A 40954-nucleotide genomic window follows, 5' to 3' on the forward strand; every position below is an offset into this window, starting at 1 on the left:
GAGGGGATCAAGCGCGACCGAGTGCTGTCGGTCATCGACTGGGAGGAGACGTCGGCCGTCGCGAGCACGCAGGGCCCGATCTACCTCACGCCGACCGACGGCGACGAGTACGAGCGCCTCCGTTCGGAACTGATCGACCGACTGACCGGCCTCTCGCACCCGGTGACCGGCGAGGAGATAGTCAAGGACGTCCACCGCGGCGAGGAGTACTACGAGGGCGAGTACGCCGACGGCGCCCCGGACCTGCTCGTCGAGCAGACGGCGAACGTCCACACGAGCGACGCCATCGGCCCGGACTCCTGGTACAGCGAGGAGGGCGTCTGGAAGGGCGGCAACATGCCGGAGGGGATCTTCCTGATGTCCGGCCCCAGCTTTCAGAACGGGTCGCGCGACCGGCGGGCGAGGATCTCGGACCTCGCGCCGACGATCATCCACCTGATGGGCGGCGCCGTCCCCGACGACATGGACGGCGACGTGCTCGACGTCTTCGCACCGGGGTCCGACCCGGCACAGCGGGCGGTCGAGTACCGGTCCCCGCTCACGGAGGACCGCGAGTCGTCGTCCGGTGACGGCGAAGAGGTGAAGGAGCGACTGGAGGACCTCGGCTACCTGGAATGAGGGTCCTGTTCGACGTCAGTCATCCGGCGCACGTTCACCTGTTCAGACACGCGGTGCAGGCGCTGGAGCGCGCCGGTCACGAGACCCTCGTCACGTCCCGGAAGAAGGACCTGACGACGCAGTTGCTCGACGCGTACGGGATCGAACACGTACCGCTGTCGGCGAAGGGCGACTCGAAGCTCTCGCTCGTCACGGAGTGGACGGGCAGGGAGCTCCGGATGCTCCGCGCCGTCTGGTCGTTCGATCCCGACGTGGTGGTGAGCCGGCTGAACCCCCCCGCGGCGCACGCCTCGTTCGCGCTGAACCGCCCGAGCGTCGTCTTCGACGACAGCGAGGCCGCACGGGGTGCGGCGCGGATCACGCATCCGTTCACCGACGTCATCTGCACGCCGACGAACTACGACCGCGACCTCGGGCCGAAGCAGGTCCGGTACGACGGCTTTCACGAGCTCGCGTACCTCCATCCGAACCGCTTCGACCCCGACCCGGAACTGCTCGCGCGCCACGGCGTCGACGCCGACGACAGGTACGCCGTCGTCCGGTTCGTCTCCTGGGGCGCGCACCACGACGTCGGCCAGCAGGGGCTCTCCGACGAGGCCAAGCGGGAACTGATCGACCGTCTGTCCGAGCGGGGGGACGTGTACATCACCAGCGAATCGTCGCTCCCGCCGGACCTCGAACGGTACCGGCTGCCGGTGCCGCCGGAGGCCATCCACGACCTCCTCTATCACGCCGACCTCTACGTCGGTGACTCACAGACGATGGCGGCGGAGGCCGGGATTCTCGGCACGCCCGCGATCCGGTCGAACTCGTTCGTGGCCGGCGACGACATGAGCAACTTCGTCGAACTCGAGCGGACGTACGAACTGCTGGAGTCGATCGGCGACGAGCGGACCGCCGTCGAGCGCGCCACGGAGCTGTTCGCCGACCCGGAGTCGACCGAGACGTGGCGGCGGAAACGCGACCGCCTCCTCGAGGAGAAGATCGACGTCACGTCGTTCATGCTCGACGTGGTCCGACGGACGGCCCGGGCGAACTGACGGCGGGTCGGCGGCCGCGCTCGACGCCGAGGATCAGGGCCGCTCTTCGTGCGCGTGCTGGCTGTGCGGGAGTTCGTCGGCGCGCTCCAACAGATCGGCGTCGTGGAACTTGACGTTCAGGTCCTCGTTCTCCTGTCGGTCGAAGATCATAGCGAACGTGTAGCAGATCCCGGCGAGCAGGAGGTAGAGGAGGGCCATCGGCCCGCTCTGGCCCGACGACTCGCCCTCGTCGTCGCCGGAGAACAGCCCGATCCCCACCCCGGACGCGCCGAAGGCCGTTCCGAGCGCGTACAGGAAGACGAGCGGGTGGAACTCGTTGACGATGTACCGCTGTTTGAGGCGCCACAGGTGGTTCCGCAGGAGCATCCCGGAGACGCGGGGAATGTAACTGGAGTAGTTGATGTGGCTCGTCTCGTTTTTGTACCGGACCCTGACCGGGATGTCCGACACCCGCATCTCGTTGGCGTTCAGCTTGACGAGGAGGTCGTTACAGTAGCCGTAGAACTCGTACATGTCCTCGACGTCGACCGTCTCGAGCGCGCGCAGCGAGATGGCGGTGTACCCGTTTTGCGGGTCGTCGATCGTCCAGTACCCGGACGCGATCTTCGTCAGCAGCGTCAGGATGGCGTTGCCGACGAATCGGAACGCGGGCATCTCCCCGCGGGCCTGCGGCGACAGCAGCCGGTTCCCCTTCACGTAGTCCGCCTTACCGCGGACGATCGGCTGGATGATCCGCTCGATGTCGCGCGAGTCCATCTGGCCGTCGCCCGCGACGACCACGGCGATGTCGATGCGGTCCTCGATGGCCCGCATGTACCCGGTTTTGATGGCCCCGCCGACCCCCCGGTTCTCGCTGTGCTGGATGGGGACGACGGTCTCTTCCGCGCGTGTTTCGCCGCTCGCGACGACCGTCTCCTCGCCGTTCAGCCACTCGGCGTGCTGCTGGATCTCGTCCCACGTGTCGTCCGTCGAGGCGTCGTCGATAGCGTATATGCGGTCGACGTATGAGGGAATGGACTTGAGGACGTCTCCGATGAACTCCTCCTCGTTGTACGCCGGGATCACGACACCGACGGTGTTGCCTTCGTACATCGTTATAACTCCGAGAGACGCCAAGTGAGGTCATAGACTATCAGTTCAGGCATGGTCTCTTAGCGGATACATGCCCGCCAACGGGTATTGTAATTACTCGCTTAGGTGGTATAAGGGTGGTTTGCAGAGTATTTACGGCGATATTAGACCAGTTCCTGTCAGTTGGTTTACTCGCTAGACTCCAGAGTCGAATAGACAGATAGATAACAAGACCACCGACGAGGACGCACGAACGACCGTTCACCGCGAGAACCGGGCCGCGAGAGGTCCTCGAACGCCGGATAGAGGGAACGGCGACGCACAGCCGGAATAATTAGATAAAATACCACTTACGAAAACGATATCAGTCCATGTCGTCATCGTTGTCGCAATGGACGAGGGTTCCGGGGCGCCTGTCGTTTTCGTCGTCGACGACGACGATCAGGTGCGCGACCTGTACGAGACGTGGTTGCAGGGGGAGTACGACGTCCGGACGTCCGACCGCGGTGCCGAAGCCCTGGAGATGATCGATCACACCGCCGACGTCGTGTTGCTCGACCGCCGGATGCCCGACATGCCGGGCGACGTCGTCCTCGACGAGATCCGGGAGCGGGGTCTCGACTGCCGAGTGGTCATGCTGACCGCCGTCGATCCCGACGTGGAGATCATCGAGATGGCCTTCGACGACTACGTGACGAAACCCGTTTCGGAGGACGAGATCCGGCGGACGGTGGAGACGATGATCGCCAGAAGCAACTACGGCGACCTGCTTCAGGAGTACTTCGCGGTCGCGTCGAAGCGGGCGACGCTGGAGACGGAACTCACCGCCGAGGAACTGTCCGAGAGCGACGAGTACGACCAACTGGTCGACCGCGCCGAGGCGCTCCGGACCGAGCTCGACGACCTGCTCTCGGACCTGACTCGGTACGACGACTTCGATCTGGCGTTTACCGACATCTGAACCGTCGACACGGTTATAGTTCGCCGGGGGCCTCTTCTTACCATGTCGAAGCGGCTCACGACGGGCGTCACCGCGATCGACCGCAATCACGGCGGCGGCGTCCCCGCGGGCAGCATCGTCGTCCTGCTCGCCGCGCCAGATAGCCAGAGCGAGCCGCTGCTCCACGAGTTCATGGAGGAGCGCCCGACGGCCTACATCACGACGCTTCGCACGGAGGCCGCCGTCCGGGACGACCTCGACCGGAGCCTCCGAACGCACGACTACACCGTCCAGTACGCGGGGATCGACACGCCCATCGACAACGCCGCGCGGGTCGTCCAGCAGGTCGACGGCCGGGCGAACGTCGCGGTCGACACGCTGAACCCGCTTGAGGAGACGGGCGAGCGGAACCGCTACGTCAACTTCCTCAACCAGTTCAAGACCCACCTCGTCAACACCGGGAGCGTCGGGCTCCTGCACTGCACCGACCTCGACCGCCCGCCGCTCCGGGAGATGACGCTCACCATCGCCGACGTCGTCTGGAAGCTGGACGTCTCGGTGAAGGGCAACTCGGTCGAGAGCTTCCTGCAGGTGACGAAGTTCCGCGGCGGCGACCCCGCCGACGAGCGGATCAAGCTGGACCTCGGCGAGGAGGTCGCCGTGGACACGAGCCGCGACATCGCGTGAGACGGGCGGTCGCGAACGGTCGCTTCACCGGTCCGGTACGGCGGTTCCCTCTCCGAGAGCCGTGCCGACCGGTTCCACGCCGGGGCTCTCCTCGCCGTCGACCAGGCCCAGGTACAGCGCCGAGTTGATCAGACCGATGTGGCTGAATCCCTGCGGGAAGTTCCCCCGCTGGTCGCCCGACTCCGGGTGAATCTCCTCCGCGAGCAGACCGAGCGAGTTCGCGTGGTCGAGCAGCTGCTCGAACCGTTCCTCGGCCGCTTCGACGTCCCCGGAGAGCGCGAGGGCGTCCACCAGCCAGAACGAGCAGAGGAGGAACGCGCCTTCCTCGCCCGGGAGGCCGTCCGCGCCCTCGTACCGCTCGACCAGTCCCGACCCCCGACCGAGGCGGTCCTCGACGACGTCGATCGTGGCCCGCACGCGATCGTCGTCGAACGGGAGGAAGCCGACGAAGGGGATCAGAAGCGTCGACGCGTCGACCGCGTCCGGTTCGTCGAACGCCCTGACGAAGTGGCCGTCCTCGTGGACTCCCCGGTCCAGAACGGCCTCGCGGATCGACCCGCGGGCGGACTCCCAGCGATCGGTCGGCGCGTCGAAGCCCGCCCGGTCGGCGATGGCCAGACCGCGGTCGATCGCGGCCCAGCACATCACCTTCGAGAAGACGAAATGCTGCGGGTCGCAGCGCACCTCCCAGATGCTCGCGTCGGGTTCGTCCCACGAGTCGGCAACGAACTCGACGATCTCGCTGATCGCCGCCCAGTCGTCCGAGTCGATCTCCATCCCGCCCCGGGCCATCTCGTCGATGCCGAGTAGCAGTTCCCCGTAGATGTCGAGCTGCTGTTGCTCGGCCGCCTCGTTGCCGATTCGGACCGGCTGCGAGTCGCGGTAACCGGAGAGGTGGGGGAGCTCTCTCTCCTCGAGGTCCGTGTCGCCGTGGAGGCCGTACAGCGGCTGGATCACGTCCGGATCGTCGACGTGGCAGATGTCGAGGAACCACTCGAAGTACTCGCGGGCCTCGTCTTCGTGGCCGAGGTTCGTGAGCGCCTGAACGGTGAACGCCGCGTCGCGGATCCAGTTGTACCGGTAGTCCCAGTTGCGGACGCCCCCGATGTCTTCGGGGAGCGAAGTCGTCGGCGCCGCGGCGATCGCGCCGGACTCGTGGTGGGTGAGGAGCTTGAGCGCGAGCCCCGATCGGACGACGGTGTCGTGCCACGGGCCGCCGAAGACGCACCCGGACTCGGGGCAGTCGTGCGCCCAGTCGCGCCAGTACCCGACGGTCTCGTCGAGCGCTCGCTCGCAGGTCTCCCTGGTCCCGACCGGGCAGTCGTCGAACCCGAGCACGAACCACCGGTCGTCGCCGTCGTCGAGCCCGACCGTCGCGGTCGCACGCCGCCCCTCCGGATCCACGGTGAACGCGTCTGCTCCGTTCTCGACCCAGAGGACGAGAGACCCGCCGTCGCCGTCCGCTCCGTCGGTGATCGCCCGCAGTCGGTCGCCGTCCCGCTCGACGGCCGTGTCCGCGCGCGCGTAGTCGAGCCGCGGTTCGAACGTCACGTCGAGTTCGACGCTCCCGCCCTCGCACTCGATCCGCCGGTAGATCGCCTTCCGAGGGCCGTGTCCGTCCTCGACCTCGTAGGTCGGCATGAAGTCGGTGACCGTTGCGGACCCCTCGTCCGTCCGGAACTCGGTTTCGAGGACGTTCGTCTGGTCGCGGTAGCGCTGTTCGGACTCGTACTCGTCGGGCAGTTCGACGGCGAACCGACCGCCGTCCCCGTCGAGTATCCTGGCGAACGCGCTCGGGGATTCGACGTGCGGCGTCGGCAGCCAGTCTATCGACCCCCTGCGACTGACGAGGGCACAGGTGTCCAGGTTGCCGACGACACCGTAGCTCTCGATCGACTCGAACTCGGTCATCGATGGCTCCCGGTCTGTCGTCGCTGGCCGGTTGACGGTGTCACGCGGTACGTCTCAACGCGGAGCGCCTTCGGTCTAGGGCGGTCGTCCGGGACCGGCGGACGCCCGGCTGCTCGCGCGATGTCGTCGCGCGGCGGTTCGGTATCACTATGACCGCCGAGTCCCGCCTTTCTCTCATGGATATGGAGCGCTACTTCGACGAGTTCGACCGCCGCGACTGGGAGGAGGAGGTCGACGACGGGCCGATCCGCCTCGCGGTGATCGGCGTCGGCTGGTGGACGAGAGACGAGGCGATCCCCGCGGTGAAGGAGTCGAAGTACTGCGAGACGACGACGCTCGTCAGCAGTTCGACCGAGAAGGCGGAAGAGGCCGCCGAACTGGCCGACACCATCGACCACGCCATCACGTACGACGAGTTTCACGAGGGCGTCGCCGCCGACGCCTACGACGCCGTCTACGTCGTCACGCCCAACGCGCTCCACTTGGAGTACGTCGAGACGGCCGCGGAGCTAGGGAAGGCGGTGCTCTGCGAGAAGCCGATGGAGAAGGACGCCGAACGGGCAGAGCGGATGGTCGAAGTCTGTGACGAGCACGACGTCCCGCTGATGATCGGCTACCGGATGCACACCGAACCGGCCATCCGCCGGATGCGGGACCTGATCGACGCGGGCTTTATCGGCGACCCGGTACAGGTCCACGGCCACATGTCCCAGCAGCTCATGGACATGATCCCGGACCCCGACCAGTGGCGGCTGAACGAGGAGCTCTCCGGCGGCGCGACGGTGATGGACATCGGCCTCTACCCGCTGAACACGACCCGGTTCGTCCTCGGCGAGGACCCCGAGCGCGTGCTGGCGTCGACCGCCTCCGGGGACGAGGCGTTCTCGGACGTGCCGGACCAGTACGCCGCGTTCCAGCTCGAGTTCCCGGGCGACGTGTTCGCGGCCTGTACGGCCACCCAGAGCGCCTACCAGACCGGACACCTCCGGATCGTCGGCGAACGGGGGGAGATCCTGCTCGAACCGTCCTTCTTCAACCGCGACACCGCGACGCTCACGGTCAAGCGCGGCGACACGGAGGCCGAGTTCGAGTTCGAGGACGCGAACCAGATGGTCGAGGAGTTCGACTACTTCGCCAACCGGCTGCTCACCGACCGCGAGATCGAACCCGACGGCGAGCACGGCCTCGCGGACATGCGGATCATGGAGGCGATCTACGAGGCTGGCGAGTCGGCCGCGGCGGTGGACCTGTAGCCGGCGCGCGGAATCGCCGCGACCACCAGACTCATTGCTCGCTCGCGGCGTCGTTAGCGTATGGACTCCGACAGCGACGCGCTCGACGGACGGACGGCGCTCATCACCGGGGCGAGTTCGGGCATCGGGGCGGCGACGGCCAGGACGCTCGCGGCCGACGGCGCGAACGTCGTGCTCGCGGCCCGGCGCGAGGACCGGCTCGCGGAGATCGCGGACGAAGTCGAAAACGAGTACGGCGTCCGGGCAGAGACGGTGCCGACGGACGTCACCGACGAGGACCAGGTCGCGGCGCTCGTCGAGACGACCGTCGAGGAGTTCGGCAGCCTCGACGCCGTCGTCGCCAACGCGGGTCTGGGCATCAACGAGTCGGTCGAGGGGATGTCGACCGAGACGTACCGGACGATGATGGGCGTCAACGTCGACGGGGCGTTCTTCACCGCGCGCGAGACGGTCCCGCACCTCCGCGAGACGGCGGGGACGATCGTCTTCATCGGCAGCTTTGCCGGCCAGTATCCCCGCCCCGGGAACCCCGTGTACGCCGCCACGAAGTGGTGGGTGCGCGGCTTCGCGCTGAGCCTCGCGGCGAGCGTCGGCGGGGACGACATCGGCGTCACGGTCGTCAACCCCACCGAGGTCCGCACGGAGTTCGGGTCCGAGGACGAGGAGATGGACGCCTTCGAGGACGCGTTCGAGCCCGGCGAGGTGACGGAGCCGTCGGAAGTCGCCGACGCCGTCGCCTTCGCCGTCCGACAGGAGCCGCCGACGGCGACGACCGAGATCGACGTCTACCGCCGGGACAAGTTCAGCCACTTCTGAGGGGGCGCGGCCTCCCGGTCGCGACCGTTCGCGTCGGCCCCTCGTCCCCGGGCACGTCTCGCGTCAGCCGTCTCACTCCTTGGGCACGCCCCGCGTCGCGGTCGCCTTGAACGTCGCGACCACCGCGCGCCCGGGTTCGAGGGATAGCTTCTCCACGCTGTTCCGGGTGACGAGCGCCCGGAGCGGCGTCCCGCCGCCCACGTTCACTGCGACGCTCGCCACCGCTTCGCCCTCTTCGACCGCACTGACGGTTCCCTCGAAGCGGTTCCGGGCGCTGGTCTCGCCCGGGTCCGGGCTGTCCGCGGGGTCGGTGAGCGTGACCGCGTCCGACCGGACGCTCACCGACACCGCGTCGGCGTCCGGCGGCGCGATCGCCCGGATGCGGCCCGCCGCGGTGTCGACGGTGGCGAGCTCGCCGGTCCGCTCGACGACGGTCCCCGAGAACACCGACTCGTCGACGCTGGCGACGCCCTCGAACGCGGTCTCCAAGCGGTCGAACCGCCGGAGCAGCCCGCGGGCGGTGTCGGTGAGTTCGCTCCCGCCGCCGCCAGCGCCGCCGCGCCGGCGTTCGACGAGCGGGCCGACCGCGTCCTCTAGGTCGACGATCCGCTGTTGCATCCGCGCGTACGACCGCTCCAGCGCCCCGGCGGCGGCGTGGATCGACCCGTGTTCGTCCACGCCGCGCAGCAGTTCGACGTCGCGCTCGTCGACCGTCGCACCGTCGACCGACAGCCGCGTCTCGAACTCGCCGTCCACGCTACTGCCCTCCTCCGACGCCGCCGTCGCTCATGGCCGTGGCGTCGGCCGCGGCGCGGTCCCGTCGATCGCGACCGCCGTCCGCCTCGTCCGCGTCGTAGAGCAACTCGCCGTCGACGAACCGGCGGGTCCGCGGGTCCGACGGCGACTCGAAGACGCGCTCGGCCGGCCCGATCTCGATGACGCTCCCGTCCAGCAGGACGGCGACGCGGTCGGCGATCCGCTCGGCCTGATGCATGTCGTGGGTCGCTGCGACGACGCCGATGCCGTCGTCGCGGGCCGCCCCGACGGCGTTCTCGATCACCGCGGTGTTGCGCGGGTCGAGGTCCGACGTGGGCTCGTCCAGTAAGAGGACGTCCGGGTCGTACGCGAGCGCCCGTGCGAAGGCGACGCGCTGGGCCTCCCCGCCGGACAGCGAGTCCGCCCGCTGTGCCGCTCTGTCCGCGAGCCCGACCGCGTCGAGCGCCGCCAGCACCGCTTCGTCGGGCTCGTCCCGCCCGATCGCTGACCGGACGCTCGCGCGCAGTCGTTCGGGCCACGAGCGCCGGACGCGGAGCCCGTACTCGACGTTCCGCGCGACGCTCGCGTCGAAGAGGCTGGCGCTCTGAAACACCATCCCGATCCGGCGCCGGAGCGCGATCCGTTCCCCCTCCGACACCGCCCACGAGTCGGTCCCGTCGAACCGCACTCGCCCCCCGTCCGGCCGCTCGAACAGGGCGAGGCACCGCAGCAGCGTCGTCTTCCCGACCCCCGAGGGGCCGATGACCGCGAGTACCTCGCCGGGCTCGACCGCGAGCGACACGTCCGACAGAACGGGCGTCCCGCCGTAGGCGTGGCCCAGACCCTCGGCGCGGAGCGTCATCGCAGCGTCCCCCCGTCGCCGAGGCGCACGACCGCCGCGTTCACCGCCAGCACGAGCAGCAACAGCAGTGCGCCGAGCACCATCGCCGTGTCGTACCGTCCCTGTCGCGCCTCCAGCTGGATGGCCGTCGTAAGCGTCCGCGTCTTCGAGACGCCGTCCGCGCCGGCGATGTTGCCGCCGACGATCAGCACCGAACCGACCTCGCTGATCGCCCGACCGAAGCCGGCGAGCACCGCGGTCGCGATGCCGTAGCGGGCCTCCTTGACGACCACGAGGGCGACGTCGAGCCGCGTCCCGCCCAGCGCGCGGGCGGCGTCGCGGACGGCGTCGTCGACGCTCGTGACCGCGGCGAGGCTGATCCCGGTGATCGGCGGCGTCGCGAGCACGAACTGCGAGATGATCATCGCTTCCTTGGTGAACACGAGGTTCAGCCCGCCCAGCGGTCCCTGGTTGGACACCGCGAACAGGACGAGCAGCCCGACGACGACGCTCGGGAAGCCCATCCCCGCGTTGATCGTCGCGGTCACCAGTCGCTTGCCGGGAAACTCGGCGAACCCCACGACCATCGCGATCGGCAGGCTCGCAAGCGTGCTGAGCGCCACCGCGACGAGGCTGACGTGTAGCGAGACGCGAACGATGCTCCTGACGTACTGGGACTCGAACGGGAACTCGGCGAGCAGGGGAAGCGCGTCGGCGGTCCCGGCGATCATGGTCACTCCTCCGTATCGTCCGAACGCCACCCTTCGGGGACGTACTGCTGGAAGTCCGGGTCCTCCGAGAGGGCTTCGGGGTAGAACAGCTGCTCCCCGTTCGCGGTGTACTCCTCGATGCGTCGCTGCCCCTCGGGGCTCGTGACGTACCCGATGTACGCCATCGCGAGGTCGTAGTTCACGTCGTCGTGGACCGCGGGATTGACCGCGATGATGCCGTAGGGGTTCGCCAGCAGTTCGGGCCCGCCCTCGATCGGACCCTGCACGTGGATGACGAGGTCGCTCTCAGACCGCTGGGAGAGGTAGGTGCCCCGGTCCGAGAGCGTGTAGCCGTCCTGCTGGTTCGCGACGTTCAGCACCTGCCCCATCCCCTGTCCGGTCTCCTGGTACCAGTCGCCGCCGGACTCGACGCCCGCTTCCTCCCAGATGAGGAGTTCCTTCGTGTGGGTGCCGGAGTTGTCGCCCCGCGAGACGAACAGCGCCTCCGAGTCGGCGATCGCCGCGAACGCTTCCGTCGCCGACTCTGACCCGTCGATCCCGGCGGGGTCGTCCTCGGGGCCGACGACGACGAAGTCGTTGAACATGAGGTCGCGGCGGTTGACGCCGTATCCCTCCCGGATGAACTCGTCCTCCAGCGAGCGCGCGTGGACCATCACCACGTCGGCGTCGCCGGCTCGGGCCGTCTCCAGCGCCGCGCCGGTCCCCTGCGCTACCGCGTCGACGGCCACGCCGTACCGGTCCTGAAACGGCGCGTTCAGTTCGTCGAGCAGCCCCGTGTCGTACGTGCTCGTCGTGGTCGTCAGGGTGAGCGTCTCGCCGGCAACGCCGGCTCCGCTGTCGTCGCCTCCTTTCCCGAACGCGGTACAGCCCGCGAGCGCGGCCACGGTCCCCCCGCCCAGCGCCGTGAGGAACTCGCGCCGTTGTATCGACATGGAAACAACGACTTCCGGGGCCCACAAATAGATTTGGGCGAGATCGAAGTCGACCGGCGCAGCCGCTCGTCGCGGACGGTAGCACAGTGTGAGGGACAACAGACCCGAAAGCGAGAGTAGTGATTACACGATTTATCGTGGTAGGACCGCCGTCCGTCGGCGACCGCGCCGCCGAGGGGAACGGCGGAGCGGGCGCTCAGAAGACAAGCGGCCGCGGAGAATCCTTCACTACGAACCCTTGTCGCGAGAAGCACTTAAAGAACGCCGACGGGATCGGTGGATGGATCTCCCGGCCCGAACGGCCGAGAAACCGGTGCTGTGAGAAGCGGAGCACCGTAGAATCCTTCACTACAAACCCTTGTCGCGAGAGACACTTAAAGAGAGGATCGAGCGTACACTCTGAACTGGACCCCGAAACGACTCCGACGAGTCGTGTAGTGGCCGAGAGAACCGAGAAACCGAAAGAGAGGGAAGGCGTCAGCGGGATGGAGGGCGTCAGCGGGGGCGCGGCGGCGGGTCGTTACTTGAAACCGTCGCTGGCGAGGTGGTGCTGCATGACCGTCTCCAGGCCGTCGACGATGGCATTCCCGTCGACGGTGTCGAGTTCGCTCGTCCGCTTGCGGACCGAGCGGTTGCGGATCTCCCACTCCCGGATGAACTCGGACTCGATCCCGTACGACCGGACGCGGTCGACGATCCGCTCTGCAGTCTCCTCGTCGGCGTCGTTCAGTTCGCCGGGCTCGATAACGCCGCGCTGGAGGGCGCGAACGAGGATGCCGGAGCTGCAGTCGGCCTCGCGGACCTCGCGGTTCCACGTGGTCACCCAGTTCCCGATCCGGGCCATCTGCTGGAGGTCGGAGAGGATGCTCCGCAGGGTGCCGAGCTCCGAGCGGTCGAACGTCTCGGAGTGCATGAGGTCGATGCACGCGTACGGGAACATCGTCATGTTGTGCGCGTCGTAGCGCTCGGCCTCGGTGAGGTTGGCCATCGCCTGGTTGTCGTTGAGCACCTGCGAGTAGTCCATCGCGTTGATCGACTGCCGGAGGTCGTAGTCGAAGAGGTCCGCGAACTCCTCGTACCGGGGCGCGGTCTCGTACTCGGCCTCGATCGCCTCCCACACGTCGGCGAGGAAGGAGAGCGTCTTCTCGTCTCCCTCGTCGTCGCCGGCGGGCGCGCCGTGGAACGGGATGTACCGGGCGCGTGCGAACGTCGCCTCGTTGCCCTGCCCCTCGGCGAGGTCGTCGAGGGTGGTGATGAACATCGTCAGCAGCGTCTTCTGACGCTTGACGGCCTCGACTCGCTCCGCGTCGACGCAGGAGAGCGTGAACTCGTCGAAGAGGTTGTGGATCCACTTCCAGAGGAAGCGGTCGCGCTCGCCGACCTGTCGGTCGTACGCGTCCGCGTGTTCCGTCACCTTCGGCGGGAGTTCGACCGCTTTGATCGTCTGTACGTAGCTTTTCGCGGAATCGGGCGAGACCCATTGCCCGGTTTCGACGCCCTTACTTCTGAGGCCTTCCATCGACATACTCGGTAATTCTCGATTATGCCGTAATAAACGGATTTACCAGTTCCATTGCTGTTGATAGAGTTTTGTTACCAGTTGCAGCCCCCGGAGAGACGCGCTTGACACGTAATTTGGATATCAGGTAATGGGCTGATAACTGGATACCCCGTGAGGTAACGGGGAATTACACAACTGTTCACAGGTCCTTAATAGGCGATTACCGCGGTAGAGACGCCTAATACCGGAGTCGTTTCCCGAACTGCCGATCGCGCTTCGAGCGGTTCCGGGGCGGGATCCGTCTGGCTTATGAGGACCTTACCGCCAGTTCGTAGCGCGCCGGCCGAGACGGACCTCTCGTAGTGAGCGTGCGCGACGCCGCGGGAGTCCTGCGCGCGAACCGATCCCGGTGTTCGAGCTCCCGCTTGTTTGGGTTTTCCTAACTACTCGTTCGCCGACATCGAGCGTTAGGGCCGAATTACAGGATAAAATTAGCTAAACGGTAGATACTGCTTTAATGCGTCTAGCGTAATCGAAGCCGTGTCCAGAAACTACGACGAGGGGTCGGCGTCGGACGACGAGCCGGATTCGTCGTCGGATCCGACCGAGTCGGGGGGCGCTGTCCTGGAAGAACTGGACTCCTCCGACCCGACCCCGCCGGAATCGGAGGAACCGGATTTCTCCGCGCTGGCGAGGGCCCGGATGGAACGCGGCTCTGACTTCGACGACCCCGCGTACGTCCTCGAAACGATCGACGACGGCGTGTACGTTCTCGACGAGAGCTTCACCATCACCGCCGTCAACGAAGCGGTGATGACGATGACGGGGTACGACCGCGACGACCTCGTCGGCTCGCACGTCTCGCTTCTGGCCGGCGACGACACCATCTCGATGGCCGACGAGATGGTTCGGCACCTCCGGAGCGAGGGGGACGAAGTCGGCTGGATCGACACGTCGATCCGGTCGTCAGAGGGGGAGTCCATCCCGATCGAGACGCGGTTCTCGTCGATCGAACTGGACGACGGTTCGACCCGACAGGTCGGTGTCGTGCGCGACGTGGCCGACCGCCGGCGCTACGAGGAGATGCTCGCGGCGCTCAACCGCTCGGCCAGGCAGATGCTCCGCGCCGAGGACGCGACCGCGGTGTACGAATGCCTGGTGTACGTGGTCGCGTCCGTCATCTCGGACGCGTCGGTCGTCGCATACCGGTACGAGAACGCCGACACGGTCCTCCAGCCGGTCGCGAGTCACGGGACCGAGGCGACCGCGCGCCAGCCGGGCACGGACGAGTGGGAGGCGTTCGCCGTCGCCGGCGACTCCGAGACGGAGAACGAGTCGGGAACGACTAGCGGCCCGGACGCGACGTTCCGCGCGTCGCAGACCGGTAACGGCGACCTGTTCGCTTCCTTCGACCCCGCCGACGACGTCGTCTCCGACGAGCCGAGCGGGCGGGTGCTCGAACGCCACCGCGACGCTGACGGTTCCGGCGACGGCGCGTCGGACTCGGACAGGGACGACCGGCAGGTCATCTACGCCGCGCTCGACGAGTTCGGGCTGCTCGCCATCGAACTGCCGGCCGCGGAGTGGTACGAGAACGCGTCGGAGTTCGTGGAGCTGCTGGCGGCGAACGCCGTGGCGGCGCTCGGGCGCGTCGAGCGCGAGTCGGAACTCGCGCTCCAGCGCGAGGCGCTCATGGAGCGGGAGGAGCGACTCACCCGCCTTCACGAGTTCAACGACCTGCTCCGCCGCATCAACGACGCGCTCGTCGACGCGGAGACGGTCGAGGAGGTCGCGACCGACGTCTGCGACCTCCTCACCACCGCGAGCTCGGTCAACTTCGCCTGGATCGCCGAACCCGGTCGCGACGGTGTGCTTCGACCGCTCGCACGTGCAGGACAGGCGGACGGCTACCTCGCGGACCTCCCGAACGTCGATGGCGAGGGGGACGGGGAGGGATCCGACGGGATCGACTCCGCGGACCGCGACGACGAGCCGACCGAGCCGACCGCGCTGGCGGCGATGGACGACGAGCCGGTCGTCGTCTCGACCGTTTCCGACGGGCTGCGGTCGGAGGCGTGGCGCGGCCGCGCGCTCTCCCGGGGGTTCCAGTCGGTCGTCAGCGTACCGATCGCGTACAACGACGTGCAGTACGGCGTGCTGTCGGTGTACGCCGACAGCGCCGGCGAGTTCGACGGCGCGTTCGGCGAGATGCTCGCCGAACTCGGCACGACCGCCGCCAACGCCATCAACGGGATCGAGACGCGGCGCTCGCTCCGCTGCGAGTCGACGACCGAGCTCGATCTCCGGATCACGGACCCAGACGCGCCGCTGCCGCGGATCGCGGACGCGCTGGGGACGTCCGTCCGCTTCGACGGCGTGGTCCCCGACCTCGAAGGCGGGTCGCTCCTCTACGTCACCGCGGGCGACGAACTGACCCCGCTGGAGGACGCCCTCCCGGACGTCGAGGGAGTCCGGTCGCTCGGGGGAACGGTCAACGAGTACTCCGCCGAGGTGCGCACCTACGGGGACGCGACGACCGTTGCGGAGCGGCTCACCGACCTCGGCGCCGCGGTGGAGGTGGCGACGGCCGACGCCGACGGCGTCGACGTCACCGTCAGCCTGCCGCGGGACAAGGACGTCCGGTCGGTCGTGGAGACGCTCTCCGGGAGCTTCGAGTCGGTCGACCTCCGCGCGCGGTGCGACCAGGACGCCGCGCTGCGGACGGCCGGGGAGTTCCTCGGCGCGCTGGAGGACCAGTTGACCGACCGCCAGTACGAGACCGCCCGCACCGCCTACCTCAGCGGTTACTTCGACTGGCCGCGGGCGAGCAGCGGCGAGGACGTGGCGGCGGCGCTCGACATCGCCCAGCCGACGTTCAGCCGGCACCTCCGCACGGCCGAACGCAAGGTGTTCGACCTCCTGTTCGGGGCCGACGGCGACGCCGACCCGGAGAACTGAGGACTCGCCCTGCGGCGCTCAGTCCCGGTGGCCCCACCGCCGGCCTTCCTCGTCGTAGCGCGCCTCCGAGATGCGGTCGTACTGTTCCTGACTCAGCGAGACGTCCGTCGCGCCGGCGTTTTCTTCGAGTTGGTCGGTCGTGCGCGCGCCGACGATGGGGACGCAGGTGAACTTCTCCTGGTCCATCAGCCAGCGCAGCGAGACCTGCGCGGGCGTGGCGTCGACCTCTTCCGCGACCGTTCGGATCTCGTCTAACACCTCCCAGCCGCGGTCGGAGACGTAGTACTCGTCGAACCGGGGGTCGATGTCGCCGCGGGACCCCTCGGGTGCGACGACGTCGTCCCCCTCGCGCTCGTACTTGCCCGTGAGGAACCCGCCGGCGAGCGGCGAGTACGGACAGACGGCCAGGTCCTGGTCGGCGCAGACGTCGAGGTAGTCGACCACGTCGTCGCGGTAAGCGGCGTGGAACAGCGGCTGGGTCACCTCGAACCGCTCCAGACCTTCGACGTCGCTCTTCCAGAGCGCCTTCGTCAGCTTCCAGGCAGCCATCGTGCTCGCGCCGAGGTGGTGGACCTTTCCCTCGCGAACGAGGTCGTTCAGGGTTCGCAGCGTCTCCTCGACCGGCGCGTCGTCGTCCCAGCGGTGGACGTAGTAGACGTCGAGGTAGTCGGTGCCGAGGCGGTCGAGAGTGCCCTCGATCTGACGGCGGATGTGCTTGCGTCCGAGGCCCGAGTCGTTCGGGCCGGGCTCGCCCCACCCGTCGAAGGGGAAGTACACCTTCGACGCGAGGACGAAGTCGTCGCGCTCGTGGTCCTCCAACCACTCGCCGATGAACTCCTCGCTCTTCCCGTTCGGCGTGCCGTACACGTTGGCGGTGTCGATGAAGTTGATGCCGCTGTCCCAGGCGGCGTCGAGCAGTTCGTGGGCCTCCTCGCGGTCCGTCTCGACGACGCCGTCGGTCTCGCGGCCGAAGCGCCACGTGCCGAAGCAGAGTTCCGATACCGCGGTTCCCGTCGATCCGAGCGTGGTGTACTCCATGCTCGTGATACCTTCGGGCACCAGAATAAGGGTTGAGGCACCGGAAAGCGCCGGGGGCCGCGCGGGCGACCCGGCCGCCTCGCCGGTCCCCGCCACCTGCGTCACTCGTCCTCGGACTCCGCGGCGCCTTCCTCGCTTTCCTCCTCGTCCTCGGGCTTCTCTTCGTCCGCCCGTTCGCGTTGCTCCCGCATGTCGCGTTCGCGCTGTCGCTGTTCCTCGTCGCGGCCTTGCTTGTCTCGTCCCTCTTTCGTGTCTCCCATAGGGACCGATCCGCGCCGAGCGGCTTAACCGTCGGGTGCGGCCCCGCTGCGTCGGTCAGCCCTCACCCGCTGAGGTCGGTCACTAGCGCGTCGTCGGACCGGTCGAACGTGGTCCTGAACGGTTCCGAGAGGGCGCGCATCCGGTTGCGGCTCCACTCGGCGGCCTCGTCACCGGCCCAGTTCACCTCGCAGTCGTCGATCTCCGTCGGGTGGAGGCGGAGTTCGACGGTCTCGCCGCTCTCCGGGTCGATCCGCACCTCGAACGCGAAGCTCCGGTCGTTCCGCAGGTCGTCGTCGACCGCGTAATCGTCGACGAAGTCGCCCGCGTCGTAGATGATCGGCGCGCCGTCGTACACCTCGACCCCCTGGAAGACGTGCGCGCTGTGGCCGTGGACGACGTCGACGCCGCGGTCGACCAGCCAGCGACCGAACTCACGGAACGGCTCGGGCGGCTCTTCGACCATGTTCGGACCCCAGTGCAGCGACGCGACGGTCAGGTCCGGTTCCGCGCCCGCCGCCCGCGAGAGCGCTTCGTCGACGAGGTCTCGGGTCCGGTCGTCGTCGATGTCGGTCTCGATCCGCGCGGTTCCCGGACTCTCCTCGCCGGCCGCGTACTCCGGCGTGTTGTCGGTGAACGCCACGACGGCGACGGTCAGGTCGCCGATCGAGACGACGGCCGGGTCGAGTGCCTCGTCGAGCGTCTCTCCCGCACCCGAGCGAGCGATCCCCCCATCGTCCAGCGCGTCTAGCGTGTCGCGCAGCGCCACCTCCTCGAAGTCGAGGACGTGGTTGTTGGCCAGGCAGGCGTAGTCGACGCCCGCGGCGTCGAGCGCGGGGACGGCCCACTCGGGACTCGCCCGGAAGTGGAAGGGTCGCCGCGTTCGCGTCCACTGCTCGCCGCGGTCGGACAGGCAACACTCCAGGTTGACGAACAGCCCGTCGACCGACTGGAGGTAGTAGAGCGTGTCGCCTCACACCGACGCGGCGTCGCGCCGCCGCTGTCGCGCGTCGACGTTCCGCCCGAGCATCACGTCGCCGGTCAGACCGAGTCGGAGCGGGTACGTCATGTGGTAGCGTACGTCTCCCCGAGATAAAACGGATCGCCCGCCCGACGCCGCCGCGGCGCGCGCTGGGACAACCACGTGCGACGTCGGATCCATCATCTGACCGTTCCGGAGTGGGCTCTCGAGGGTCGAACGTGTCGCGATCGGATACTGTATCGGCGAATCGAAATAAAGGACTCAGAATCGGTTCTGAAGTTTTAAAACAGATCTGAAGCGGTTGTGAAACGTCATCCTATCCGCGTCATACAGTGAAATCGATCGAAATTGAGCCAACGCTCAGCCCCTTATATGATGGTGTAGTGTCTATGGTGGAGTACACTCACCGAGGTGTCATACAATGTCCGCCCCCTCCGCTCACAACGACAACATCTCCCCCGACAGCGACGCCGGGTCCACCCTCCTGTCGGCGATCGAACGGCTCGACGAACACACCCTCACGACGCCGCTGCAGATGGCGGCGTTCTGGACGGCGATCGCGCTGCCGTTTTTCCACCTGCGCCTGCTGCTCGGCGGTCTCTCGAGCTCCGCCGAGACGACCACGTTCCTCTGGCTGCTCGCGCTGAACCTGGTCGCGCTCGTCATCGGCCACTCCTACAACGCGGAGTAACCCGTAGTCTCTCCACGCGGCGCGTACCGTTCCCTCCACTCGGTCGCGACGCGTCCTTCGCTCCGCGGCGCGGTCAGGCCGACCGTATCGCTTCTCGGAGTTCGTCCCGGTCGACCCGGTACTTGAACTTCGGTGTGCCCTCCACCAGCACGTACGGCACGCGCTCGCCGTAGGAGTCGCGGAGTTCCGGATCCTCGTCCACGTCGACCAGTTCGATGTCGACCGTCCGGTCGACCGCGTCGCTCACAGTCCGGATCGTCGACAGCGCCTCCTCGCAGAGGTGGCAGTTCTCGCGCGTGTACACCGTTACCGTCGTCGACTCCATGCGACGGCCGTAGGGACGCTTCGGCCTTACCGTCGTCGCCGAACGAGCGCCGTGGCCGGTGAGCGCCTCGCCGAGGGAGATGACGATATCCATCCTGTTGGGCGCCCTCCGTGATTCATTCAGCATTTATTAGAAACAATTAAGTATAATTTTGTAGAACAGTGTGGGTGGGATGATAACCGAAGTGGGGGCGATCGGCCACGCGCTGCTGTTCGGTGTCGCCGGGGGGATCCTTCGGATCAACTACGGCATGCCGACCGCGTTTTGCATCGGCTTCGCGACCGTCTGCGTCCTGTTCGGACTGCTCCTTGCGATCACTGGGTACGCGGTCGGGATCGGGACGTTATCGGAAGCGCTCGCGTACTCGGCGATGGTGTTTCTCACGCTCGTCGCCGGTATCGGGTTCCTACAGGATCGGTCGATGCCGGCCTGAGGGATCAGGCGGCCCGCGGCTCGCTAGATTGATAGGTACCGAGCGTAACCACAGTGAGCATGAAGACTCTCGAAGTGACCGACGAGCAGTACGAGCGGATCGATGCGCTCCGCGAAGCGCTGGCCGAGGACGTGACGTACGGCCACGTCCGCCCGCGGGACGCGGTGCAGTACCTCCTCGACACGCACGACGGCGAGGGCTCGGATGTCGAGGTCGACGCGTCGACCGCGGCCGACAAGACCGCGTCGGGACCGGATGACGGAGAGACCGAAGTCGGGGACGCACACGAGCCTGACGAGCCGGCGGACGGGGCAGACGAGGACGATACGGACGAGGACGCTCTGACAGCAGACGATGCGGAGCCCGCCGATGCGAACGACGCCGACGACCGTGACGAAGCGAGCGGAACCCCGACGCCGACGCCCACGCCCGGGGGCGGGAGCGGCGACGACAAGATGTCGGCGATGATGAACCTGCTCGACACGCACGACGACAAGTGGGAGCGCGCCGACTCCCAAGAGACGCGCTACGTCGTCGACCTGCCGGACGGCGGCACCGAGGAGGTCCAGACGAAAGACGACGTGAAGGCGATCCTGTTCAAGAACTACTGATGGGGCTGCTCGCGCGAATCGTCGGTGCCGTTCGGTCGCTGTTCGGCGGATCCGGAACCACCGACCCGGAGGCTGCGGCGTCCGAGTCTGCGGACCCGGCGGAGCAGGCGTCCGATCCGGAATCGTCGTCTGCGGTCGAGACGCCTGAGGGCGACGCGGAATCCCCCGTTCGTCGGTGTCCCGTCTGCGGGACAGACGTCGAACCGGACGGCGAGGCGTGTCCACTCTGCGGGTCCACTGACCTCACACCAGCCGACGGCGAGACCGACGACGGCGATCCGGCGGCGTCGTCCGGCCCGGAGGCGGTCGCGACGGACGGCGAGGAGACCGACGCCGCAGCCGACCGACTTCGGGAGCTCCGAGACGAGTAGCTCGACGCACATACCGTCGGCACGACTTTGCCACTAGTTACCATTTTTGCAGTGGGGACCGCAGTACGATCTATGGACCCCAGATCCTACGAGTTCGAGGGGACGGAACCGGAGATTCACGAGGACGCGCAGGTCAGTCGCGAGGCGACGCTCGTCGGGGACGTGCAGGTCGGTGCGGACGCGAGCGTCTGGCCGGGAGTCGTCCTGCGCGGGGACGTCGCCCCCGTCCGCATCGGACGGGAGTCCCACATCGGGGACACCGCCGTGCTCCACGCGTCGACCGTAGGTGAGCGCGTCATGGTCGGGCACGGCGCGGTGCTGAACGACGCTGTGGTCGACGATGGCGGGTTGATCGGGTTCAACGCGACCGTCAACTCCGACGTCTCGGTCGGCAAGCGCTGCATCGTGGCCTCCGGGACGACCGTCCCGGAGGGGTACGACATCCCGGCCGAGTCGTTCGTCCGCGGCGTCCCGGCGACGGTGACGCCGCTGTCCGAGACGACGATCGACCCCGCAGAGATATTCGAGGCGCACTCCTCGGGGGCTTACACGGACCTCGCGACGCGTCACTCGGACCTGTTCGAGTGATCGAGTCGGCGGCCGGGAGACCGGGGTCTGACGGGCCGACCCCTCAGTCGAGGCCTTCGAACTCGGCGATGGAGGCCCGGACGCGGTCCGAGATGGGGCGGGTCTCGCCAGTCCCCCGGTCGACCGTCACCTGAACGGTCTGCGCCGTTGCGGCGACTTCCTCGCCCGCGCGGATCTCGTACTCCATCGGCAGACTCGACTCCCCGATCCGCGGCACCCGCAGCGCGACGGTCACGTCGTCCTTCGCCGTGATCGGCCGTCGATAGTCGATCTCCAGATGGGCCAGCACCGAGTCGATGTCCGTGAGCGGAACGTCGAGCACGTCCTCGAAGTAACTCGTCCGCGCCACTTCCAGGTACGTGGCGTAGACGGCATTGTTCACGTGACCCATGAAGTCGATGTCGCGAACGCGGACGTTCACGTCCGTCGCGTAGGAGAACTCGTCCATCGCTCCGGGGTTGCTCCCCGGCGTAGTTCCGTCTGTCGAAACTCCCGACGCCCCAAACGGGATGGGGGTTCCTCGCCGTTTACCGCGCGGTCACCCGCTCCACTCGCCGCCGATGTCGCTGGTGACGCGGTCCCGCCACAGGTCGAAACTCGTCTCGCACGCGTCGCTCGTCTCCAGATGGTCGATAAAGCCCGCGCCGGGGTCGGACAGTTCCCCGTCGCAGAACGGACAGGTGTTCGGGTCGCTCCAGGTGGGGTCGGTCGGGACGTGCTGGCTCCGGGACATGGCGTGTTTTAGATCGCGGCAAAATCGGACATAAAGGTTGGTCTAATACGTATCATTCGAATCAAGTGGGATAATATGGCATACCGATATCTGCATCTCACACACGATCAGGTATTGTGTGAAAAGGAGACATCCGTGGAGTGCTGTCGGCCAACCGTTTCGAAGTGAAAATACCGGTGTCGGTCACCGTCGGTTTCGACGCCGCGTGGCGGCGTCGCGCGCGGACCGAAAACACCTACTCGGGGGCGTCCCAAGCCGGCGATATGTCCACCGCCAGTGCCAGACAGCGAGCGAAGGAGCGGCCGCTCGCCGCGACGGCGCTTCTCTCCGCAGTCGGCTACGTCTTCGTCATCGGCTCGTTCGCCGGCGTCGTTCCCTACCCCGACATCGGTCGGGAAACGGTCGACCTTCTCTCGCACGCCATCGCCGTCGTCAACACGTTCGCGACGCTCTCGCTCGCCGCGGGGTGGTACTGGATCCGGCAGGGCGAGGTACGCAAGCACCGCGCGGCGATGATCACCGCGTTCGTCCTCATTCTGCTGTTTCTGGCGCTATACCTCCCGAAGGTCGGCGGGGGCGGCGAGAAGCACTTCGTCGGCCCGGAGATGGTGCGGTACGCGTACCTGATCATGTTGGCGATCCATATCGTCCTCTCGGTCGTCGCCGTGCCGGTCGTCCTGTACGCCGTCGTGCTCGGCCTCACCCACACCGTGGCCGAACTCCGGAACACCGCCCACGCCCGAGTCGGCCAGATCGCGGCGGCGACGTGGATCCTCAGCCTCACGCTCGGGGTCGTCACGTACGTGATGCTCAACCACCTCTATGCTGCCGAGTTCGTCCCGTCGTAACGGGTGTGTGCGACTGCGGCACGTCCGCGGTAGCGGTTTAGTGACGCCGAACCAGTGAGCACACGATGAACCAGTCCACCGACGCCGTCGCTGACCTCGCACCGAGCGCCAAACTGGTCTACAAGGTCCTCGAACACCACGGGCAGCTGACCCAGAAGCAGATCGCGGAGGAGTCGCTCCTACCCGCGCGGACGGTCCGACACGCGCTCTCCGAACTGGAAGACGTCGATGCCGTCGACGAGCGGATCCACTTCGCCGACGCCCGGCAGCGTCTGTACGAACTGAACTGACCGTCCCGCTTTTCTACCCAAGCGCCTTCACGTCGACTTCGTGCGTCCCTGACGGCGTTTCGAGTTCGACGCCGTCGGCGATCGACGACCGCACCGCCGCACGCCACTCCTCGACGGCCTCGACGTGACGCTCGCGGTGTCGTTCGGCCGTGTACTCGACGTCCTCGGCCGATCGGAGTTCGTCCTCCGTCTCACCCGGTTCGGGGTACGGCGGCGCGTCCTCGACGAGCGATTCCGGGTCGACGTGGACCGGCTCTCCCTCTCCCATGAACTCTCCCGTGTCGACTTCGTGGAGTCGCGCCCGCATGCGCCCACTGAACGGCGGAGTCACGCGCAGCACCGTCTCCTGCGGACTCCGCAGCGACGCCTCCAGCGCGGTCACCACGTCGTCGCGAGTGACGGCGATGGAGCGTATCGTCGTCGGGTCGTCCGCCGTCATGCCTCCTCGTGCGCACGCGACGACAATGATACTCACGGTGGACCTCTTCCGGACGGTCGGGACCGGGCGGACGGTCAAGGCGGTCTGCACTACTCAGAGAGCCCACCCACTCCGGATATTCTACAATGTTCACACATTGTACAGAGCTTTGAACGCCCAGCGTTCTTTGCCGTCTACGACCCGGATAGCGAAATCGATGATTCTGGCGCTGGACTGCCGTTTACGCGCTCGAACTTTCGGACCGGGTGGCCCAGTCGTTGCCAGCGGTCCGGCTGGGCTCGTAGCGTTCGTCGGCGCACCGATCAGGAGTTCGTCCCCGACGACGGTCGATCTTTCCGCCTCGGTGTTCGCGGCGTGTAGAATGTTCAGGGGGCGAAGAAGTCACACACTCTTCGGGAACTGTAACCAGTTTACACCGTTCACACACTGAAGCGGTTCTGGAACCTCTGAACATTCTACAAATTTTATTATGTTTAGATATTCTGGAGATTCCAGAATCCTCAGACAGCTAGGAGAGTACACGATCTCTGCGAATTGCGATCTACTGAGCGTGTTTGCCAGTCGGTAGAAATTTCACAATGTGTACAATGTCTTCCCTACACCGAAGAGGGCGATATGCGTCCAAGCCAAGCGGCTGTGCGCGATCGAGCGAGATAGCTATCTCTGCACATTTCACAATGTGTGGAAACTCCATAACTCTTCAACATTCTCGATACTTTGAAATGCCTTCACGGAGAGAGTAGGCAGTAGACGGACGAAGTGTCTGCACATTCTGGACATTCCGCAATGCCCGGAATGTGTGGACGCTCTCCGGGGAAGGGACACCATGGTAGACACGAACGCCGTAAGCGTCGCCCTGCAGAAAGGCGGCGTGGGCAAGACGACGATAGCGATCAACCTGGCGGAACGGCTCGCGAACCGCGGTCACGAGGTGCTGCTGGTCGACCTCGACCAGCAGGGCAACGCCACGGAGGGCGTGGGACTGGCCGACGCCTACGAGGCGGACACGCATCTCGGCCACGTGTTCGACGACGACGACCCGACGACGCTGGGCGACATCGTGCTAGCGGCCGAGGAGTTCGACGTGGTACCGGCGAACGCGGACCTTGACGAGGTCGAGAACACGATACGGAGCAACACCTTCGGCGCGCTGTGGGTACGCAACGAAGTCGTCGAACCCGCCGTCGAGGGCGGCTACGACTTCGTCGTGGTCGACTCGCCGCCGGACATGGGGCCACTCTCGGACGCGTCGCTGATCGCCACGCAGAACGTCATCGTACCGATGCGGATGAGCGAGCAGAGCGCGAGCGGGTTCGAGCGGATGTACACCCAGCAGATCGGCCCGATCCGCAAGGAGATGGACCTGGACGTGCTGGCGGTCGTGCCGAACGTCCTCGAGGGCGACAACGAGGAGAAACGCATCATCGCCGACCTGGAGGAGTCCCAGTTCGGCGACCTCCTCCCCGAGTTCGCGCGCTCGGACCACTTCGAGGACCCGTCGTCGCCGGGGCCGGGGATCCGCAAGCGGGTGGCGCTAAAACGGGCCTGGCGCGACGGCCAGACGCTGGCGTCGTACGACCCCGAAAGCGACATGCTGGACCGCCTCGACGAACTCGCCGCGATGGTCGAGGAGGGGGCGACCGATGCCTGACGAGAACCGCTTCGCCGGCATCGGCGACGCCGTCGAAGAGGAACCGGAGAACGACGACGCGGCGATCGCCGAGGAACCATCGGCCGAGACGGGTGAGGAGACGGTCGCTGACGCCGGAGCGAACGACGGAGAAGACGATACCGGCGGCAACGCGGCTGGTCCCGCGGCGTTCGCCTTCGACGACACGGTCCAGAAATCGGTGTACGTCCGGCCGGAGACGTTCGAGGAACTGGAGGACGCCGAAGCGCTCGTCAACGCGCAGTTGCGGACGGAACACGACCTCAAGGACCTGACCCGACGGGAGTTCTTCGACGCCGTGTTCCGGGAGGCCGCCGAGGACACCGACCGCCTCGTCGAGCGCATCCGGAAAATGCGCGAGAAGTAGGCGGATCGGCGGGCAGCGCCCCGCTATTCGGTCAACTGCTGATACTGCTCGTCGGTGAGGTCGATCCCCGTCGCGGCGACGTTCTGTTCGAGGTGCTCGACGCTCGACGTGCCGGGGATCGGCAGTGTCACGTCCGAGTGTTCGAGCAGCCACGCCAGCGCGATCTGCTGCGGGCTGGCGTCGTGCGCGTCGGCGACTTCCCGCACAGCCCCCTCCTTCTCACCGAGGTCGCCCGCGCCGAGCGGGAACCACGGGACGAAACCGATGCCGTATTCCTCGCACGCTTCCAGCACGTCCTCGTCGTCGCGGTTGGCCACGTTGTACTCGTTCTGGACTGTCGCGACGTCGACGATCTCCCGGGCCTCGTCGAGCTGTTCGACGGTCACGTTGCTGACCCCGATCTCCGCGATCTGCCCCTCGTCTTTCAGTTCGGCCAGCGCCGTCACCGAGTCCTCGAACGGCGTGTCCGGGTCCGGGCGGTGGAACTGGTAGAGGTCGATAGTGTCGGTGCGGAGGCGGTCGAGGCTGGCGAGGACCGCGTTGCGGAGGTAGTCCGGATCGCCGTGAGGGATCCAGTCGCCGTCAGCGTTCCGGAGAAGACCGCCCTTCGTCGCGACGACCACGTCGTCCGGGTCGCCCAGCGTCTCGCCGATGAGGCGCTCGCTGACGCCCGGGCCGTAGGAGTCGGCCGTGTCGACGATATCCACGCCGAGATCGACCGCGCGTTCGAGCACGTCTCGGGCGCTCTCCTCGTCGTCCGGCGGGCCGATGATCTCCTCGCCGCAGAGGCGCATCGCGCCGTAGCCGAGTCGGTGGACGGTGAACTCGCCGACGTCGAAGGTGTCGCTCTGGTTCTCGACCATACCCGTTGGAGGGCGGCGAGACGGATAGGCCTAGGAGTCCCGGCACTCAGCCGAGGCCGAGGGTCGCACCCGCATCGTCCGGCGTCGCGACGGGTCGGCCGATGGTCTCGGCGAACGTGCGGTTCAGCGGCCGAATCAGGCGTTGCTCTCGCCGAGTTCGCTCTCCTGCAGGTCGTTGTCCGCCAGCCCGGCGCGAAGGTCGCCGCCCGAGAGAAAGACGATATATCGGTACGCGATTTATCGTACTGCGGACCGAATGCACCGCGTTACTCGCCGTCGAAGACCTCCGAACCGATATCGGACAGTTCGCTCGCCTCGATGTGGGAGTACATCTCCGAGGTCGTCGACGGGTCGGCGTGGCGAAGCGCCCGCTGGGCCGCCGAATGCCCGGCCTCGCGGTAGTACATCTCGCCGGCGCCACGACGGCCACCGTGTAGCGTCAGGTAGTCCTTGGGGTCGTCGCTGGTGTCCACGTCCGCGGCGACGCTCAGTCGCCTGAACAGCCGTCTACCGCCGGACGTGGTCAGCGCCGGGGGCGTACAGTCGTATTCCCGTATCGCGTCAAGCGGGTCATCGAACGGGGCCAGCATCTCGTCAACTTCGTCCTCCGCGCGTCCGCGCTCGCGGAGATCCTCGCGAACGGACCCCCAGAGGCTCGGCCGGTGAAACGTCGGGAACAGCGGCCAGTCGTCCGCCGGGTCGAGGGCGTCGTGCCAGTGCCGCAGCGCAGGCACCGGCTTGTCCGTGAGCGGCGCCTGCTCGTCGTGCTGGCTCTTCCCCAGTACGTCGATGGTGCCGGCGTCCAGGTCGAGGTCGTCCCACGTCGCGCCGTTGCGACCCTCGCGGTCGTCGTCGCTGCGGGACAGCACCTCGGCCCCGCGGACGCCGGAGTAGCCGATCAGGTACGCCAGCGCCCAGTCGCGGACGGGCGCGAGCGCGTCGGTCCCGTCCTCGTCGATCGCCTCGCGCGCGCGGTCGTCCACGTACCGGAGCAACGTCCGGCGCTGTTCCGGGCTCCAGAACTGCCGGTCGCCAGACGAGTTCGAAGGTCGGTCCGGCATCGCTTCGAGCGGCATCGGGTCCTCGGCGGGGTTCTGGTCGACGTATCCCCACGTCTCGCACCAGCCGAGGTACGCCCGGACGGCGTTGAAGTACGTCCACGCGGTCGCGCGGGTGATCCCATCGTCCCCGTCGGCCTCGTTCGCCTTGACGCGCTGGTCGAGGTAGCGCCGCACCCAGCGCGCGAGGGTCCGCTCGTCGAGCGCTGCCAGATGGTCGACCCCGCGCTCGTCCAGCCAGTCTATCCAGAGCGGGAGGACGCGCTCCAGCTGCGCGGCATAGGCGCCGGAGCGAGATCCGTCCTCGTGGAGCGCGGTCGCCTTGTCGTCGAGGAAGTCTTCGAGGGGCGCGTCGATCGGGATCTTCGCGCCGTCAGCCCCCGGGGTAGCGTCGTCCTGAGTCGGGTCCATCGTCTACGCCGACCCGACGACGTCGACCCACTAGAATGTACTGCTGTTTATTGCTCTAAACGTGAGTGGCCTCCGGACACCGGAGTTCCGGTGAAACCGTCGTACTGCGGCCGGTTGTACGGTAAGAAGCGTCCTGTATATCATTAATCGCTATATAAAACCCATGCCGACTGAAGTTGAGACTACACCAGAATTAGCAGATCTTAAAATGGGGAGGGTGACGACGAACCAGTGAAGTGCTGGGTGACGCTTGAGATACCCGATCAACGCTGTTTCATGCTCCCACCCGTGGCATGCTTTCAGGATGAAGACGCGAAAGAGCGTATCCATCTCGATCTGTGAGACTGTCCAGATATCCGATTCCAGACCGTCGAGTGAGCTTCACTTATACAGCGGCGTCGCATCGTACACGGGTCAATCGAGATACTGCGGTGGCGCAATTGACCGGAACACGTCGCGTCGAGACACGGTGGTCGGTGCCATGGAAGACACGTCAGCCGTCCTCAGGGAATGCGATAGCGGTCCAGCCGCATGACGTGAGGGCTACCAGACCTCGTCGACTGAGACAGAGAAGTCCCGCAATCGTGGACCTGAACTACTTTTTACGGTATGAGAGTGTCAAGCCTAGAATAACCGTTCAATCAATCCACGGTCGCGGTGTTTCTCTGCGAGCAGGACCGAACACTCCACATCGTCGATAACGTCCAGTACGAGCGACCCGGTGACGAGTCTGCGGAGGAGCCCCTCTTCTGTCGCACCGAGAAGCAGAAGCGTCGAATCGTCCGCAGCGTTCCGGATCGCTGACTCTACGTCTCCGGTTTTGACGAGCAAATCAGCGTCCTCTAATTCGTTGTCTATCGCCCACTCTGTGAGGAACTGCTCGCCTGCCTCGCGGTCTGCAGCGACGTTGAGTAAGGTCACCTCGGCGTCGAACTCCGCTTGGAGGTATTTTGCGATGGTGGCCGACAGCTCCGAATCCGGGCCACCGGCCGTCGGGAGCAGTATGCGCGAGGGATCGAATCCACGGTCGCGCAGAATCAGGAAATCACAGGGGACGGCCTCGGTGAGCTCGTCGATCGCAGACTCCGCCCGTCCAGGAGAGCCATGCGAGTCAGGCCCCCAGCCCATAACGACGAGGTCGGCGGTGTGGGTTCGAGCGGCATCGAAGATCGCCTCGTAGGATTTGTGCGACAGGATGGTGTGCGTCTCGACGTCGACGCCGAACGTTTCAGCGTCCTCACGGGCATTGTCAAGCAGGTGCTGTGAACTATCGTCGATATCGTCGGATCGTTCGGCGGCAGCCGCTAGTGCCGTCTGGTCAGGCACCGTCACGATATGGGTGGCGACCACTGTCCCACCCCGTTGTTTGGCGATAGCACTGGCGAGCGTGATGAGTTCCTGCTCGTGTGCGGGATTGGCCAGTGGCACCATCACACGGAACTGCCCGCCATCTGGTTGGACGCTCGTGGCAGCGCTGACGGCTGCGTCAGGCATTTCCCGTGAGCGTGAGATGATATGCTTCGAGAGGATTCCCTGTTTCTCGGTTCGAGTACGAGCATAGAGGAAATACCACAGTATCGCCGCCACCGCGATGCCGAACGAAAGTATGAGTGCATCACTGGCGACAAAGACCAGCAGTGCAAAGGAAAAAACGACACCCAGTATCGGCAACAGCGGATACAACGGGACGACGAAATCTGGGGTGTACTCCTCGGGTCCGACGTAGCGCATCACGATAAGTGCCAAGTTCAACAGGCCGTAGATGATGAGATGCAGTCCCGAGGCTGCCCCGGACAGTAGCGTCAGATCGCCGATGATGATAAACAGGAGAATGAGCCCGCCGGTGATGCCGATAGCCCGATAGGGGGTTCCAAACCTCTGATGGATCTCGTTGAGCGCCGGTGTGACGATGCGGTCACGACCCATGGCGAAGTTGATACGCGAGGAAGCAAGGATGGAGGCGTTCGCACTTGAGGCGGTCGCAAGGAGGCCACCGAACAGCAGGGCACCGCCCATCGCGGCTCCTTGAATGTAGTCTCCCACTTCAACGACGGCGATGGGGTTCTCGGCGTCAGAGCTGATGATGTCTGCGATGAACCCCGGGGGAACGGCCGCGCTCATGATTACCAAGACGAGGGCGTAAACGACTGTCACGATGACAACACTGCCGATCACCGCGCGTGGGAGGTTCTTACCGGGGTCCTTGATTTCCTCGGCCACACTCGTTATCTGGACGAAGCCGAGATAGGAGACGAAGATGAGCCCCGTGGTCTCCAGAGTGGTGACGACATCAGTAGCAGCCGGGAGATTCGACGGTTCGGCTCGGAGCGTCCCCAGGAACGTGAACACGGTGAGGATACCTACCAACAGAACGACGATGATGTTCTGGAGTCGGCCCGTCTCCTTCGCGCCGACGTAGTTGACGAGAACGAAGAAGGCGCCACCGACGAGCGCGATCAGCTTCACCACGGTGATCGATAGCGACCCGACGCCGACAGTACCGGAGAGACCGAAGATGCGGGCGATGTACCGGCCAAATCCGACCATGTAGAAGGCGCTGGCGAAGGCCAGTCCGAGCCAGTTGGCCCAGCCGGCGACCGACCCTAACATCGGCCCCAGCGCGTGGTTGACGTAGTAGTAGGCCCCGCCCGAGCGGGGCATCGCAGTGCCGAGTTCGCTGGCCGACAGCGCCGTGAACATGGCGATGACGCCCCCCAAAACGAATGCCACGGACGCCAGCGACCCGGCCTTGAGGATAGCCTCGCCCGGCAGGACGAAGATGCCCGCACCAATCATCGTCCCAACACCGATCGTCAGAGCCGCGAGTGGTCCGAGGTCCTTGGCGAGATCTTCCTCACTCATACCTCGTCCTCACGAGGAAGGGCGATGACGGGGCGGTTCGCCTTGGTCACCAGTTTCACCGAAATGTCGCCAGACAGAAACTTCATAAGTCTATTCCCCCCGCGGGAACGGTAAGCGATGGCGCTGGCGCCGACCTCGTCAGCGGCGTTGAAAATCTCAGCAGCCACGTCCCGCCCGTAGGCGGTGTGTACGTCGGCATCGGGGAATACGGACTGGACGGCGGCGTACGATTCTGCGGCTAGGTCCTCGGATTGCTCGACCGGCGTCTTGTCTGGCACGCCGCCGCCCTTCTCTACAACGTGGAGGGCGGTCACATGAGTCGGCCCGTAAGGTTCCAGGGCAGTCGCCGTCGCCAACGCATCAGCTTCGTGAGCGACGGGAAGAAGTACGTGGGCGAGGATGTCTTCGTCGTCGGTCTCACTGCTCATACTGTCCAGTATGGCTACTCTCCGTTAAGAGTATGTATCCTGTCCATATAGATATCGTCGCCTACAGGTTCCGGTGACTCGATATCCGAAATAGCGCCTACAGCGGTTTGATCACATAGTGACAGAACAGGCAATCCCTCCTCGATAGGAGCGCGTACGTCCTATCATTCAGATATGAGGATTTATCGAGCAATTGTGCTAGTCGTGAGTCTTCTAAATGAAATCGCTGGAATCCCACATCATGCATTGTGACGGCCGACCTCAACTTCCATACGGCGAGGGAGGGGACGCTCCCCGGACTACAGAATGGCGGTCGGAAGAAGGCGACTAATCGTCCGAGCTCGCTCCCGCGTCCTCGGTGCTGCTCGTCACGTACGTCACCGGCGCGTCGAGGACGAACTCGTCGAGGAAGGCGGTCACGACGACGGTGCACTGGAGCGCCGCGTACGCCCACAGCGTGAGCGGCGCGGCGTACTCGCGATGGGCGTGCGAGCGGTCGGCCACGTAGTCGAGCGCGAAGACGACCGCGGCGGCGACGAGGCCCGCGGCGGCCGGGGAGAGGCGGAGCGCGGCGGCGAGCGGCGCGTCCCGAAACGGCGGAGCAGCGATCCACAGCGCGGGCAGCGCGAGGATCAGCAGGGGCGCGACCAGGACGTAGCCGAACGTGAACGCGGCGTCGAGTTTCGTCACGGGCGACACACGCGGCGACCGGAGCATCGCTAGCGTGTGGCGTCGGGCGACCTGAAGTGCGCCCCGCGCCCAGCGCTTGCGCTGGCTCAGCCACGCGTCGAGCGTCGCGGGGTTGTTCTCGTACGTGACGACGCCGGGGTCGACTCGCACGTCGTCTCCCGCCTGGTGGACGCGACACGCCATGTCCACGTCCTCGATGAGCACCGATTCGTCGAACGGGCCGAGGTCGTCGACGAGACCCGCGCGGAAGAGCACCTGCCCGCCGGTAAAGAGCGTGAACCCGCCGAACACGTCGCGGGCGTAGAACTCGGCGCGTTCGAGGAGATGGCGCTCGACGGTCGCGTGGAGCGCGACGAGCGAGTCTGTCGCGTTAGTGCCGTAACACCGCCCCTTCACGCATCGAACGTCGGCGTCGCGGAACCACCGGACGCCGCGCCGGAGCATCGCCGGATCGGGACGCTGGTTCGCGTCGATGCTGGCGACGACTTCGCCGGAAGCGTGGTCGAGCGCGTGGTTGACCGCCGCCGCCTTTCCGCCCGGCGGAGCGTTCCGGCGCACGGCGGTCACGCGGTCGTGTCGCCGTGCGGCTCCCTCGGCGACGCGAGCGGTCCCGTCGGTCGACGCGGACTCGTAGCAGAGGACGGTCTCCACCTCGCCGGGGTACTCCAGCGCGCGGCAGGCCGCGACGCAGTCCCGGAGCGCGTCCGCCTCGTTGTACGCCGTCACGACGACGCTGACTGACGGCCACTCCGTCGGTGGGTCCGGCGGGGTCGGCGACCGCACCGCCAACAGTGACGACCAGAGCGCACGGGCGGCGATCCCGGCCAGAAGCGCCGTCCCGATTACGGTCAGCGCGTTCGCAGCGGCTGGCACCGCGAGCGCGAGCGCGAGAAACAAGAGAGCGATCCCGCCGGCGAGCGCCGCGTACGTCGCCGTCGACGACCCGTCCGCGGACGACGGCGTCTCGACCTCCATGCCCGAAGCAACGACGGCGCGGGGGAAAACCGTGGGGACCGGATAACGACGCTCGGATACCGGGAGACGGTCGAGGCGGCAGGTGAAAGCAAGTGAGAGGAGCGATCGGGTACGCGTCGTGTGGAGGGTTCAGAATGTGTAGAGAGTTTGAATAGTGTAGAATGTCTAACCGGTCTCGGAAAGCCACAGGGAAGGAGTACGCGAAGAGAGATCAACCGTGGAGAGCGTCCGAGATGGGGGAGAGGGGGGAGGGAGGTGGGGGGATGGAGGGGCCGCAACGGCGGGGACGCGGTCGAATTGCGTTCCGGGACGAGGGGGAAGCGTTCCGGGACGAGGGGGAAGCGTTCCGGAACGCGGGAGTGGGGTGCCGCTGAACTGGGGTGCCGTGGGAGGGCGTCGGGGGAAGCGGGGCAGGGGAACCGGACGAGACGTCGCCGCCTCAGTCCTGCGAGACCGCGGTCGCGGTCGCGGCGGCCGTCGCGTCGTTGGGGGGTCGAACGACGACGGTGCGGTCGCCGCGAATCACGACGTCGCAGTCCGCGAGCGTGAACGTGAGCCGAGCGTCGAACTGCGGAGAGTCCTCCCCGAACAGGCGCTCCAGCGCGTCCGGGTCGACACTGTCGTAGAGGGGCACGTCGATGTCCATGGGATCTACGCCCTTGGCGTCGGCGACGGCCCAGACGACGGTCTCCGGGAGGGACTCGTTTTCCGCACTGCGTTCGACGGTGGTCGGTAGGTTCACGCTCATGTTCCATCCCTTCGTAGTACATCCGGCCCCATGGGTACCGTGGCTACAGTGATACGGGAGCCGATCGGATCGGGGCTATATGCATAACACGGGGGTCACTCCTCGTCGAAGAGGAGCGTGAGGAGTTTGCGCTCCGCGGCCCGCAGATGCCTGTTGACGGTCGGCTGCGAGACGCCGAGCGTGTCGGCGATCTCCTGCCCGGTCCGCTCGCGGGGCCAGTCGAAGTAGCCACCGTAGAACGCCGCCTCCAGCACCTCGTTCTGCCGGTCGGTGAGCGACGACTCCACCATCGACCGGAACCGACGCCTCGACCGCACCGGCCGGTCGAGTTCGCGGCGGGCGACCGGCGCCGCGTCGTACCGCTGCCGGAGCCACCGGACGAACGAGTCGACGTCGATCGGAGACGGGAGTTCGACGACGAGGCGAAGCCCGTCGCCGTCGGTGGTCCCGTCGCGGGGGAGCGCGTTCCGTTCCAGCAGCTCGCCGAAGAAGCCGTCCTCGTCGAAGACGACCTCGATCCGGACGGAGCCGTCGGACCGGTCGACGACTGACGACCCGCGGACGTCCGCGCGGTCGTCCGTGGCCGCGAGCAGGTCGTCCGCTGCACCGTCGGGCACGAGCACGATCGTCCGGACCCCGTCGTCATCGAGGCAGACGCGCTCGAACTCCAACTCCGTGCCGGCGGCGCCCGCGAGCGCGACGGGCGGGACGTCGTCGCCGACCCTGAGTTCCAGTTCGGTCGACGAGTCGCTTGCGATAGCGCGCCTGCGCTCGACGTTTCCGAGCGCGTACCCGGTTAGGTCGCCGACCGCGCCGAACGCCCGCCGCTCGCGCTCGCCGAACGCGTCCGGTTCGGTCGCGTAGACGACCAGCACGCGGCGGGGAACGTCGTAGCCGCGGATCGGAACGGCGATGACCGAGCGGAACTCGCGTTCCAGCGCGGCCTGCCGCCAGGGATCGAACGGAGGGTCTCCGAGTACGTCGTTCTGCGTCTGCACCGTCCCCTCCTGAAGTGCTCGGCCGGCCGGACCCTGCCCGTGCGGGCTCTCGTCGACGGTTACCGATATCTGCTCCAGGTACCCCTCGCCCTCGCCGGCCGAGACCGTCGGGATCACGTCCTCGGTGGCAGGGTCGTCCTCGCCGACCCAGGCGAACGCGAATGGCTCCGCAGCGGTGATCCGCTCGCAGACGCCGCGGAGGACCTCGCGCTCGGAATCCGCGCTCACGGCGACGTCGACGCTGCCGCCGAGCACGTCGGCGACCGCCGCCGTTCGGTCGAGCGAGGCGGTCCGGGCCTCCAGCGCGGAGGTCCGTTCGCGCAGCGATTCCTCCCGGTCCGCCCGGTCGAGGGCTGCTCGGACGCCCTCGGCGAGGATGCGGACGGTGTCGCGCTCCCGGGGGGTGAAGTCGTCGCCGGTCGCCGTCCAGACGACGACGCCGTGCTTGCCGAGCGGAACGCAGAACCCCCGGAATCCCTCGCCGACCGCGAACTCCGTCGGTTCGTACGTGGCGAACGTCTCCCAGAGCGGGTTCTCGACCGAGTCGCCGAGCAATTCGTCGGAGAGCGCGCCCTCCGGTGATTCCGCGACCGGCCGGAGTTCGCCGCCGCTCTCGTCGTAGAGGGCGACCATCGCCGCGGGCGCGTCGAACTTCGCCTCGGCCGCGTCGACGACCGCCTCGCAGATCTCTGTCCGGGTCTCGGCGGCCGACAGCCCCTGCGTCACCTCCGCGACGGCAGCGAGTTCCCGCTGGTGCTCGACCTGCTCGGTGACGTCGCGGATGATCCCCGTGAAGAGCCGGTCGCCGTCGTACCGGAACTCGCTGAACGAGACGCCGAGTTCGATCGTCGATCCGTCGCGGCGTCGGCCGGGGAGTTCGAGGTAGTCCCAGTTCAACGCTCGCTCCCCCGACCGGAGGTAGCGGTCCATCCCCTCGCGGTGGCGCTCGGCCATCTCGTCGGACATGAGGAGGGAGAGCGATTCGCCGATCAGCTCCTCGGGCGCGTAGCCGAACACCTCCTCGACCGCCGGGTTGACGTACCGGATCTCGCTGTTCGCGTCGATCGTGACGATCGCGTCGGACGCGGCGTCGGCGAGCGCCTGCAGGTGCGCCTCGCTCCGCGTCGCGGCCGTCGCCTCGGCGTCGGCACCGTCGTCCGACGGGCGCTCGTCACCCCGCACCGCGCGTTCGATCGCGTGCACGAGGAGACGGTCGCTCGCCGCGCTCTCCCGGTCGACGAACTCGGCGCTGGCGTCGAACACGTCGTCGACGGCAGCCTCCTCCGCCGCCGCGTAGACGACCGCAGCGACGTCGGGAAAGCGCTCGCGGAGCGCGTCGAGAACGGCCGCGTCCGCGCAGACGAGGCAGTCGATCTCGTCCGGATCGAGGCCGCGCGAGCCGCGGCCGGTCTCGAAGAACTCGATCGAGATGCCCGTGTCGCGGACGGCGTCGGCGACGGCGTCCGCGGTCGCCCCGTCGGCCACGACGGCGACCGACGCGGCGGAGAGGGATTTCCGTCTCATCGGCAGTCGTCCCCCCTCGTACGACAGATCATATAGTCGTCCCCAGTTACATTCAAACTTCTAGCTGTGAAATCGTTAAGCCGCAGATTCCAAAAAGACCTCCACCCAAAGAGTGGGGTATGTGCCGAGGAACCGAATGCCACACAGATGGTCAAACGCGATGAGCGAGCCGAAGTCAGCGGAGCAGGGCGATAGCGCCGTTTCCGTCGCCGAACCCATCGCGGTCAGCGGCGCGGAGACGTACTTCCGCTCCGTCGTCGAGAACACGTCGGACGGCGTCGTCGGCGTCGACGAGAGCGGCGACGTGGTGGTCGCTAACCCGGCGGTCGAGCGGCTGTTCGGCTACGCGCCCGAGGAACTGATCGGCGAACCGGTGACCGCGCTGATGCCCGAACGACTCCAGTCGGACCACGTCGCCGCGTTCGAGCGATACCTGTCGACGGGTGAGCGCACTGTGGACTGGGACTACCTCGAGTTCCCCGGCCAGCACCGAGACGGGCACGAGCTCCAGTTGAGTATCGCGTTCCGAGAGTCGGAACACGGCGGAGAGCGGGTGTTCACCGGGTTCATCCGCGACGTCACCCCGCGGAAGGAGCGGGAACGAGAACTCGAGCGCCAGCGCGACGAGCTGGAGCGGTTGAACCGGATCAACGGCGTGATCCGCGACATTAACCGGAGCCTCGTCGGGGCCGCGGACCGTGACGCGATGCTGACCGCCGTCTGCGAGCACCTGGCCGCCGCCGATCGGTACCGCTCCGCCTGGATCGGCGAGCGGGACCCGGCAACCGACCGTCTCCAGCCGACCGCGTGGGCGGGCATCGAGCTGAGCGAGATCGATCGCGCGTCCGCGTCGGCGGGCGACAGCGACAACCCTGATCCGGTCGCTGCGGCCGCGCGGACGAGAGAGTCGCAGGTGAAGAACGGCGTCGCCGCCGTACCGATCGTCTACGACGGCACGCCTTACGGGGCGTTGGCGATCCGCGGCGAGCAGCCGGGACTGTTCGACGAGCGCGAGCGCAGCGTCCTGACGGAACTCGGCGAGACCGTCGGTTACGCGATCAACGCGCTCGAACAGCGGCGGATGATCATGAGCGACGCGCGCCTGGAGGTCACGCTTCGCGTGAACGACGCCATCGACGAGTGCAACGCGCTCGTCGGCCGCGAGCTGGCCGTCCTTCGGACCGTCGCCGGTAAGGGCGACCGAGTCGTCATCTTCGTCTCGACCGATCCGGACGTCGAGGCGGCCGACCTGACCGCCGCGTTCGGCGACGTCGTCACCGTCGAGAACGTCCGGCGGGTACGCGACGGACTGTTCGAGGTCGTCGCCGAGGACCTGCCGGTGACCCGGGCGCTCTCGGGCCGCGGCGGGCGACTCAGGTCGGCGAGTATCGAGGGAACGAGTATGCACTTCGTCACTGAACTCCCACAGGACGCAGACGTGCGGGCGCTCGTCGAGACGGTCCGAGAGGCGTTCCCTGACACTCGGCTCGTCGCACAGCGGTCGGTAACGAGGGACGAGCGGTCGGTCGAGGAGTTCCGCGCGACCGCGGACGCCGAGGTCACCGAGAAACAGCGGACGGCGCTCGAAGCCGCGTACTTCGGCGGCTACTTCGACAGGCCCCGCGAGAGCACCGGCGAGGAGCTGGCGGCGTCGCTCGGCGTGTCGCCGTCCACCTTCCACCAGCACCTGCAGGCGGGGCTGCGGAAATCGCTCGCGGCGCTGTTCGAGCAGTAAGTGAAGCGATTCGCACATCGAACGGAACTCGGCGCCGTTCGAGTGCGTCGTTGCGTGTAGTCCGCTAGCTTCGACCGACGATCGGCGACTCGCCGCAGTCGATACACACGTACTCGTCGCCGGCCGTCTCGACGATCGGAGCGTTACACTCGACGCACTTCATCTTCGCATTCCGTGCTGCGCGCGGATAGCGTCCCATGTCCATGCAACGTCGGCGGCGAGGTATAAACCGGCGCGACCGTTGCCGTCGGTTGTCCGGCGTTGCGCCGAATAGTACCGCCCTTCGCGGGACACGACGACGCGCTTGCGCCGGGCGCTTGACTAAGACCGCCCTAGGTCGGGGTGAACCGCGCCTTACTCGCGCAACGTCGCCCGAAGTTTAACACCCGGCGTCGTGACCGACGAGTATGTACGACCGAGTGCTACTGCCGACCGACGGGAGCGAGGCCTCCCTGACGGCGGGCGAACACGCGTTCGACATCGCGTCGACGTACGGCGCGGATCTCCACGCGATCTTCGCCGTCGACGAGACGGTGTTCGCCGCCGACGCCTACTCCGGCACCACCCCGGACCAGTACGAGCAGGTGGGGGAAGAGGCAGTCGAAGAGGTGGCGGAGCGCGCCGCCGACCGCGGCGTGGGGCCCGTCACGCGCGAGGTCGTGTACGGGCCGCCCCATCGGGCGATCGCGGACTACGCGGCGGAGAACGACGTGGACCTCGTGGTGATGGGGACGCACGGTCGGAGCGGCGTCGAGCGCTATCTGCTCGGCAGCGTCACCGAAAAAGTCGTCCGGACGGCCGACGCCCCCGTCCTCACGGTGCGCCCGGAAGCATGAGCACGCCGACCATCACCGAGGAGGACGAAGCGATCCTCGACTACCTCGCCGAGAACGCCGCCGGGCGCGCGGACGTCGCCGACGCGGTGGGACTGAGCGACGACGAGACGGCGGACCGCCTCGACGGCCTCGTCGAGGGCGGCCTCGTCCGCGAATCGACGGGCACCTACGAGATCACCGACAGCGGCGAGCGACTGCTCGCCTCGCCCGGCGACGGCACGGCGGACGCCGGGGTCGACACGCCGCCGGCGGTCGGCGAGGCGATAGCCGAGATGGACCTCGCGCCTGACCACGCGGAGGCCCTGGAGGAGGCGTTCGCGTTCCTGCGGCACTGGGGCGCGGCGTCGTCGGCCGAGGTGATCGACGCGGTGTACAGCGAGAACCCCCTCGGCTACGCCTCGGCGGACGACTGGTGGGCGGAGGCGATCCGCGACCCGCTCGCGGAACTGCCCGAGATAGAGCGCGACGGCGACGCGTGGCGCCACGCCGGCGGCGGGGCGGTCGACGACGGCGACGGCCGGCGGGCGTTCACGTCGACCGGTGAGGAGACGTACGGCAGCGTCAAGCACGCGTTCGAATCGCTGGACGTGGACGCGCAACAGCGCGAGGCCGTCACCGCGGTGTTCGAGCACCTGCAGAGCCACGGCGGCGCGTCCGAGGACGAACTGCAAGAACTCGCGCGCGACGCCGCCGATGTGGAGGCGTCCGCGGGCACCTGGTGGCGCGACGCGGTCGCCCCCGTCCTGCGGGAGTTGCCCGGTATCGACCGGGGTGACGGCCGCTGGCAGTACTCCGGAGACCATCCAGAGTAGCTCCGGCGGCGCGTCGGCACGCCCGGTCAGTTCGCCCGAGCTACCGACCCGCTTCCTCGTCGTCGAGGCCCGACAGCGCGCGCTCGTCGTTGTACTCCTCGGCGCCGCTGGCCTCGCCCGTCAGTTCGTTGTACACCGCCTCCCGGACCTCGTCGGCGGACTCGAAGCGCTCGTCGACCAGTCGGTCGAACACGTCGCCGACCGTCTCGGTCTCGTTGGCGAGGTCGATCTCCTCGTCGCCGTACTCCGTCGCCAGTTCCTCGCTCGTCGCGGGATACTTGTACTCGTCGAAGAAGTCGGCCCCCAGGTCGGCCGACATCCGCTCGGCGCTTTTCGCCCGCTCGCGCCGGCGCTCGTTCGCGCGGTCGGTCACCTCGCTGGCGTCCGGCTGGTCGTCCGTCATGGTCGGACGTTCCCGCGTGACGCGGATAAGCCTGAATCCCAGGTCGGTTCCGAGTGGTTGCCAGATGTCGTCGTCGTACTGCACTCGTGCGGTTATCAGTACTATGACACGGCCTAACATACTTCTCTCTGCTCCACTTACGCCACGACACCCTCGGGTGGGGACAATGAGTGATTCTAACGAGCAATACATGGAGAAGCGGTCGCCGGGACGGGGAGCGAGCACGGAAGGGAGCCGACTGGGCAATCGGTTCAACTCGCGGCTGCGTGAGGCGTTCGGCTCGTCGCCGTTCATCCTCACGAAGTTCGACAAGTTCATGAACTGGGTGCGGGGGTCCTCCATGTTCATGCTCCAGTTCGGCATCGCCTGCTGTAGCCTGGAGATGATGCACAGCTACTCGACGAAACACGACCTGGACCGCTTCGGCGCGGGCGTCCCGCGCGCCTCGCCGCGACAGGCCGACGTGATCATCGTGCCGGGGACGATCGTCTCGAAGTTCGCCCCCCGGATGAAGCGCGTCTACGACCAGATGCCCGAGCCGAAGTTCGTCGTCGGCATGGGCAACTGCACGGCCTCGGGCGGCCCGTTCCAGAAGGGGTACAACGTCGTGAAGGGCGCGGAGGAGGTCATCCCGGTCGACATCCAGATCCCGGGGTGTCCGCCGCGACCGGAAGCGCTCATCTACGGCGTCGCCAAGCTGCAGGAGCGCGTCGCCAACGGCGAGTCCGCGCCGGTCGTCGTCAAACCGTACGAACTGGAGCGGTTCGGCGACCTCGACCGCGGCGAGGTCGTCGACGAGCTGTCCGACCGCATCGACGAGGAGACGCTCGTCATGGAGTACAACTGGGTCGAGGGGAACACGCCATGAGCACGCCAGAGGAAGAGAAACGAGAGCTCGAAGCGGGGGCAACGA

General features: G+C 66.9%; 42 protein-coding genes and 1 pseudogene (1 of these 43 only partly in view). 20 read left to right on the forward strand and 23 right to left on the reverse strand.

What is annotated here, in order from left to right; translation table 11 throughout:
* Positions 1-618, forward strand: the 3' portion of a protein-coding gene (locus D8670_RS19625; RefSeq protein WP_121819814.1) for an alkaline phosphatase family protein. It extends 948 nt beyond the left edge of the window; the window shows 618 of its 1566 coding nt (coding positions 949-1566); the start codon falls outside the window, past its left edge; its stop codon occupies positions 616-618.
* On the forward strand, positions 615-1658 hold the full coding sequence (locus D8670_RS19630; protein ID WP_121819815.1) for a DUF354 domain-containing protein: 1044 nt from the start codon (positions 615-617) through the stop codon (positions 1656-1658). Before D8670_RS19625 ends, D8670_RS19630 begins: the two co-directional genes overlap by 4 nt.
* A gap of 33 nt (positions 1659-1691) precedes the next feature.
* On the opposite strand, the gene D8670_RS19635 is transcribed toward D8670_RS19630, so the two are convergent.
* Positions 1692-2750 (reverse strand): glycosyltransferase family 2 protein, encoded by a 1059-nt coding sequence (locus D8670_RS19635; RefSeq protein ID WP_121819816.1) that lies wholly within the window; start codon positions 2748-2750, stop codon positions 1692-1694.
* A 370-nt stretch (positions 2751-3120) separates the two neighbouring features.
* Between D8670_RS19635 and D8670_RS19640 the strand changes: the two genes are divergently transcribed.
* Together D8670_RS19640 and D8670_RS19645 are read left to right on the forward strand one after the other, a co-directional pair.
* The gene (locus tag D8670_RS19640; RefSeq protein ID WP_121819817.1) at positions 3121-3690 is read left to right on the forward strand and encodes a HalX domain-containing protein; all 570 of its coding nucleotides are present in this window, start codon (positions 3121-3123) and stop codon (positions 3688-3690) included.
* Positions 3691-3732: 42 nt separating this feature from the next.
* Positions 3733-4356, forward strand: a complete 624-nt coding sequence (locus D8670_RS19645) for an RAD55 family ATPase (RefSeq protein ID WP_121819818.1) — start codon at positions 3733-3735, stop codon at positions 4354-4356.
* 24 nt (positions 4357-4380) lie between these two features.
* Here the strand turns inward: D8670_RS19645 and D8670_RS19650 are convergent, their stop codons facing one another.
* On the reverse strand, positions 4381-6267 hold the full coding sequence (locus D8670_RS19650) for a glycoside hydrolase family 15 protein (RefSeq protein ID WP_121819819.1): 1887 nt from the start codon (positions 6265-6267) through the stop codon (positions 4381-4383).
* Between the two features lie 176 nt (positions 6268-6443).
* Between D8670_RS19650 and gfo6 the strand changes: the two genes are divergently transcribed.
* Both gfo6 and D8670_RS19660 read left to right on the forward strand, forming a co-directional pair.
* Positions 6444-7520 (forward strand): D-xylose 1-dehydrogenase Gfo6, encoded by a 1077-nt coding sequence (gene gfo6 / locus D8670_RS19655; RefSeq protein ID WP_121819820.1) that lies wholly within the window; start codon positions 6444-6446, stop codon positions 7518-7520.
* A gap of 60 nt (positions 7521-7580) precedes the next feature.
* Complete coding sequence (locus D8670_RS19660; RefSeq protein ID WP_121819821.1) at positions 7581-8336, forward strand: SDR family oxidoreductase; 756 nt, start codon at positions 7581-7583, stop codon at positions 8334-8336.
* A 72-nt stretch (positions 8337-8408) separates the two neighbouring features.
* Here D8670_RS19660 and D8670_RS19665 read toward each other — a convergent pair whose 3' ends face one another.
* The 5 genes from D8670_RS19665 to D8670_RS19685 form a co-directional block, all read right to left on the reverse strand.
* Positions 8409-9092 carry a TOBE domain-containing protein gene (locus tag D8670_RS19665; RefSeq protein ID WP_121819822.1) on the reverse strand — a complete coding sequence of 228 codons (684 nt, stop codon included), beginning with the start codon at positions 9090-9092 and terminating at the stop codon, positions 8409-8411.
* A gap of 1 nt (position 9093) precedes the next feature.
* The gene (locus D8670_RS19670; RefSeq protein ID WP_121819823.1) at positions 9094-9954 is read right to left on the reverse strand and encodes an amino acid ABC transporter ATP-binding protein; all 861 of its coding nucleotides are present in this window, start codon (positions 9952-9954) and stop codon (positions 9094-9096) included.
* Positions 9951-10664, reverse strand: coding sequence for an ABC transporter permease (locus tag D8670_RS19675; protein ID WP_121819824.1), 714 nt, complete (start codon positions 10662-10664; stop codon positions 9951-9953). The genes D8670_RS19670 and D8670_RS19675 overlap by 4 nt, the downstream gene beginning before the upstream one ends.
* A 2-nt stretch (positions 10665-10666) precedes the next feature.
* Positions 10667-11596, reverse strand: a complete 930-nt coding sequence (locus D8670_RS19680; RefSeq protein WP_121819825.1) for an ABC transporter substrate-binding protein — start codon at positions 11594-11596, stop codon at positions 10667-10669.
* A gap of 520 nt (positions 11597-12116) precedes the next feature.
* Positions 12117-13121 carry a helix-turn-helix domain-containing protein gene (locus D8670_RS19685; protein WP_193569479.1) on the reverse strand — a complete coding sequence of 335 codons (1005 nt, stop codon included), beginning with the start codon at positions 13119-13121 and terminating at the stop codon, positions 12117-12119.
* A gap of 516 nt (positions 13122-13637) precedes the next feature.
* Here D8670_RS19685 and D8670_RS19690 point away from each other — a divergent pair.
* Positions 13638-16055, forward strand: a complete 2418-nt coding sequence (locus tag D8670_RS19690; protein ID WP_121819826.1) for a bacterio-opsin activator domain-containing protein — start codon at positions 13638-13640, stop codon at positions 16053-16055.
* Between the two features lie 18 nt (positions 16056-16073).
* On the opposite strand, the gene D8670_RS19695 is transcribed toward D8670_RS19690, so the two are convergent.
* The 3 genes and pseudogenes from D8670_RS19695 to D8670_RS19700 form a co-directional block, all read right to left on the reverse strand.
* Positions 16074-17093, reverse strand: coding sequence for an aldo/keto reductase (locus D8670_RS19695; RefSeq protein ID WP_121819827.1), 1020 nt, complete (start codon positions 17091-17093; stop codon positions 16074-16076).
* A 101-nt stretch (positions 17094-17194) separates the two neighbouring features.
* Positions 17195-17353 carry a hypothetical protein gene (locus D8670_RS21215; protein WP_162994385.1) on the reverse strand — a complete coding sequence of 53 codons (159 nt, stop codon included), beginning with the start codon at positions 17351-17353 and terminating at the stop codon, positions 17195-17197.
* Positions 17354-17415: 62 nt separating this feature from the next.
* Positions 17416-18420, reverse strand: a pseudogene (locus tag D8670_RS19700) (CapA family protein).
* Between the two features lie 334 nt (positions 18421-18754).
* Here D8670_RS19700 and D8670_RS19705 point away from each other — a divergent pair.
* A complete protein-coding gene (locus D8670_RS19705) occupies positions 18755-19024 on the forward strand; it encodes a DUF8028 family protein (protein WP_121819828.1) in 270 nt (89 codons plus the stop codon).
* 73 nt (positions 19025-19097) lie between these two features.
* On the opposite strand, the gene D8670_RS19710 is transcribed toward D8670_RS19705, so the two are convergent.
* The gene (locus D8670_RS19710) at positions 19098-19349 is read right to left on the reverse strand and encodes a glutaredoxin family protein (RefSeq protein ID WP_121819854.1); all 252 of its coding nucleotides are present in this window, start codon (positions 19347-19349) and stop codon (positions 19098-19100) included.
* A 172-nt stretch (positions 19350-19521) separates the two neighbouring features.
* On the opposite strand from D8670_RS19710, the gene D8670_RS19715 reads away from it, so the two are divergent.
* From D8670_RS19715 to D8670_RS19730, 4 genes are all read left to right on the forward strand, one after another.
* Positions 19522-19782 (forward strand): hypothetical protein, encoded by a 261-nt coding sequence (locus D8670_RS19715; RefSeq protein WP_121819829.1) that lies wholly within the window; start codon positions 19522-19524, stop codon positions 19780-19782.
* A gap of 59 nt (positions 19783-19841) precedes the next feature.
* On the forward strand, positions 19842-20393 hold the full coding sequence (locus D8670_RS19720) for a hypothetical protein (protein ID WP_121819830.1): 552 nt from the start codon (positions 19842-19844) through the stop codon (positions 20391-20393).
* Positions 20393-20764, forward strand: a complete 372-nt coding sequence (locus D8670_RS19725; protein ID WP_121819831.1) for a hypothetical protein — start codon at positions 20393-20395, stop codon at positions 20762-20764. The genes D8670_RS19720 and D8670_RS19725 overlap by 1 nt, the downstream gene beginning before the upstream one ends.
* A gap of 72 nt (positions 20765-20836) precedes the next feature.
* Positions 20837-21352: a gamma carbonic anhydrase family protein gene (locus D8670_RS19730; RefSeq protein ID WP_121819832.1), complete on the forward strand. Its 516-nt coding sequence runs from the start codon at positions 20837-20839 to the stop codon at positions 21350-21352.
* Positions 21353-21395: 43 nt separating this feature from the next.
* Here D8670_RS19730 and D8670_RS19735 read toward each other — a convergent pair whose 3' ends face one another.
* Complete coding sequence (locus tag D8670_RS19735) at positions 21396-21800, reverse strand: acyl-CoA thioesterase (protein ID WP_121819833.1); 405 nt, start codon at positions 21798-21800, stop codon at positions 21396-21398.
* A gap of 90 nt (positions 21801-21890) precedes the next feature.
* Entirely contained in the window at positions 21891-22085 is a 195-nt protein-coding gene (locus D8670_RS19740) for a DUF7501 family protein (RefSeq protein ID WP_121819834.1), read from the reverse strand.
* Positions 22086-22348: 263 nt separating this feature from the next.
* Here D8670_RS19740 and D8670_RS19745 point away from each other — a divergent pair, with 263 nt between their 5' ends.
* Both D8670_RS19745 and D8670_RS19750 read left to right on the forward strand, forming a co-directional pair.
* Entirely contained in the window at positions 22349-22933 is a 585-nt protein-coding gene (locus D8670_RS19745; protein WP_121819855.1) for a DUF420 domain-containing protein, read from the forward strand.
* A gap of 65 nt (positions 22934-22998) precedes the next feature.
* Positions 22999-23223 carry a winged helix-turn-helix transcriptional regulator gene (locus D8670_RS19750; RefSeq protein ID WP_121819835.1) on the forward strand — a complete coding sequence of 75 codons (225 nt, stop codon included), beginning with the start codon at positions 22999-23001 and terminating at the stop codon, positions 23221-23223.
* 13 nt (positions 23224-23236) lie between these two features.
* Here the strand turns inward: D8670_RS19750 and D8670_RS19755 are convergent, their stop codons facing one another.
* Positions 23237-23662, reverse strand: coding sequence for a DUF8009 family protein (locus D8670_RS19755; protein ID WP_121819836.1), 426 nt, complete (start codon positions 23660-23662; stop codon positions 23237-23239).
* Positions 23663-24488: 826 nt separating this feature from the next.
* Here D8670_RS19755 and D8670_RS19760 point away from each other — a divergent pair.
* Complete coding sequence (locus D8670_RS19760; protein WP_121819837.1) at positions 24489-25313, forward strand: ParA family protein; 825 nt, start codon at positions 24489-24491, stop codon at positions 25311-25313.
* A complete protein-coding gene (locus D8670_RS19765; RefSeq protein WP_121819838.1) occupies positions 25306-25698 on the forward strand; it encodes a DUF7970 domain-containing protein in 393 nt (130 codons plus the stop codon). Before D8670_RS19760 ends, D8670_RS19765 begins: the two co-directional genes overlap by 8 nt.
* Positions 25699-25721: 23 nt before the next feature.
* Here the strand turns inward: D8670_RS19765 and D8670_RS19770 are convergent, their stop codons facing one another.
* The 7 genes from D8670_RS19770 to D8670_RS19805 all read right to left on the reverse strand — a co-directional run bounded on the left by D8670_RS19770 (position 25722) and on the right by D8670_RS19805 (position 36255).
* Entirely contained in the window at positions 25722-26561 is an 840-nt protein-coding gene (locus D8670_RS19770; protein ID WP_121819839.1) for an aldo/keto reductase, read from the reverse strand.
* 266 nt (positions 26562-26827) lie between these two features.
* Positions 26828-28030 (reverse strand): tyrosine-type recombinase/integrase, encoded by a 1203-nt coding sequence (locus D8670_RS19775; RefSeq protein WP_121819840.1) that lies wholly within the window; start codon positions 28028-28030, stop codon positions 26828-26830.
* A gap of 624 nt (positions 28031-28654) precedes the next feature.
* Entirely contained in the window at positions 28655-30892 is a 2238-nt protein-coding gene (locus tag D8670_RS19785) for an amino acid permease (protein ID WP_121819842.1), read from the reverse strand.
* Positions 30889-31320 (reverse strand): universal stress protein, encoded by a 432-nt coding sequence (locus D8670_RS19790; RefSeq protein ID WP_121819843.1) that lies wholly within the window; start codon positions 31318-31320, stop codon positions 30889-30891. The genes D8670_RS19785 and D8670_RS19790 overlap by 4 nt, the downstream gene beginning before the upstream one ends.
* 327 nt (positions 31321-31647) lie before the next feature.
* Positions 31648-32985, reverse strand: a complete 1338-nt coding sequence (locus D8670_RS19795; protein ID WP_121819844.1) for a glycosyltransferase family 2 protein — start codon at positions 32983-32985, stop codon at positions 31648-31650.
* A gap of 439 nt (positions 32986-33424) precedes the next feature.
* Positions 33425-33733 carry a HalOD1 output domain-containing protein gene (locus tag D8670_RS19800; protein ID WP_121819722.1) on the reverse strand — a complete coding sequence of 103 codons (309 nt, stop codon included), beginning with the start codon at positions 33731-33733 and terminating at the stop codon, positions 33425-33427.
* Positions 33734-33828: 95 nt separating this feature from the next.
* Positions 33829-36255 (reverse strand): PAS domain S-box protein, encoded by a 2427-nt coding sequence (locus D8670_RS19805; protein WP_121819723.1) that lies wholly within the window; start codon positions 36253-36255, stop codon positions 33829-33831.
* Positions 36256-36415: 160 nt separating this feature from the next.
* On the opposite strand from D8670_RS19805, the gene D8670_RS19810 reads away from it, so the two are divergent.
* Positions 36416-37990, forward strand: coding sequence for a PAS domain S-box protein (locus D8670_RS19810; protein WP_162994374.1), 1575 nt, complete (start codon positions 36416-36418; stop codon positions 37988-37990).
* 64 nt (positions 37991-38054) lie between these two features.
* Here the strand turns inward: D8670_RS19810 and D8670_RS21705 are convergent, their stop codons facing one another.
* Positions 38055-38189, reverse strand: a complete 135-nt coding sequence (locus tag D8670_RS21705) for a hypothetical protein (protein ID WP_255459104.1) — start codon at positions 38187-38189, stop codon at positions 38055-38057.
* A 208-nt stretch (positions 38190-38397) separates the two neighbouring features.
* On the opposite strand from D8670_RS21705, the gene D8670_RS19815 reads away from it, so the two are divergent.
* Positions 38398-38826, forward strand: coding sequence for a universal stress protein (locus tag D8670_RS19815; protein ID WP_121819725.1), 429 nt, complete (start codon positions 38398-38400; stop codon positions 38824-38826).
* A complete protein-coding gene (locus D8670_RS19820; protein WP_121819726.1) occupies positions 38823-39638 on the forward strand; it encodes a helix-turn-helix domain-containing protein in 816 nt (271 codons plus the stop codon). The genes D8670_RS19815 and D8670_RS19820 overlap by 4 nt, the downstream gene beginning before the upstream one ends.
* 40 nt (positions 39639-39678) lie before the next feature.
* Here the strand turns inward: D8670_RS19820 and D8670_RS19825 are convergent, their stop codons facing one another.
* Positions 39679-40041, reverse strand: coding sequence for a DUF5789 family protein (locus tag D8670_RS19825; RefSeq protein ID WP_121819727.1), 363 nt, complete (start codon positions 40039-40041; stop codon positions 39679-39681).
* Positions 40042-40231: 190 nt separating this feature from the next.
* Between D8670_RS19825 and D8670_RS19830 the strand changes: the two genes are divergently transcribed.
* Positions 40232-40909, forward strand: coding sequence for an NADH-quinone oxidoreductase subunit B (locus tag D8670_RS19830; protein WP_233752287.1), 678 nt, complete (start codon positions 40232-40234; stop codon positions 40907-40909).
* The last annotated feature ends 45 nt before the right edge of the window (positions 40910-40954 follow it).

The sequence above is a fragment of the Halostella limicola genome, from assembly GCF_003675875.1.
Classification (GTDB): domain Archaea; phylum Halobacteriota; class Halobacteria; order Halobacteriales; family Natronoarchaeaceae; genus Halostella; species Halostella limicola.

Coding starts and splice junctions, on each gene's coding strand:
- D8670_RS19660 (WP_121819821.1), top strand. CDS start 7,581: ATGGACTCCGACAGCGACGCGCTCGACGGACGGACGGCGCTCATCACC.
- D8670_RS19710 (WP_121819854.1), bottom strand. CDS start 19,349: ATGGAGTCGACGACGGTAACGGTGTACACGCGCGAGAACTGCCACCTC.
- D8670_RS19685 (WP_193569479.1), bottom strand. CDS start 13,121: ATGTCGATGGAAGGCCTCAGAAGTAAGGGCGTCGAAACCGGGCAATGG.
- D8670_RS19670 (WP_121819823.1), bottom strand. CDS start 9,954: ATGACGCTCCGCGCCGAGGGTCTGGGCCACGCCTACGGCGGGACGCCC.
- D8670_RS19640 (WP_121819817.1), top strand. CDS start 3,121: ATGGACGAGGGTTCCGGGGCGCCTGTCGTTTTCGTCGTCGACGACGAC.
- D8670_RS19715 (WP_121819829.1), top strand. CDS start 19,522: ATGATAACCGAAGTGGGGGCGATCGGCCACGCGCTGCTGTTCGGTGTC.
- D8670_RS19675 (WP_121819824.1), bottom strand. CDS start 10,664: ATGATCGCCGGGACCGCCGACGCGCTTCCCCTGCTCGCCGAGTTCCCG.
- D8670_RS19680 (WP_121819825.1), bottom strand. CDS start 11,596: ATGTCGATACAACGGCGCGAGTTCCTCACGGCGCTGGGCGGGGGGACC.
- D8670_RS19800 (WP_121819722.1), bottom strand. CDS start 33,733: ATGAGCGTGAACCTACCGACCACCGTCGAACGCAGTGCGGAAAACGAG.
- D8670_RS19735 (WP_121819833.1), bottom strand. CDS start 21,800: ATGGACGAGTTCTCCTACGCGACGGACGTGAACGTCCGCGTTCGCGAC.
- D8670_RS19770 (WP_121819839.1), bottom strand. CDS start 26,561: ATGGTCGAGAACCAGAGCGACACCTTCGACGTCGGCGAGTTCACCGTC.
- D8670_RS19815 (WP_121819725.1), top strand. CDS start 38,398: ATGTACGACCGAGTGCTACTGCCGACCGACGGGAGCGAGGCCTCCCTG.
- gfo6 (WP_121819820.1), top strand. CDS start 6,444: ATGGATATGGAGCGCTACTTCGACGAGTTCGACCGCCGCGACTGGGAG.
- D8670_RS19720 (WP_121819830.1), top strand. CDS start 19,842: ATGAAGACTCTCGAAGTGACCGACGAGCAGTACGAGCGGATCGATGCG.
- D8670_RS19705 (WP_121819828.1), top strand. CDS start 18,755: ATGTCCGCCCCCTCCGCTCACAACGACAACATCTCCCCCGACAGCGAC.
- D8670_RS19795 (WP_121819844.1), bottom strand. CDS start 32,985: ATGGAGGTCGAGACGCCGTCGTCCGCGGACGGGTCGTCGACGGCGACG.
- D8670_RS19750 (WP_121819835.1), top strand. CDS start 22,999: ATGAACCAGTCCACCGACGCCGTCGCTGACCTCGCACCGAGCGCCAAA.
- D8670_RS19825 (WP_121819727.1), bottom strand. CDS start 40,041: ATGACGGACGACCAGCCGGACGCCAGCGAGGTGACCGACCGCGCGAAC.
- D8670_RS19765 (WP_121819838.1), top strand. CDS start 25,306: ATGCCTGACGAGAACCGCTTCGCCGGCATCGGCGACGCCGTCGAAGAG.
- D8670_RS19745 (WP_121819855.1), top strand. CDS start 22,349: ATGTCCACCGCCAGTGCCAGACAGCGAGCGAAGGAGCGGCCGCTCGCC.
- D8670_RS19755 (WP_121819836.1), bottom strand. CDS start 23,662: ATGACGGCGGACGACCCGACGACGATACGCTCCATCGCCGTCACTCGC.
- D8670_RS19820 (WP_121819726.1), top strand. CDS start 38,823: ATGAGCACGCCGACCATCACCGAGGAGGACGAAGCGATCCTCGACTAC.
- D8670_RS19790 (WP_121819843.1), bottom strand. CDS start 31,320: ATGAGCAGTGAGACCGACGACGAAGACATCCTCGCCCACGTACTTCTT.
- D8670_RS19760 (WP_121819837.1), top strand. CDS start 24,489: ATGGTAGACACGAACGCCGTAAGCGTCGCCCTGCAGAAAGGCGGCGTG.
- D8670_RS19645 (WP_121819818.1), top strand. CDS start 3,733: ATGTCGAAGCGGCTCACGACGGGCGTCACCGCGATCGACCGCAATCAC.
- D8670_RS19630 (WP_121819815.1), top strand. CDS start 615: ATGAGGGTCCTGTTCGACGTCAGTCATCCGGCGCACGTTCACCTGTTC.
- D8670_RS19650 (WP_121819819.1), bottom strand. CDS start 6,267: ATGACCGAGTTCGAGTCGATCGAGAGCTACGGTGTCGTCGGCAACCTG.
- D8670_RS19810 (WP_162994374.1), top strand. CDS start 36,416: ATGAGCGAGCCGAAGTCAGCGGAGCAGGGCGATAGCGCCGTTTCCGTC.
- D8670_RS19730 (WP_121819832.1), top strand. CDS start 20,837: ATGGACCCCAGATCCTACGAGTTCGAGGGGACGGAACCGGAGATTCAC.
- D8670_RS19785 (WP_121819842.1), bottom strand. CDS start 30,892: ATGAGTGAGGAAGATCTCGCCAAGGACCTCGGACCACTCGCGGCTCTG.
- D8670_RS19725 (WP_121819831.1), top strand. CDS start 20,393: ATGGGGCTGCTCGCGCGAATCGTCGGTGCCGTTCGGTCGCTGTTCGGC.
- D8670_RS19740 (WP_121819834.1), bottom strand. CDS start 22,085: ATGTCCCGGAGCCAGCACGTCCCGACCGACCCCACCTGGAGCGACCCG.
- D8670_RS21705 (WP_255459104.1), bottom strand. CDS start 38,189: ATGGGACGCTATCCGCGCGCAGCACGGAATGCGAAGATGAAGTGCGTC.
- D8670_RS19805 (WP_121819723.1), bottom strand. CDS start 36,255: ATGAGACGGAAATCCCTCTCCGCCGCGTCGGTCGCCGTCGTGGCCGAC.
- D8670_RS19695 (WP_121819827.1), bottom strand. CDS start 17,093: ATGGAGTACACCACGCTCGGATCGACGGGAACCGCGGTATCGGAACTC.
- D8670_RS19635 (WP_121819816.1), bottom strand. CDS start 2,750: ATGTACGAAGGCAACACCGTCGGTGTCGTGATCCCGGCGTACAACGAG.
- D8670_RS21215 (WP_162994385.1), bottom strand. CDS start 17,353: ATGGGAGACACGAAAGAGGGACGAGACAAGCAAGGCCGCGACGAGGAA.
- D8670_RS19775 (WP_121819840.1), bottom strand. CDS start 28,030: ATGGACCCGACTCAGGACGACGCTACCCCGGGGGCTGACGGCGCGAAG.
- D8670_RS19830 (WP_233752287.1), top strand. CDS start 40,232: ATGGAGAAGCGGTCGCCGGGACGGGGAGCGAGCACGGAAGGGAGCCGA.